The organism is Bacillus nitratireducens, from assembly GCF_036320425.1.
In the GTDB taxonomy this organism is placed as follows: domain Bacteria; phylum Bacillota; class Bacilli; order Bacillales; family Bacillaceae_G; genus Bacillus_A; species Bacillus_A nitratireducens.
In genome coordinates, this window is sequence record NZ_JAUMJO010000001.1 from 879927 (window position 1) to 937597 (window position 57671).

At 35.4% G+C, this 57671-nt stretch carries 59 protein-coding genes, 1 tRNA gene and 1 riboswitch (2 of these 61 cut by a window edge); of the genes, 20 read left to right on the forward strand and 40 right to left on the reverse strand.

The genetic code is table 11. From position 1 onward, the window contains the following. The 7 genes from Q3V31_RS04670 to Q3V31_RS04700 all read right to left on the reverse strand — a co-directional run. Nucleotides 1–848 carry the 5' portion of a saccharopine dehydrogenase family protein gene (locus tag Q3V31_RS04670; protein ID WP_097871652.1) on the reverse strand. Its footprint begins 337 nt before the window's first position, so only the first 848 of its 1185 coding nucleotides appear in the window; the start codon lies at nt 846–848; its stop codon lies beyond the left edge, outside the window. Next, nucleotides 845–1942: a 2-aminoethylphosphonate--pyruvate transaminase gene (gene phnW, locus Q3V31_RS04675; RefSeq protein ID WP_329762576.1), complete on the reverse strand. Its 1098-nt coding sequence runs from the start codon at nt 1940–1942 to the stop codon at nt 845–847. Before phnW ends, Q3V31_RS04670 begins: the two co-directional genes overlap by 4 nt. A 15-nt stretch (nt 1943–1957) precedes the next feature. Then, nucleotides 1958–2752 (reverse strand): phosphonoacetaldehyde hydrolase, encoded by a 795-nt coding sequence (gene phnX / locus Q3V31_RS04680; RefSeq protein WP_000687369.1) that lies wholly within the window; start codon nt 2750–2752, stop codon nt 1958–1960. A 21-nt stretch (nt 2753–2773) separates the two neighbouring features. Beyond that, nucleotides 2774–4531: a putative 2-aminoethylphosphonate ABC transporter permease subunit gene (locus Q3V31_RS04685; RefSeq protein WP_000425504.1), complete on the reverse strand. Its 1758-nt coding sequence runs from the start codon at nt 4529–4531 to the stop codon at nt 2774–2776. Then, complete coding sequence (locus tag Q3V31_RS04690; RefSeq protein WP_097871649.1) at nt 4532–5533, reverse strand: putative 2-aminoethylphosphonate ABC transporter ATP-binding protein; 1002 nt, start codon at nt 5531–5533, stop codon at nt 4532–4534. It lies immediately after the preceding gene. A gap of 20 nt (nt 5534–5553) precedes the next feature. Beyond that, nucleotides 5554–6630, reverse strand: coding sequence for a putative 2-aminoethylphosphonate ABC transporter substrate-binding protein (locus Q3V31_RS04695; protein WP_000750898.1), 1077 nt, complete (start codon nt 6628–6630; stop codon nt 5554–5556). Between the two features lie 228 nt (nt 6631–6858). Beyond that, entirely contained in the window at nt 6859–7011 is a 153-nt protein-coding gene (locus tag Q3V31_RS04700; protein ID WP_000240801.1) for a hypothetical protein, read from the reverse strand. 100 nt (nt 7012–7111) lie between these two features. Between Q3V31_RS04700 and Q3V31_RS04705 the strand changes: the two genes are divergently transcribed. Next, nucleotides 7112–7495, forward strand: a complete 384-nt coding sequence (locus tag Q3V31_RS04705; protein ID WP_000404295.1) for a DUF3905 domain-containing protein — start codon at nt 7112–7114, stop codon at nt 7493–7495. Between the two features lie 38 nt (nt 7496–7533). Here Q3V31_RS04705 and Q3V31_RS04710 read toward each other — a convergent pair whose 3' ends face one another. The 5 genes from Q3V31_RS04710 to phaR all read right to left on the reverse strand — a co-directional run bounded on the left by Q3V31_RS04710 (nt 7534) and on the right by phaR (nt 12740). Next, nucleotides 7534–8883 (reverse strand): TrkH family potassium uptake protein, encoded by a 1350-nt coding sequence (locus Q3V31_RS04710; RefSeq protein WP_001204721.1) that lies wholly within the window; start codon nt 8881–8883, stop codon nt 7534–7536. 22 nt (nt 8884–8905) lie between these two features. Further along, nucleotides 8906–10099, reverse strand: a complete 1194-nt coding sequence (locus tag Q3V31_RS04715) for an NAD(P)/FAD-dependent oxidoreductase (RefSeq protein WP_044741030.1) — start codon at nt 10097–10099, stop codon at nt 8906–8908. 94 nt (nt 10100–10193) lie between these two features. Next, a complete protein-coding gene (phaC, locus tag Q3V31_RS04720; protein WP_000206836.1) occupies nt 10194–11279 on the reverse strand; it encodes a class III poly(R)-hydroxyalkanoic acid synthase subunit PhaC in 1086 nt (361 codons plus the stop codon). 82 nt (nt 11280–11361) lie between these two features. Then, entirely contained in the window at nt 11362–12105 is a 744-nt protein-coding gene (locus tag Q3V31_RS04725) for an acetoacetyl-CoA reductase (protein ID WP_000250406.1), read from the reverse strand. A gap of 152 nt (nt 12106–12257) precedes the next feature. Further along, nucleotides 12258–12740, reverse strand: coding sequence for a polyhydroxyalkanoic acid synthase subunit PhaR (gene phaR, locus Q3V31_RS04730; RefSeq protein WP_000566956.1), 483 nt, complete (start codon nt 12738–12740; stop codon nt 12258–12260). A 198-nt stretch (nt 12741–12938) separates the two neighbouring features. Between phaR and phaQ the strand changes: the two genes are divergently transcribed. From phaQ to Q3V31_RS04765, 7 genes are all read left to right on the forward strand, one after another. After that, nucleotides 12939–13391 (forward strand): poly-beta-hydroxybutyrate-responsive repressor, encoded by a 453-nt coding sequence (phaQ, locus tag Q3V31_RS04735; RefSeq protein ID WP_000903018.1) that lies wholly within the window; start codon nt 12939–12941, stop codon nt 13389–13391. Nucleotides 13392–13433: 42 nt separating this feature from the next. Further along, the gene (phaP, locus tag Q3V31_RS04740) at nt 13434–13958 is read left to right on the forward strand and encodes a polyhydroxyalkanoic acid inclusion protein PhaP (protein WP_000448577.1); all 525 of its coding nucleotides are present in this window, start codon (nt 13434–13436) and stop codon (nt 13956–13958) included. A gap of 101 nt (nt 13959–14059) precedes the next feature. Further along, nucleotides 14060–14503, forward strand: coding sequence for a MaoC family dehydratase (locus Q3V31_RS04745; RefSeq protein WP_001067911.1), 444 nt, complete (start codon nt 14060–14062; stop codon nt 14501–14503). Nucleotides 14504–14650: 147 nt separating this feature from the next. Next, a complete protein-coding gene (locus Q3V31_RS04750; RefSeq protein WP_000241212.1) occupies nt 14651–14836 on the forward strand; it encodes an alpha/beta-type small acid-soluble spore protein in 186 nt (61 codons plus the stop codon). 113 nt (nt 14837–14949) lie between these two features. After that, on the forward strand, nt 14950–16269 hold the full coding sequence (locus tag Q3V31_RS04755; RefSeq protein WP_000822347.1) for a TrkH family potassium uptake protein: 1320 nt from the start codon (nt 14950–14952) through the stop codon (nt 16267–16269). Between the two features lie 38 nt (nt 16270–16307). After that, nucleotides 16308–16482, forward strand: a riboswitch (yybP-ykoY riboswitch). A 79-nt stretch (nt 16483–16561) separates the two neighbouring features. After that, a complete protein-coding gene (locus Q3V31_RS04760) occupies nt 16562–17356 on the forward strand; it encodes a TerC family protein (RefSeq protein ID WP_000383307.1) in 795 nt (264 codons plus the stop codon). A gap of 205 nt (nt 17357–17561) precedes the next feature. After that, entirely contained in the window at nt 17562–18413 is an 852-nt protein-coding gene (locus tag Q3V31_RS04765) for a formate/nitrite transporter family protein (RefSeq protein ID WP_000893054.1), read from the forward strand. Between the two features lie 27 nt (nt 18414–18440). Here the strand turns inward: Q3V31_RS04765 and Q3V31_RS04770 are convergent, their stop codons facing one another. From Q3V31_RS04770 to Q3V31_RS04810, 9 genes are all read right to left on the reverse strand, one after another. Beyond that, a complete protein-coding gene (locus tag Q3V31_RS04770; protein WP_001103782.1) occupies nt 18441–18752 on the reverse strand; it encodes a cyclic-phosphate processing receiver domain-containing protein in 312 nt (103 codons plus the stop codon). A gap of 14 nt (nt 18753–18766) precedes the next feature. Beyond that, on the reverse strand, nt 18767–19489 hold the full coding sequence (locus tag Q3V31_RS04775) for a prepilin peptidase (RefSeq protein ID WP_000495728.1): 723 nt from the start codon (nt 19487–19489) through the stop codon (nt 18767–18769). 112 nt (nt 19490–19601) lie between these two features. Next, nucleotides 19602–20312 (reverse strand): LutC/YkgG family protein, encoded by a 711-nt coding sequence (locus tag Q3V31_RS04780; RefSeq protein ID WP_000147202.1) that lies wholly within the window; start codon nt 20310–20312, stop codon nt 19602–19604. After that, nucleotides 20312–21733: a LutB/LldF family L-lactate oxidation iron-sulfur protein gene (locus Q3V31_RS04785; RefSeq protein ID WP_000061921.1), complete on the reverse strand. Its 1422-nt coding sequence runs from the start codon at nt 21731–21733 to the stop codon at nt 20312–20314. The genes Q3V31_RS04780 and Q3V31_RS04785 overlap by 1 nt, the downstream gene beginning before the upstream one ends. A 16-nt stretch (nt 21734–21749) precedes the next feature. Beyond that, nucleotides 21750–22469, reverse strand: a complete 720-nt coding sequence (locus Q3V31_RS04790; protein WP_000869146.1) for a (Fe-S)-binding protein — start codon at nt 22467–22469, stop codon at nt 21750–21752. Nucleotides 22470–22637: 168 nt separating this feature from the next. Then, entirely contained in the window at nt 22638–23327 is a 690-nt protein-coding gene (locus tag Q3V31_RS04795; RefSeq protein ID WP_255257118.1) for a FadR/GntR family transcriptional regulator, read from the reverse strand. 216 nt (nt 23328–23543) lie between these two features. Beyond that, nucleotides 23544–24944: a sensor histidine kinase gene (locus tag Q3V31_RS04800; protein ID WP_000494804.1), complete on the reverse strand. Its 1401-nt coding sequence runs from the start codon at nt 24942–24944 to the stop codon at nt 23544–23546. 3 nt (nt 24945–24947) lie between these two features. Beyond that, on the reverse strand, nt 24948–25619 hold the full coding sequence (locus Q3V31_RS04805) for a response regulator transcription factor (protein ID WP_000049755.1): 672 nt from the start codon (nt 25617–25619) through the stop codon (nt 24948–24950). Beyond that, on the reverse strand, nt 25616–26587 hold the full coding sequence (locus tag Q3V31_RS04810; RefSeq protein WP_001224546.1) for a YncE family protein: 972 nt from the start codon (nt 26585–26587) through the stop codon (nt 25616–25618). Before Q3V31_RS04810 ends, Q3V31_RS04805 begins: the two co-directional genes overlap by 4 nt. A gap of 136 nt (nt 26588–26723) precedes the next feature. Here Q3V31_RS04810 and Q3V31_RS04815 point away from each other — a divergent pair, with 136 nt between their 5' ends. From Q3V31_RS04815 to Q3V31_RS04830, 4 genes are all read left to right on the forward strand, one after another. Continuing rightward, entirely contained in the window at nt 26724–27839 is a 1116-nt protein-coding gene (locus tag Q3V31_RS04815) for a CdaR family transcriptional regulator (RefSeq protein ID WP_000898649.1), read from the forward strand. A gap of 117 nt (nt 27840–27956) precedes the next feature. After that, nucleotides 27957–29369 carry a glycolate oxidase subunit GlcD gene (glcD, locus tag Q3V31_RS04820; protein WP_000890733.1) on the forward strand — a complete coding sequence of 471 codons (1413 nt, stop codon included), beginning with the start codon at nt 27957–27959 and terminating at the stop codon, nt 29367–29369. Then, the gene (locus Q3V31_RS04825; RefSeq protein ID WP_097871642.1) at nt 29366–30694 is read left to right on the forward strand and encodes a (Fe-S)-binding protein; all 1329 of its coding nucleotides are present in this window, start codon (nt 29366–29368) and stop codon (nt 30692–30694) included. Before glcD ends, Q3V31_RS04825 begins: the two co-directional genes overlap by 4 nt. Nucleotides 30695–31159: 465 nt before the next feature. Next, nucleotides 31160–31987, forward strand: coding sequence for a CAP domain-containing protein (locus Q3V31_RS04830; protein ID WP_000747564.1), 828 nt, complete (start codon nt 31160–31162; stop codon nt 31985–31987). Between the two features lie 40 nt (nt 31988–32027). Here Q3V31_RS04830 and Q3V31_RS04835 read toward each other — a convergent pair whose 3' ends face one another. The 11 genes from Q3V31_RS04835 to inhA1 all read right to left on the reverse strand — a co-directional run bounded on the left by Q3V31_RS04835 (nt 32028) and on the right by inhA1 (nt 45166). Further along, nucleotides 32028–32633: a DUF1648 domain-containing protein gene (locus tag Q3V31_RS04835; RefSeq protein ID WP_000241837.1), complete on the reverse strand. Its 606-nt coding sequence runs from the start codon at nt 32631–32633 to the stop codon at nt 32028–32030. 91 nt (nt 32634–32724) lie between these two features. Beyond that, nucleotides 32725–33648, reverse strand: a complete 924-nt coding sequence (locus Q3V31_RS04840; RefSeq protein WP_000448331.1) for an RluA family pseudouridine synthase — start codon at nt 33646–33648, stop codon at nt 32725–32727. Between the two features lie 99 nt (nt 33649–33747). Next, entirely contained in the window at nt 33748–34164 is a 417-nt protein-coding gene (locus tag Q3V31_RS04845) for a hypothetical protein (protein WP_000490286.1), read from the reverse strand. 101 nt (nt 34165–34265) lie between these two features. Beyond that, on the reverse strand, nt 34266–36458 hold the full coding sequence (locus Q3V31_RS04850; protein ID WP_329762588.1) for an MMPL family transporter: 2193 nt from the start codon (nt 36456–36458) through the stop codon (nt 34266–34268). Nucleotides 36459–36569: 111 nt separating this feature from the next. After that, on the reverse strand, nt 36570–37217 hold the full coding sequence (locus tag Q3V31_RS04855; protein ID WP_141435186.1) for a phosphatase PAP2 family protein: 648 nt from the start codon (nt 37215–37217) through the stop codon (nt 36570–36572). 59 nt (nt 37218–37276) lie between these two features. Continuing rightward, nucleotides 37277–38326: a spermidine/putrescine ABC transporter substrate-binding protein PotD gene (gene potD / locus Q3V31_RS04860; RefSeq protein WP_000780027.1), complete on the reverse strand. Its 1050-nt coding sequence runs from the start codon at nt 38324–38326 to the stop codon at nt 37277–37279. Between the two features lie 38 nt (nt 38327–38364). Beyond that, nucleotides 38365–39165 (reverse strand): spermidine/putrescine ABC transporter permease PotC, encoded by an 801-nt coding sequence (potC, locus tag Q3V31_RS04865; protein ID WP_000714188.1) that lies wholly within the window; start codon nt 39163–39165, stop codon nt 38365–38367. A 6-nt stretch (nt 39166–39171) separates the two neighbouring features. Beyond that, nucleotides 39172–40020, reverse strand: coding sequence for a spermidine/putrescine ABC transporter permease PotB (gene potB, locus Q3V31_RS04870; RefSeq protein WP_000715507.1), 849 nt, complete (start codon nt 40018–40020; stop codon nt 39172–39174). Then, nucleotides 40017–41000 (reverse strand): spermidine/putrescine ABC transporter ATP-binding protein PotA, encoded by a 984-nt coding sequence (potA, locus tag Q3V31_RS04875; protein ID WP_097871637.1) that lies wholly within the window; start codon nt 40998–41000, stop codon nt 40017–40019. Before potA ends, potB begins: the two co-directional genes overlap by 4 nt. A gap of 238 nt (nt 41001–41238) precedes the next feature. After that, on the reverse strand, nt 41239–42606 hold the full coding sequence (locus tag Q3V31_RS04880; RefSeq protein ID WP_071735048.1) for an aldehyde dehydrogenase: 1368 nt from the start codon (nt 42604–42606) through the stop codon (nt 41239–41241). 172 nt (nt 42607–42778) lie between these two features. After that, nucleotides 42779–45166 carry a M6 family metalloprotease immune inhibitor InhA1 gene (gene inhA1, locus Q3V31_RS04885; RefSeq protein WP_000728978.1) on the reverse strand — a complete coding sequence of 796 codons (2388 nt, stop codon included), beginning with the start codon at nt 45164–45166 and terminating at the stop codon, nt 42779–42781. Between the two features lie 341 nt (nt 45167–45507). Here inhA1 and Q3V31_RS04890 point away from each other — a divergent pair, with 341 nt between their 5' ends. Continuing rightward, the gene (locus Q3V31_RS04890) at nt 45508–45642 is read left to right on the forward strand and encodes an anti-repressor SinI family protein (RefSeq protein WP_000276220.1); all 135 of its coding nucleotides are present in this window, start codon (nt 45508–45510) and stop codon (nt 45640–45642) included. A gap of 79 nt (nt 45643–45721) precedes the next feature. Further along, a complete protein-coding gene (locus Q3V31_RS04895; protein ID WP_000578889.1) occupies nt 45722–46045 on the forward strand; it encodes a helix-turn-helix domain-containing protein in 324 nt (107 codons plus the stop codon). 76 nt (nt 46046–46121) lie between these two features. On the opposite strand, the gene calY is transcribed toward Q3V31_RS04895, so the two are convergent. From calY to Q3V31_RS04925, 6 genes are all read right to left on the reverse strand, one after another. Further along, nucleotides 46122–46715 carry a biofilm matrix protein CalY gene (gene calY / locus Q3V31_RS04900; RefSeq protein WP_000053716.1) on the reverse strand — a complete coding sequence of 198 codons (594 nt, stop codon included), beginning with the start codon at nt 46713–46715 and terminating at the stop codon, nt 46122–46124. 435 nt (nt 46716–47150) lie between these two features. Beyond that, nucleotides 47151–48035 (reverse strand): DUF4047 domain-containing protein, encoded by an 885-nt coding sequence (locus Q3V31_RS04905; RefSeq protein WP_329762590.1) that lies wholly within the window; start codon nt 48033–48035, stop codon nt 47151–47153. 155 nt (nt 48036–48190) lie between these two features. Continuing rightward, on the reverse strand, nt 48191–48781 hold the full coding sequence (locus tag Q3V31_RS04910) for a TasA family protein (protein WP_000172857.1): 591 nt from the start codon (nt 48779–48781) through the stop codon (nt 48191–48193). A 63-nt stretch (nt 48782–48844) separates the two neighbouring features. Then, on the reverse strand, nt 48845–49414 hold the full coding sequence (sipW, locus tag Q3V31_RS04915) for a signal peptidase I SipW (protein ID WP_000767816.1): 570 nt from the start codon (nt 49412–49414) through the stop codon (nt 48845–48847). Between the two features lie 202 nt (nt 49415–49616). Then, the gene (locus Q3V31_RS04920) at nt 49617–50903 is read right to left on the reverse strand and encodes a D-alanyl-D-alanine carboxypeptidase family protein (protein ID WP_000247044.1); all 1287 of its coding nucleotides are present in this window, start codon (nt 50901–50903) and stop codon (nt 49617–49619) included. Between the two features lie 160 nt (nt 50904–51063). Continuing rightward, complete coding sequence (locus tag Q3V31_RS04925; RefSeq protein ID WP_000251863.1) at nt 51064–51291, reverse strand: hypothetical protein; 228 nt, start codon at nt 51289–51291, stop codon at nt 51064–51066. 281 nt (nt 51292–51572) lie between these two features. On the opposite strand from Q3V31_RS04925, the gene Q3V31_RS04930 reads away from it, so the two are divergent. The 6 genes from Q3V31_RS04930 (at nt 51573) to Q3V31_RS04955 (ending at nt 56740) form a co-directional block, all read left to right on the forward strand. Then, on the forward strand, nt 51573–51788 hold the full coding sequence (locus Q3V31_RS04930) for a hypothetical protein (protein ID WP_097871633.1): 216 nt from the start codon (nt 51573–51575) through the stop codon (nt 51786–51788). Between the two features lie 193 nt (nt 51789–51981). After that, nucleotides 51982–52054: transfer RNA gene (locus Q3V31_RS04935), tRNA-Val, on the forward strand. Between the two features lie 118 nt (nt 52055–52172). Further along, nucleotides 52173–53090 (forward strand): tyrosine-type recombinase/integrase, encoded by a 918-nt coding sequence (locus tag Q3V31_RS04940; protein ID WP_225990160.1) that lies wholly within the window; start codon nt 52173–52175, stop codon nt 53088–53090. A gap of 876 nt (nt 53091–53966) precedes the next feature. Then, nucleotides 53967–55235, forward strand: a complete 1269-nt coding sequence (locus Q3V31_RS04945; protein WP_329762591.1) for a hypothetical protein — start codon at nt 53967–53969, stop codon at nt 55233–55235. A gap of 356 nt (nt 55236–55591) precedes the next feature. Next, nucleotides 55592–55828, forward strand: coding sequence for a hypothetical protein (locus Q3V31_RS04950; protein ID WP_329762593.1), 237 nt, complete (start codon nt 55592–55594; stop codon nt 55826–55828). Nucleotides 55829–56095: 267 nt separating this feature from the next. After that, the gene (locus tag Q3V31_RS04955; RefSeq protein WP_329762594.1) at nt 56096–56740 is read left to right on the forward strand and encodes a hypothetical protein; all 645 of its coding nucleotides are present in this window, start codon (nt 56096–56098) and stop codon (nt 56738–56740) included. Between the two features lie 137 nt (nt 56741–56877). On the opposite strand, the gene Q3V31_RS04960 is transcribed toward Q3V31_RS04955, so the two are convergent. Beyond that, nucleotides 56878–57432, reverse strand: a complete 555-nt coding sequence (locus Q3V31_RS04960) for a recombinase family protein (RefSeq protein ID WP_329762595.1) — start codon at nt 57430–57432, stop codon at nt 56878–56880. 168 nt (nt 57433–57600) lie between these two features. Beyond that, nucleotides 57601–57671 carry the 3' portion of a phage minor head protein gene (locus Q3V31_RS04965; RefSeq protein WP_283790186.1) on the reverse strand. 178 nt of this gene lie beyond the right edge of the window, so the window shows 71 of its 249 coding nt (coding positions 179–249); its start codon lies off the right edge, out of view — the gene reads right to left on this strand; its stop codon occupies nt 57601–57603.

Below are 57671 nucleotides of genomic sequence, written 5' to 3' on the forward strand. Positions count from 1 at the left end.
TCTTTCGATTTTAGTAGATACTTCGAAATACAATCCATAATACCTATTTCTTTACCTTTTATTTCAATTTGATCATTACGCAATATACCATAATCATATAAAGCACGAATGAGCTGCATATTTTGCTCAGGCCAAGTACCTCTCGTTTCAATCAGCACAACACCTTTGTCCTCCAATGCCTTCGCCAACGTAATCGTTTCTGAATGCGGGATTATATACTGCGTTGTTTTTCCATAAGGCGCTGGTAATTCGATTTCTCTTGGGCGCGCAAACGGAGGTACTTGCTTAAATTCCCCGTCTTCATACACTGTACGCGATGGTAAATGTGGATCATATTCATATGTCGTTGTTTCTGTAATTGATGCAGAAAAAGCAATTGGGCGATATGAGCCATGGCTTACTCGAACTGACTCTACAGTATCTAGCTGATTTGCTGCATACATAGCCATCATTTGCGTTACACCTGGCGTCATACCGAACCCAGGTAAACATGTTTTTCCGTTTTGAACAAATATAGAATGGGATTCATTTTCTTCACCAAATCCATTCAAGTTCACACCGTGACAGCCAGCATCTGCGATACAACGAGTGGACAATCCATTTAACTTTATCGTCGTGCCGTCCATTACAATGTCATAGCCTTTCATTTTTGCAACAGTATCCTCATGATTTGTCACATCGACTTTTACAAAATCAACGCGAGGATCGTTTAACCACTCTACTACTTTTCGGCCTTCTTCTTCATTGAAATCAGCAACAGTAATTGTTCCAAATGATGAAAATTGGACTAAATCTAAAATTGCTTCACGACAAATTTTCCCTGCCCCACCTAAGCAAAATACTTTCACCCTATAACAACTCCTTTAGCAATACTATCAACTAAACGATTAATGTCTTCTTTATGTACATCACCGATATTTCCAATACGGAACGTATCTACTTTCGAAATTTTCCCTGGGTAAATAACAAATCCGTACTGCTTTAATTCGTTATATAATTGCTGAAATTCAAATCCTGCTTCTGGATAAATGAAAGATGTAATAATAGGCGATTGATATTTTTCATCTACTAGTGACTTAAATCCGATTTCGCTCATTCTATTCACTAATAGTTTTTGATTGTTATAATATCGATTGTAACGCGCTTTTACTCCGCCCTCTTTTTCTAATTCAAGTAGTGCTTGATAAAAAGCGTGTACAACATGTGTAGGTGACGTAAAACGCCATTTTCCATTTTGATTTTCCATCGTCTCCCACTGATCGTATAAATCTAATGATAATGAACGTGCCTGCCCTTTACATTTCAACAATTCATCGCGCTTTGCAATAACAAAGCCAAACCCAGGAACCCCTTGAATACATTTATTCGCACTACTAATTAAAAAGTCAATTTGCAACTCAGCGATATCTATTTCAATACCACCAAAACTACTCATTGCATCAACTAGTGTTACTTTTCCATATTGCTTCCCTAATTTACATACATCTACAATTGGATTGATAATACCTGTTGTTGTTTCACAATGAACAACTGCAATATGTGTAATCTCTTTATCTTGTTGTAATATCTTTTCTACTTCTGCAATATTAGTAGGCTCCCATTCTTCCGTTTGACTAACCACCACATCTATATGTAACATCTCTGCCATTTGTACAATTCGCTTACCGTACGCACCATTTGTACAAACAAGCAACTTTCCATTTCTAGGAATAACAGAACCAATTACTGCTTCAACTGAAAACGTACCGCTTCCTTGCATGAGAACAGTCGTATATTTCTCTTCTTCCTTCGTTGCTAACGATACAAGTTTAGCTCTTACATCTTGCACCATCGTGTTATATTCAGCATCCCACGTACACCAATCGTATAACATAACTTCTTTTACCGTTTTTGTTGTCGTTAATGGTCCTGGTGTTAATAATAAATAGTGATTATCAGTCATGATCCTATGCCCCTTTTATGAAATAATAAGTTCTTGTTTCTCGATATGTTCCATTACGCTTTCGAGTTCCTGCATCGTTTCTATCGTAAAGTGCGCCCCATTTTCAACGAAACGATTGCGAACTACTTCTATTTTTTCACGAAGTTCTATCGGATCCATATTCTCCACTTCCTCTTCAGTTAAACCTAGCTCGCTACTGCCAAGAATTACACCAACTGTCCACATTCCAGCATTTCTTCCCTCTTTCATATCTGATACCGTGTCTCCAACTTTTATCATATGATTCATTGGATATACACCAAGTTCCATCGCATTTTTATAACACATCCACGGATATGGGCGACCGGCTGGAACATCATCTGGCGTTACAAGAAAATCAGGTTTATACCCTTGTAGCGCTGCTTCTTTTTCTACAATATCCATCATTTCTCTCGTATAACCAGTCGTTGAACCAATTTTAATTCCTCTTTCACGTAAAGAAGCAATCACTTCTTTTACTCCATTAATCGGCGACGCATAGCGTGGTAAAATAGCGAAGAGAATTTCTTCAAATTCTTCATACATCTCCTGAATATCTGCTTCTGCTGGTAATTGTCCGAAAACACGATTCCACTCACTCGCAATACGAGGCATCTCTGTTAATGCCCTAACATGATCAATTTTCAATAACCCCATTGGCTTACGAGCTTCTTCTGCAGTAATTTCAACACCGCGTTTATGGAAAATCTCCATAAATACTTCCAGTGGTGCAAAACATCCATAATCAACTGTCGTACCCGCCCAATCAAAAATAACTGCTTCTATTTTCATTCAATCCATCACCCTTCTTATTTATCTTTTTTGCCATTGTGAAGTTCGGTTACGAAGTGCTTTCGTTCCCCATTCATATACAACTCTTACTACAATATTTGTAACAACAATAAGTACACTCATTGCAGCTGCTGGTGCTACATTTCCTGCATCATCCATATTTACAATTGATACAGCAGCTAGTTTAAAATCAGCTGCATACAAGAACACTACTGCCGATACAGTTACCATTGAATTTACGAAGTAGTACATAACCATTTCTAAAATGGCTGGTAAACACATCGGTACCGTCACTCGAAAGAAAGTTTTATAAAACGGTATGCTCATCGACTGCGAAACAAGCTCAAACTCTCGATCTAGTTTCTTTAACGCCGTCGTTGCCGTAACGAATGTTACAGAGTAGAAATGAATGATATTTACTAATACTAAAACGGCAATTGTGCCATATAAAGAATGAAACGGGTTTGTTATTGAAAGTCCTAGAATTTGAATTGTTGGTTGACTGAAGAAAAAGACATATCCTAATCCAAGTACTAATCCAGGAATCGCTAACGGTACAATTGAGAAGAAATAACCTACTTTTCTTAAAAATTGTAGCTGTTCTATTTTTTCAATCGCATAAGCGAACACAAATGTTAAAATCGCCCCGATAACTGCCGTAACGGCTGAGACAATTACACTATTTTTGAATGCTTCAAGTCCGTCTCCTGTCAAACTTGAAAAATTAAAATGCTCAAATGTAAAACTCATATTATATGGCCATACTTTCACACTTGCAGCAATACCAACTGCCACAAATAAAAGAATGATCATAAGCGTTACTACGCTACAATATACGAATGAAATAACATCTCTTTTCTTATTATTTATTATTCTGTAAGGTACTGCTTTTGAAGATAAGAGATTCGCCTGTTTCCTTTGCGTAATACGATCAACTGCAAATGCGAAAATAGCTGGGATTAATAAAATCATTCCGACAGTTGCGCCCATGGACATATTTTGCTGTCCAATTACTTGCTTATATACGTCCGTAGCAAGCACGTTATATTGTCCACCAACAATTTTTGGTGCCCCAAAATCAGTGAAACTAAGTGTAAATACAACGAACATCGCACTAATTAATCCGTATTTCACACTAGGTAAAGTAACCGTAAGAAACTGCTTCGCTTTACTTGCACCTAACATATTAGAAGCTTCATATAAACGATAATCAGAACCTTGGAAAGCAATTAATAAAATAAGGAATGCTTGTGGAAATGTATACATAACTTCAGCCATTACAATTCCTACTGGTCCGTATAACGGTATTTGTATTCCTTCAAATAAACCAAACATCCCTTTTGTTATTAACCCTTGATTACCAAATAAATATGTCAGTGCGATACCGTGCATCATCGTCGGTGCGAATAATGGTAATAATGCTACGTATTGAAATACGCGCTTTCCAAAAACATTGGTACGAGCAATCGCATATGCATAAGCGAACGCGAGTGTAACTGAAATAATTGTTGTAGCGCCCGAAATCCATATCGTATTTTGTAATGATTGTACTAGCGTTGGTGTTGTGAAATATTTACTGAAATTCGCAACACCAATGAAAGCTCCGTCTTTATCGTAAAAGGCTTGTGTAAATAGTTGTAATAGAGGCAATACAAGGATGATCAAAAAAGCAAGAAGCATACCAATAATTAATAGTCTTTGTATCCACTCTTCTTTACCAATACGTCTCTTAATCTTTTTTTTCGTACTTTCTACCTTGAAATTTTCTAACATCTCCATCTATACAATGACCTTCTTTCCATATGACAACATATGATTTTCTGAGAAAGAGATTTGAATCGGCTCTCCTTTTTTAATAGCAGTTGCCTCTACTTCTGATGCCAATATATCCACTACAATTTTCTCGTTATACAGATGTGTTTTTTCTTCTACGACTCGCACTTCTGTTCGATATACAGATCCGCGAAATTCCATACTTTCCACAACCGTTTTAATACCATCGTTTTGTACAATTGTTACATGTTCAGGACGAATTGCATGTTCTTCATTATTTTTCGAAAAGAAATTAATAGAACCTATAAAATCTGCCACAAACGGATTGGCTGGTCTTTGATAAATCTCCTCTGGTGTTCCAATCTGCATAATTTCCGCATGATTCATTACAACAATTTTATCAGCCATCGTTAATGCCTCTTCTTGATCATGCGTTACCATAATAGTTGTTACTCCCACTTTTTCTTGCAAATCGCGCATTTCTCTACGCAACTTTTCACGTACTTTTGCATCTAAAGCCGATAACGGCTCATCGAGTAACAAAATATCCGGAGACAGAGCGAGCGCACGTGCAAGTGCCACTCGCTGCTGTTGTCCACCAGACATTTGAGCAGGATATTTATCTTTTACATTCAGCAAATCAACAAGTTCTAACGCCGATAGCGCCTTCTCTTTTACTTCTGCTTTTCCATATTTTTTTGTCTTTAAGCCATATTCAATGTTTTCAAGTGCTGTTAAATTCGGAAATAATGCATACGATTGAAACACCATTCCGAAGTTCCTCTTTCCAGGAGGTAATGCTGTAATATCTTTTCCATCCACAGCTATACTACCTGTTGTTGCCTCTTCTAGCCCTGCTAAAATTCGAAGCAATGTTGTTTTCCCACAACCACTTGGGCCTAATAAACATACAAACTCGTTTTTTTTCACAGTAAAAGAAATATCTTTTAACGCTGTAAATGCATCAAACTGTTTTTGAATGTGTTGAATTGATAAATATTCGCTCATTTTTTCTCTCTCCCACTCACTTACTTTTTCGGTTCTGCTTTTTGGCCAAACTCTTTTTCCCATTTTTCTAAAATTTTGTCGCGATTTTCTGCTGCCCACTTAAAGTCATTCTTTTTATATAACTTTTCTGTCACATCTTTAGGGAATCCATCTGGAAGTTTATAATCATTTTTAATTGTCGCAAATCCATTTTTCTCGAAGTATAACTTCATTACATCATCAGTAATTGCCCAATCTAAAAATGCTTGTGCTAATTTATCATTTTTTGCATTATCTTTTTTAATAAGTGCGTTCGCTTCTACTTCCCAACCTAGTCCTTCTTTCGGCAATACAACTTCAACTGGTGCACCTTTTTGTTTCTCTTTCAAAGCACTATAAACCATTGATACGCCAACTGGATATTCACCCGCACCTGCTAATTTCGCTGGTTTTGAACCTGAATGAGTATAAGTTGCCATATTATCATGAAGTTTCTTCATGTAATCCCAGCCTTTATCTTCACCCATAATTTGTAACCATGCAGAAACTGTTAAAAATCCTGTTCCAGAAGAAGCTGGATGTGGCATAACAAGCGTTCCTTTATATTCTGGTTTCGTTAAGTCTTCGTATGATTCTGGCATCGGTAAATTTTTCTTCTTTAATTCTTCTTTATTTACAGCAATCCCCGTCATAAATGCAGTATTTCCTACCCATTTTTCTGGTTGCTTATCGTCTTTAAATTGTGGAAGAACACGATCTGCTCCTTTTGGAGAGTATCCTTTTAACATATCTTTTTTATCTAAAGCTAATAGACTAGACGCTGCAGTTCCCCATACAACATCTGCTTGTGTATTTTTTCCTTCAGCTAGCAATTTCGCTGTAATAACTCCAGTTGAATCACGAACAATGTTCAACTTCACGTCTGGATACTTCTTTTTAAAAGAATCAAGATAAATTGGTACAAGTTCTTCTTCGATCGCTGTGTAAACAGTTAATGATCCAGATAATTTATCATCTTTCACTTTTGCCCCAGCACTTTCTTCTTTTTTTGCACCACACCCCATTAATAACGAAAATACCATTCCAGTTGCTACAGCTTTAAAGATTGTTTTTTTCACTGTCTCTCTCTCCTTTTACAAATCTTATGTACAATTCAAATATAAACAACTAGTGTAAAAGCAGTATTAAACCAACATTAATCTTTTGTTTGTTGTTTGTTTTTGTGTAATACGTTGCTACTTCTATGTTTTTTCGCATTTTTCTGCTAATATCAAACGTGAAATTTACAAATAATTAAAAAAACCTTTATAATCCCACAAAAAAATGAGGCGTTTGTAAAAAACGCCTCATTTTTGTTTACCTTTTTTTGAATTACGATTTGCGTACTTCGCACTATTTTCTCCTTCATACTCTACTGCAAATTCTGCATCGGGTAAGCTTTCTTTCGGAGTTTTATTATTATTAATTGCTGCATTTTGTTTTACTTTCCTTTTTACCAATATACTCACCTGCTCTCACTAAATAACTTTCTATTCTAGTTTGAAACAACTTAAAGTAATTATTACTGGGAAGTGTTAACAAGTACATAAGAGCTTATATATGGAAATACTACATACGAACAAACCATTACAAAAAGGAGCGATGACTTTGAAGGAGAAAGAAACGATCCAATCGCCAATTTTAGACGAGACGCTCCCTCATCAAATGAACTTTCCATCATTTAAAGGTACAGGAAAAAAGATGCAACAACCTTTTATAAATCAATATGATGTTGTAATTGGAGACAGTAAATACGATTCCACTAATAGTCCCCTTAATAATTGGAGTGATGAGGTAGATCCTGCCATTATGGCTGGGGAAGAATGGATACATCCTACAAATGATATCGGGTGGATTTCAGAAGAAAATCAAGAACTACTTAAAAATGAAGTTGATAAGAAAAATGCTGCTTTTATGCATCCTCAATTTGGAATTAACGACTAAAAAACCATTCTACCTAACATAGGTAGAATGGTTTCATACTATCCAATAATAATTCTCTCTTTCGGATATTTATAGCGAGGTGGTTGCTCTCTTCCGCCACTAGCTAATATAAATGTTAAAATACCGACGCGTCCGATAAACATAAGCACAATGAGTACAAGTTTACCAACAGTTGTTAAATCGGGAGTAATACCTGTTGATAGTCCCGTCGTCCCAAAAGCAGAACAAACTTCAACTATTAAGCTCATAAGTGGTACATTTTCTGTAATGGATAAAATAAATAGCGCTGAAGCACATAATAAAATCCCCATCGTCATAACGACAGATGCTTTCAACACATCTTCTTCATGTAGCTGACGTTTGAAAACTCGGACTGTTCTCCCGCCCCTTGCAAATGTATATAACGATAATATACTAACAGCAAATGTTGTTGTACGTATTCCGCCCCCAACTGAGCTTGGAGATGCTCCAATGAACATTAAAATGCTCATAAATAAAAGCGTTGGTTGTGATAATTCACGTATGTCCATTGTAGCAAGTCCACCACTTCGCGTCGTCACAGATTGGAATAACGTATAAAATACAGTTTCATGCCATGACTTTCCTACTAAAAAATGATTTCGTTCTAATAAAAAAATCATAATTGTTCCAACAATAACGAGTACAAAAAATGTCGTTGTCGTCAATTTTGTAAATAATGAAAAGCGAAATAGTTGCTGTCTCCTTTTACTAAGGAATTGCTTTACTTCCATTAACACCGGGAAACCAATAGCTCCTAAAATAATAAGCAACATATGAATCATTTGAACAATATAATCTTTTTTGTACGGAATAAGTGATTGTCCTGTTAAATCAAATCCTCCGTTCGTTGTTGCACTCACAGCGGCAAAGAAACCGTGAAAATAAGCTTCTTGCCAAGTCGGGAAATATAGTAAAAATCTTGTACCTAACAGTATTGCTCCAATGAGTTCTATCGAAATAATTACAATTAAAATAGAACGCATCAATTCTACAAGGCCCGATAAATTTCCTTGGTTATGGTCTGCCATAATTAACCTTCTTCTTTGCAAACCAATCTTTTTACCCGTTATAATCCAAACGAATGTACCAAGTGCCATAATTCCTAATCCGCCTAATTGTAAAATCAAGGCTAAAACAATAATTCCTGCTGTTGTAAACGTATCTGAAATAGTAACAACAGAAAGTCCCGTAACACTTACAGCACTAACAGATGTAAACAGCGCATCTATAAATGTCCATTTCACACCAGGCTTCGTAACAAATGGTAAACTAAGTAAAATTACCGATACTACTACCGCTAGTAAATAAAATACAACGATAAGTTGCACGGGACGTAATTTTTGTAAAAACTTTTTTATATCTCTCATTCCATCACTTCGCTACCTTTTTCTATCGATTAAATAAAGAAAAATCATCACTTTCTTCATTTGTAAATAACTGCTGAAATAGTTTCGCAAATACCATTCCGTATACAGTTCCATTTCCCCCATACGGCAGTGCGTAATATAAATTATGTATTTCTTTATCTTCTTTTAAAATAGGGAGACCATCATGACTGCCACCAAATGCTGCTGCCCAATAGTACTCTGCCTGTATATTTTTATTTTGCGGGAACATTTCTTTTACAATGTTAATAAGGATATCACGTTTATGCAATAATTTCGTATCGCCGATTGTTTGAATTTGCATCGCTTCATCTAATCCACCTACAATAATGCGGTTTTGATACGTTCGAAAGTATAAGTAAGGCCGCGCTGTTTCCCAAATTAATGATTGCTCATGCCAGCCTTCAAAATGATTTAGCTTATTTGTTACAACAGCATAAGACGTTTCTACTGTTGTGTTTTTTTCTTTCTTTCCAAAGATTGCTTCATAACCTGTCGCCATAATAATATTCTTTGCTACGATTTTATTTCCTGTATTCGTGTAACAAATTAAATCATTTTGGATTTGTTTAATATGTAATGCCTCTGTATGTTCATATATAGTAGCGCCCATTTGTTTCGCTTTATGCAAAAGACTGTGGGCTAATAAATACGGATTCACTTCTGCATCACCACTTGTATATAACGCTGCTTGTTTTACAAATGAATAACGCTTATTGATATCAGACTCTGTAAAATATTCAACCGGAAATCCATAATGGCGTAACGTATTATATTCTTCTTGTAAAAATGAAATATCCTCATCTCTACTTGCATAATACAAACTATTTCGCGGAATAAAATGGGGATCAATATCGAGAGTTGGCACGACCTTCTCCATTGTTTGCAGCGCTTCATAACAAAGTCTATATGCTCGTACCCCTTTCTCTTCACCAAATGTATGGATAAGAGAAGTTAACGATTTATCATGAACAAATTGTAATAATCCTGTATTTGCAGCTGTGCTACCACATGCAATTGCTCTTTTTTCAATGAGCATAACACGCATTCCAATTTTAGCTAACGAATACGCTATATGAGCACCTGCTTCTCCACTTCCAATTACTAGTACATCACATATCATATCATTTTCTAATGTTGGATAACAAGGTACAGAAACTCCAGCACTCCAAAACAACTTACCAGTCATAAGCTTCATAATTATACTCCTACAATGTATTTTTCTCCTTCCTATGTTTCGTCATTTTCCATAAAAAAATCCAACTAACATACGCTAGTTGGATTTCTTCTCTTTAATTAGAACGATCTTCAAGCCAATTTCCAACCGTCGGATATGTTTGCTTTACAGCCGTTCCACCATACACAATAGACATATGTCCTGTCGGTAAACACACATACTGTTTATCCGTGCTAGAAATATGATCAAGTAAAGCCTCTACTTGACATGGCAGAGCAATATGATCACGTTTTGCGGAAATATTTAAGACATTCGCCTTAATATTTGCAAGGTCTACCTTTTGTCCGCGAATAACGAGTTCACCCTTCACTAATTTATTATTTTGATAAAAATCACGAATCCATTGTCTATAAGATTCACCTGGGAACGGAATACCATCGCCTACCCACTTTTGAACTAATTTCCAACTTTCGACGAAGCGCTCATTTTCTGAACGATCGACTAAAGCAACATATGGACCGACAAAGTTTGTAATTGGTTTTAACATCTTATTTCCGAAATCAATCATTTCTGGCGGAATATTTCCGAATGTATCAACCGCTTTATCTAAATTGAAATATTTCTCATCTAATAAAGGACCGTATAATCCTGTTTCAGAGAAATCAAAAGGACTTGTCATAAAAATCAAGTTACGAATTGGCATGTCCGGATGAAGCGCTGCATAAATAGATGTTAACGTTCCACCCATGCAATAACCAAGTAAAGAAATCTCGTCCGATTTTGCAGTTCTCATTACTTTTTTCACTGCTTTTGCAATATAATCGAACACGAAATCATCAAATTTCAAATGACTATCTTCTAAACCAAATGTGCCCCAATCAAGCATATATACATCAAAACCACGATCTACTAAATATTCCACTAAACTATTTCCTGGAGTTAAATCCATAATATATGGTTTATTAATAAGAGCATATATTAATAAGATTGGAACTCGCTGCGTTTTTTCTTGTTTTGGAATGTAACGATACAGCTTCGTTTTATTCTTCGTCCAAATAACCTCTTTCGGTGTTAAACCAACTTGTGGTTCTGGTTCGCGTAATAAAATTTCGCTCGCTCTTTTCACACGACGATATGCTTTGCGATATTCTTCTGGGTACAACTCTAATTGCTTTTCCCATTCTGTTACGAATGTAGTCATTTTTTTATCCCCTTTTCGGTCGATTTCTTTCTAAAAAAAGAAGTGCATTCCTGCTATGGATATGCACTTTTTTCTTACTTCATTACATGTATAATCCGCCGTTAATGTTTAATTGCTGACCAGTGATATACGCACCGTCACGGCATAGGTATACTACACCTTTTGCAATTTCATCAGCTTGACCAAAACGTTTTTTCGGGATTTTCGCAACGATTTTTTGACGCACTTCTTCTGGTACTTCTGCTACCATTTCAGTATCAATAAATCCTGGGCAAATTGCGTTTACAGTTACATTTGTTCTTGCAAGTTCTAACGCTAATGATTTTGTAAATCCTAACATACCTGCTTTTGCTGCTGAGTAGTTTGTTTGTCCAAATCCACCAGCTTGGCCAATAATAGAAGAAATACTAATGATTCTTCCTTCTTCTGCTTCCGATATGTATGGAAGTACCGCGCTTGTTGTATTAAATACACTGCTTAAGTTCACGTCAATTACGCGCTCCCAATCTTCACGATTTAACTTTTTGAATGTACGATCTCTTGTAATACCAGCATTATTAACAAGAATGTCAACTTTACCAAAATGATTCACAGCTTCTTCTACAAGTCTGTTTGCATCTTCTACTTTAGAAACATCCGCTTGAACTGCATAAACATCATGTCCTTCTTTTCCTAATTCATTTACTAAGTTTTCAGCTGCTTCTTTACTGCTGTTATAGTTAATAACTACTTTTGCTCCCTCTTCTGCTAATGCTACTGTAATTGCTTTTCCAATTCCTTTTGCCCCACCTGTTACGATTGCTACTTTGCCATTTAATTGAACCATTTCTTTTCCCCCTTAAATGAATTTGTGAACGATTGTTATGAATCATTTTGGTACTCATACTAATTGAGTCCATATATTAATTATGTTTCGTTGTTTATACATGAAAAGAGATTCTCCCTCTCTCTTTTACACGTTATAAACAAACGCTTTTATCATTTTTTATTTTCTGGCTTATTTACAGGCTTTACTTCTTCTTTTACAGGTACTTGTAGTTTAGCTAGTACTGCATTTTGCTTTTCTAGCAATTCTAAAATTTGATCAACTTTCGTTTCTAACGTGCGCATATCTTGTTTTACTTTCGTAACATCACGCTTTAATGTAGGAGCTTGTCCTAATGAATCCACTTTCTCTTCTAAAATTTCCTCGATGTTATCAACTTTATTTTCTAAGTTAATAACAAGCGTAGCTACTCTAGCGATATCCTCTCTCGTCGGCACATTCACCTGTTCTAAATAATTTTTTGTCGTATCATTTAATGCTTTTTGATAAAACAAATTCAAATCTAGAACGCTGCCCATCCAAGCAGAATATTCTTCTGTTTTAATTGTTTCATTGAGCGCTTTTCCCCAAAATGTTTCGGTTTGTTCATAAGCATTTTTCCATGCTTGCAATGGATCGAATTTTTGATCAATCACTTCGACTACACTCCCTTTTTCGTTTTTGAAACAATTCAACCTATTCACTATTTTCTAATATTCCGAATAAAACTTCAAGTATATATTTTATTTTTCTTTATTTTCTAACAAATGTATTGACATTAAAAACAGATAGGTGTAAATTGCACTTATAAGCAAAAAATTCCATCTAACTGATTCATGAGGTGATGCACAATCATGCTACATAATGAACCAGAACACCCAGAAAGTTTGGAAAAAAACCAAGCGAAACAACCAAACTCCATGCCAAAAAACTTCTTAGTTCCTTTCTTACTTCTCTGTCTAAAAGACTGGAGTCTTCATGGTTACAAACTTATTCAAATGCTAATGGACATCGGCTTTTCTTCTGTTGACCAAGGTAATGTGTATAGGACACTACGCAAATTAGAAAAAGAAAATCTTATTTCTTCTACTTGGGATACAAGCGAAGGCGGGCCAGCGAAACGAATTTATTCTTTAACAGAATATGGAGAGCAATATTTAACAACATGTGCGACTTCTTTTGAACATTATCAAAATATGTTGCGGACGTTTTTCACGTTATACACCAATGCATTCTTTCCATTTTCTACTTCTCCAGAAAAGGATGAAAAGGATTCTTCATCTTCACCTGGTGGTACAGCAGAGTAATCTGCGTTCACAATATGCAAAAAAACATTTGGAGGTCAAACAATGGAAACTAAGCCATACGAATTAGTCGATGCATTTTGGAAAAACTGGTCTCAATCTCTTTCCCTCTTCTCTTCAGCCGGGAAACAATTAGAGCAACTTACTTTAGAAACGTTAAAACAACAACAAGACGCTTTGCATAAATTAACATCAGGAGTAGATGAACTAGAAAAAGAACTACATCAATTCACTGCTCAGTTCAATAACCAATATACGGATTACGTGAAGCAATTAACTGGAAACTCCTTAAATGATCAAATTAACGAGTGGCAAGAAAAATGGAATGAGCTTTCTACTCAAATGCACCAACTTACTGTTTCTCCTACGAAAACATCTTTGTCTATTCTTACTCAAACTAGCGGTCAATTTGAAGAAACAACAAAACACTTTATCGAACAACAACAATCGCAACGTGAAGAGGTTCAAAAACAGTTAGAAGTTTTTTTGGGAGAGTTCAAGTCCAAACAACTAGAACTCGCAAAGCAGTTCGAGGAAAACTCAAAAAATTTATTTACTTCCATCAAGTAAGAAAAATGTGGCAACTAACTGCAGCACAAACAAAACTCTTTCTTCCTCCTACTACATCAAGATGGCTTACATTTTTCGATATGGAAAAGAAGGAGGACAAAATGAATCCATTTCAAGAAGCACAAACTGTTCCGGAGCTTCGTTACGATGAGATTCAAGTCGGTGATCAAGCATCACTAACAAAAAAAATTACGGATGAGGACGTTATCAATTTCGCAAAATTGACTGGAGATGTAAATCCTATTCATATTCTAGACTCTTTTGCAAAAACGACAATGTTCAAAGAACGTATTGCTCATGGCATGCTCGTTTCAAGTTTTATTTCTACCATTCTTGGAACGAAACTCCCGGGCAAAAATACGATTTATTTATCTCAAAACGTTTCATTCCGTGCTCCTGTCAAAATCGGTGATACACTTCGCGTTGTGGCAGAAGTTATAAAAAAACGTGACGATAAAAAAATCATTACGCTGCAAACAAACATATATAATCAATCCGATGATATTGTCGTGGAAGGTACAGCGACAATACTGAAAAAAGAGTAGCAAATTTGCTACTCTTTTTTTCTATCCAAGAACTTCTAAACACACCGATTACTTCCGTGTATGAGCACGTCGTTTCCACATAAAATAACGGTACCAGTTCAGATAGTACTTAGCTGAACTGGACTACTCATAAGGATGTGTATCAACATGGTAAAAACAAACAAATTACTAGTTCCAGGTGCAGAACAAGCGCTTGAACAATTTAAATATGAAATTGCGCAAGAATTTGGTGTAAGCTTAGGGTCTAACACAGCATCTCGTTCTAACGGCTCAGTTGGCGGTGAAGTAACAAAACGTCTTGTTGCTTTAGCTCAACAACAATTACGCGGATAATTATATAACATATGGCTTAGAGGCAGATATTCTCTGCCTCTTTCTTTTTTAACATACATAATAGTTCTTCTTCACATACTAGTAAGAGCAAATTGAAAGGAACGATATGTGACATGAAACGGATTAACATTAGCATGAGCCCTCCCCGTGTTCTTACTTTATCTTTTATTACGCTATCAATTATTGGTACATGCTTATTAAAATTGCCAATTGCTACAACAACATCTATTTCATGGCTCGATGCCTTATTTACAACGGTTTCTGCTTGTACGGTTACAGGACTTGGTGTTGTGGACACTGGAAAAGTATTTACCTTATTTGGTCAATGTGTAATTTTAACACTTATACAAGTTGGCGGCCTTGGCATTATGAGCTTTGCTGTTTTAATTGCAATTATGCTCGGCAGAAAAATTGGTCTTCAAAACAGAATTTTATTACAACAAGCATTAAACCAAACAAATGTCGGTGGAATCATTCGTCTTGCAAAAGCATTATTTTTATTTTCTTTTGCTGTAGAATGTATCGCTACTTTACTTCTCTCTTTTGAATGGGTACCAAAATACGGAATTGCCAAAGGTATATATTATAGCTTTTTTCATTCGATCTCTGCCTTTAACAATGCTGGCTTTTCTATATGGAGCGATAATTTAATGTCCCACTCTCATAGCGTTCTCGTCAATCTTGTTATTTCTTCTCTCATTATTTTAGGGGGAATTGGTTTTACAGTGATCGTAGATATAAAAAGAAAGAAAAACTTTAAAAACCTTACTTTGCACTCAAAACTTATGCTCTCTTCTACTCTAATCGTCAATATTATTGCTACAGCTTTTATTTTTATATTCGAGTTTCATAATTCAATTTCCATGAGAGGTTTTACCCCCTTTGAAGAAGGTATGGCTGCTTATTTTCAAGCGATTTCGACGCGCACTGCCGGGTTTAATACTGTTGATATCTCTGCATTATCAAAACCTTCCCTTTTATTAATGATGCTTCTTATGTTTATTGGTGCTGGCAGTGCTTCAACTGGTGGTGGGATTAAGTTAACAACTTTTTTAATTATGTTTTTAGGCGTATTTAAATTTTTGCATGAACAAGATGATATTGTCGTGTTTAAAAAATCCATTAAAGATACGCTCATTGTCAAATCTTTAACGATCACCATTATTTCAATTTCGTTTATTTTTCTTTCTATTTTAATTTTAAGCATCACTGAACGAGTTCCTTTATTAATGAGTGCTTTTGAAGTATTTTCAGCATTTGGAACTGTCGGCCTTAGCATGAATTTGACGCCACACTTAACAATCATCGGCAAAACAATTATTATCTTTATGATGTTTTTTGGAAAGATGGGGCCTTTAACATTAGCCTTTTCATTTGCCCGCAAAAAACAAAGAAGAATAAAATATCCAAACGAAGATATTTTAACAGGTTGACAACCGTATAAATTATCCATATAATGAGAATACAATAGCATATCTCCAAAGGGGAGTAGCGTCCAAGAATTATTTCTTGGAAACAAAGTCGTCATTACGTAGAACTTAGTTCTTCCGGCTTTGTTGGCATTTTCATTACATATGTCTAGCAAGACCTTTGCCTATCAACGGCAGAGGTCTTTTTTGTTTTTACCAATTCCTTCCACCGTTGATGCGCAGGAGTATGGGGAAACTAAACAATGTGGAACTTCTTCACTTGTTTAGTATTTATAGAAATGAGAGGAGAATGTACATGGATGTATCATTATTATTGGAGTATGGTTGGGTATTACTCATCCTAATTGCACTAGAGGGGATTTTAGCGGCTGATAACGCTCTCGTTCTCGCAATTATGGTAAAACATTTACCAGAAGAAAAACGTAAAAAAGCACTATTTTATGGATTAGCGGGGGCATTTGTTTTCCGATTCGGATCATTATTTATGATTTCGTTCCTAGTCGATGTATGGCAAGTGCAAGCAATCGGTGCCATTTACCTTATGTTTATCGCTGGTAATCACTTATTTAAAACGTATGTTAAAAAGAATACGGATGAAGACACAGCAGAAAAAGAAGCAAAGAAAAAACAAGAGAACTTTTGGTGGACTGTATTTAAAGTCGAGGTTGCTGATATTGCCTTCGCAGTTGATTCAATTTTAGCTGCTGTTGCATTAGCAATGACTTTACCAAAAACAGGATTAGGTACAATTGGTAGTCTTGATACTGGGCAATTCGTTGTTATCTTTGTAGGTGGACTTATCGGATTAATCATTATGCGATTTGCAGCAACTGCTTTCGTACAAATATTAAAACGTAAGCCAGGACTTGAAACTGCAGCATTCTTAATTGTAGGTTGGGTTGGTGTGAAGTTAGCAATCTATACATTAGCACACCCTGCATTAAATGTAATTCCACATTCATTCCCAGAATCTACTCCGTGGAAACTTACATTCTGGATTGTATTAGTTGGAATCGCAGTTGGCGGTTGGTTCTTCTCGAAAGAAGTAGAAGTAAAAGTAGAAAAGAATTTAGACGAAAAAGCGCTGTAATTACAGCGCTTTTTCTTTTTTGCTTCAATTCCCTCTCTATTTTTAGAAAAAATTCCATTATACTACCTTTTGTAACCGCTTTCTTAATGTATGTATGTCCTTTTTGTGAAACATTGCACAAACTTATTGAAACTATGAACAATTCCATGTACTTTATTCATATAAGGAGTATTTATAGATGATGTACTAAAGGAGCGTATTACTCATGCTAGAACAAGGATTAGATTATGTTGTCAAACTGGCTAAGAGCAAAAAGCAAATGCTAGATACAAGTCCAATGCAATATTTCATTCGTGCGGCACTTGCGGGTATTTATATCGGTTTTATTATTGTACTATGTTTTAAATTAGGTAACTTTTTTCACATTGCAGATTCACCAGCAACTTATTTAGCTGCTTCTATGTTTTTCGGAATTGCTCTCGTACTTATTATATATGGCGGCGCTGAATTATTTACTGGCAATACAATGTACTTCACAGTAGCAACTTTAAGAAAAGAAACAACTATTTCTGATACACTTCGCAACTGGGTTGCTTGTTATGCAGGTAACTTAGCTGGTGCTTTATTCTTTGCCTTACTATTTTACGCAACTGGAATTTTCGAAGCAATTGATCACAGTCATTTAATGAATAAAGTCGTTGAAGGAAAGATGAATACACCTACAATGCAATTATTCTTTAAAGCAATTTTATGTAACTGGCTTGTCTGCCTTGCCTGCTTCTTACCTTCTCAAGTTAAAGGTGATACAGCAAAAATAATGGTTATGATGCTACTTGTTTTCACATTCTTCTTATCTGGTTACGAGCATAGCATTGCAAACTTATCACTCTTTGCACTATCTTTAGTTTCACCACATCCTGAAACAATTTCTTTTTCAGGTGCTATTCATAACTTAATTCCAGTTACAATCGGTAACATTATTGGTGGGTCCGTATTTGTCGGTATGGTATACCACTACGTAACAAAGAAAGCACCTGTTGTTGAACAAGAAGAAACTGAATTAGTCGCAGCTCAAACAGAGGAAATCATACCTTTACAGGCACATATGAAACATTAAAAACTCCAAAGTTTTACTTTGGAGTTTTTAGCTCCCCACATATTTCAAGGCAATACAAGGATTAATTTCCCCTTCTTCCTTCCCTCTCTCTATTCTCTGTTTCATCTGATGCATACCGATGACATCATTTGTATGAAGGTGAATTTCATTAACATATAGACCTTCTGTACAAAAGGCTTCTACAAATTCTGCCCCATTCTTTTGCCTCCATCCCATGTTAAAGTCAAGAGAGAGGATGTTTACCTTATTACTCCGAACAAATTGTAACGCAGATTCTACTGTAGTTGCCAAAACATATCCGTACGGGCAACTTCTTTGATCATCCATATATACATTCATTTTCTATCTCCCCTCTATTTTGCATATATAACCAACACGTAACATATTGCTCCAAGGCTAATAAAAGGTCCAAACGGAATTGGAGTTCTTATCTTTATACGTTTTAATGCTATACCTATTCCGAAAAAACAAAGGCTAAAGCAAGATGCTAAAAATAAAGTTATAAAAATACCTTTCACTCCTATTATAAATCCGAGTAACGAAAGTAGTTTTACATCACCTCCGCCAAGACCTGCTGGATGAATCTTTTGCATGCAATATAACAAAATAAATATAGTTCCACTGCCAGCTATACTATCTATCCAAGTAACTAACGGTACAAAAATACATTCTAAAATAAGCAAAAAAGCAAACCAAATTAAAATACGATTAGGTATTAACATATATACTAAATCTGTAACTGAAATAATAAGCAGTAAAGAAATGAGCGATAAAATGATGATGAGCTCCTGCTCTATTCCAATTACATATACAGTAAGAAAAAATAAACTCCCTGTAACGAATTCAAATACTATGTACAAACTTGAGATTTTTCTTTTACAACTCGTACAACGCCCTTTCTGCATACAGAATGAAATAATTGGAATCAGTTCTTTCGGCTGTAACGTATACTTGCAGTAATGACAGTACGAACGCGGTGTAATAATAGATTCCCCTACCGGAACTCTCATCGCAATCACCATAAAAAAAGAACCAAACACCATACCCATTAACAATGCATATAAATAAGTGAACATCCCTTCCTCTCCTTTCCAAAAGAACATAACAAAAAAAGGAGAGAACTTCTACTTCATATTATCTTTATTCTATTAAAAAAGCAGGCCGTTTTACGGCCTGCTTTCCCCTATTTTATACGATGAAATATACTGCTTTTAATGGTCCGTGTACTCCGACAACAAGATTCATTTCAATATCCGCAGAGTTACTTGGTCCTGTAATAAAGTTAATACAAGATGCAACTGCCTCACCTTTTTCTACACGAGAATTCATATGTTGAACTGCTTGTGTAATACGAGGTACAAGTGTTTCACGTGGAATAATAGCAAAGTATACAGTCGGTAAAAAGTGTAAAGAACGCCCTTGACCTTTATGACTCTGTACAACAATCGTACCAGATTCAGCTAAAGTATAATCACTAAATGCGATTCCAATATTCGCCTTTTCCGCTATACGCATATTCTCTTCTTTTTTCTCAGGATCCCATACATTTACTTCAACATCTTGCTTTGGAAGCTCTTCCTTAAATAAAGAAGTCAATCCATAGGAATCAAAACGTTCATCTGCTGATAACATAATAGGTCCCCCGCCGTTTTCAACGATTACCTTTTGAATATCTTCACGTAAACGGTCGTTTGTCGTTTCCACAACAGTTGTATGAATGTTTGTACATTGATTTTTAAATACTTCTAACAATTCTTCTTGTGAATAGTCTTTTAACGTTTCTACATTCACATTACTTTTCCATGCTGGACGTACTACGCCTTCTGTTTTACGCGCGCGTCCAAGTTCTTTTGCGATATTATCTAGAAAGGACTCACGGTTTTGAATTAATCCTGTCATTATTTGTCCCCGCCTTTCTTATGATCTTTATACCAATCACGGAATCTTTCTTTACTTGGAGCCGGGAATTCACGAATATCTGTCCAGTTTTTAAGTGGCCCAACACCTTTTGATACACGGTTGCCCGATGTAAATGGACTCATTGCTGCTGGTGCCATTTTTGATCCCATTTTATATAAAGCTGCTGAAGAAGCACCCATACTAAACATTTTCATTGCTAATTTTTCTGCAAGTGGCGCGCGGCCTTCTTGCTCAACGATAACTTGACGATGTTTTAATAATAAATCATGCAATGGAATTTTTACTGGACAAGCTTCTGTACATGCTCCGCATAAACTAGATGCATAAGGAAGCTCTTTGTAATCATCATATCCACCTAGAAGTGGTGTTAACACTGCACCAATTGGTCCTGAATATATAGAACCGTATGAATGTCCACCAACGTGACGATATACAGGACATACGTTAACACAAGCAGCACAACGAATACATTGCAATACTGAACGGAATTCAGATCCAAGAATTTGAGAGCGGCCATTATCAACAACGACTAAATGAAACTCTTCTGGTCCATCTACCTCTTCTTCTTGAATTGGTCCTGCTACTGTTACATAACTTGTTAATTTTTGACCTACTGCACTACGACATAGTAAACCAACTAAAACATCTAATTCTTCCATTGTCGGAACCATACGTTCCATACCCATTACTGCAATTTGAGTTTTCGGAATCGACATAACAAGATCGGCATTACCTTCGTTCGTTACTAAACAAAGAGAGCCAGTATTTGCAACAGCGAAGTTACAACCTGTTACACCAATTTCCGCATCCATAAATTTTTCACGAAGTTGTTTGCGAACAAACTTTGTCATTTCGTATGGATCATCAGAATTTTCATAGCCAAGTTTTTCTTTAAACACATCGCGAATTTGCGTTCTATTTTTATGAAGTGCAGGCGCAATAATATGTGAAGGTGGATCGTTATCTACTTGCAAGATATACTCTCCTAAGTCACTTTCTAACACTTCACAACCAATTTCTTCAAGCGCATGGTTCATACTAATTTCTTCAGTTACCATTGATTTTGATTTTACAACTTTTTTCGCTTGTTTCTTTTTCGCAACGTCTTGAATGTACTTTGCCGCATCCTCTTTCGTTTTTGCAAAGTAAACGTGACCGCCTCTTTTTGATACATTTTCACTTAACTGCATTAAATAATAATCAAGATTCTCTAACGTATGTTGACGAATTTGTTCACCTAGTTCACGCCACTCTTCCCAGTTTCCTAATTCGTCCGCTGCTTTTAATCGATTTGTATATAATCTCGTTTGTGCAGAAGATACCGCTCCGCGCATAAACGAATCTTGAATTCCATCGCCTACGCGATCATTAAATTTTTTCTCACTGATTTTCATAGACATAGCTTATGTTCCCCCTTCATGAGCGACTATTCAGTACCTCAGCAATATGCATTACTTTTACTTCTTTACCTAAACGCTCAATACGTCCGCCAATGTTTAACAAACACCCACAATCTGCACCAATTAAATAATCAGCACCTGTTTCCATTACACTATCTACTTTTTCATCCACCATTTGCTCAGAAATAGGTGTCATCTTAACTGAAAACGTTCCCCCAAACCCACAACAATTTTGCTCGTTTGGCAGTTTTCTTACAGTTAATCCTTTTACGTTTGATAATAAAATCCCTGGTGCCTCTTTTACTCCGAGTAGGCGTGTCATATGACAAGATTTATGAATAGTAGCAATCCCTGGTAAACTTGCACCAACGTCTGTAACTTTTAAAACATCTACAATAAATTGTGTAAATTCATATGTTTTATCAGCAACCTTTTGTGCACGTTTAGCCCATTTTGGATCATCTTTAAAAACATGCGGATACTCATGAAACATTGTCGCACAAGAGCCAGATGGCGTGACGATATATTCTGCATCTTCGAAAGTTTCAATCATATGTTTCATCGCTTCTTTTGCTGCTTCTACATGGCCGCTATTATAAGCAGGCTGACCACAACAAACTTGTGCTTCTGGAAATTCAATTTCACAACCTAAACGCTCCAATACTTCAACTGTTGCTTTACCGACGTTTGTTTCAAACATATCGACTAAACAAGTAACAAATAAAGTAACTTTCATAACTATAATTCCCCCTCATTACAACTTCGCCAACAATCATATGGTCATCAGATGACTAAGACTAGAAGAAGTAGGCTCAACCATGGCCTATCCTCTCCCTCTTCCAAAGAAAACGCTTACTTAATCTCTCTCTATTTTATCAGAAAATTAGATTTTTAAAAGATTAAATTACGAATTTATATCGCTTTTACCTGTGACAATATGTTCTACATTTGTTAAATGATCTAGCATCGCTTGCTGCGCTAATTCCACATCTTGCTTTAACACCGCATCATATATAGATTGATGCTCCTCTAAAAGTCGTTCTGATGTTGTTTGTTCACCATATAAAATAATGCGTCTTGATTCACCAATTGTTTCAGCAATCATCTCTGAAACATGATTCATGAGCTCAAGTAAGATGCTATTATGCGAAGATTGTGCGATTCCCATATGGAACTGAAAGTCTGCTTTTTCACCAGCTTTTTCATCTCCAATGCTTTTTGCCATTTCATCTAACCAATGTTTCATATTTTGCAAATTATCATCCGTACGTTTTGCCGCAGCTGCTCGAACTGCCCCCACTTCAAGCACCTTCCGTACTTCTAATAAATTCAAAATATCCTCTTTCTTCATTAATAACTTATTATTTAATGATTTTGTTAATGAAGAAGAATCGAAATTCTTTACATATGTACCTTCTCCTTGTTTCATTTCAATTAAGCCCATTGCTCTGAGCGCACTTAGCGCTTCACGAACTGCAGATCTGCCAACTTGAAACTGCTCTGCTAATTGATGAACAGGAAGTAGCTTGTCACCAGGTTTTAACGTACCATTTTTAATCATTGTTAAAATAGCTTCAGATACTTCTTCGTAAATTTTTTTTGGTTTAATAGATTTGTACTCCAGTTAAATCACCTCAGTATCTTCCAAACAACAATTGTAACGTTTTATAAGAAATTAACATCCATAACTATTTTAGAACGAATTAGTAAGAAGTACAAATGTTTTGTTCATAAAATAGTCAAATTTTTGATATTTGTTAGATATTAATCAATATATTTCCGTGTAACTATAAAGAGCATGTCTCCGAAATTAGAACATGCTCTCCTCATCTTGTACTTTTAATTTAATAATAACTGTCGTTCCCTTACCTTTTTCACTTTCTATTCTCCACTCACCATCATGTATATGAACAATTTGCCTTACAATTGCAAGGCCTAAACCTGTTCCACCATGTTGACGACTTCTCGCTTTATCTACTCGGTAAAAGCGTTCTCCGAGATTTTCTAAATGCTCTGTATCAATACCTATTCCTGTATCTTTTATGTGCAATTCACAGTAATCATCAATTTGCTTTAATGTTATTATGATATCCCCGTTTTGATTTGTATAACGTATCGCATTATCTAACACATTATGAAGTACTTGTTGCATACGATCATCATCAATCATTACGATAATTTCAGGATTTAAATTCGTTGAAATACGAAGTTTTTTTTCTATAAACTGTAACTCGTAAGTATCAAGTACGTCTTCAATAAGCTGTGAAAAAACGATAGGTTGTTTCTTTAGAGGAAAGTGTTCACCTTCTAGCTGCGCTAAATCTAATAAATCATGAACGAGGCGCTGCATGCGATCTGCTTCTTTATGGATGAGTTGCGTTACTTTTTCCTGCTGCGGCCCCTTTGCCACACCGTCTAAAATAGCTTCACTATATCCTTTAATATAACTAAGTGGTGTTCTAAGCTCATGCGAAACATTAGCTAAAAACTCCTTACGCTTTACATCTTCTGTTTCTAAAGAATTTGCCATTTTATTAAACGCTTTTCCCAATCGTCCAATTTCATCTTCTGAAGAAATTGTGATCCGCTCTGAGAAATCTCCAGTAGCCAAATGATTTGCAACCCGTTCCATTTGCGAAAGCGGTCTTGTAATAGCAATAATAATTTTTCTACCAATCCATACTGTTATTAGAATCATAGCAAGTGCTAACGGTGCTAAAATAAGGCCCATATCAAATATTAAATCTTTTATACTTTTTAAAGGAATATAGGAGTATACAATACCAACTAATTTTTTATTATCTAAAACAGGAATGACAACACCCATAATATTGCGATTAAAATGTTCTTCATACCCTATCTTAGTCACAGTTTTCCCATCTAATAGTGACTGTCTATCCCCTTCACTTATAAGAGAATGGTGGTGCACATCGAAAGGCAAACATGCACTTAAATCACGCGGATTATACACGAAAAGAACATCTGAACTAGATATTTGATCGTATGCTCTTACTTTCTCTTCAAAAGTGGATACTCCTTCATGTTTATCATATTGCGTAGCAAGACGCTTCCCTTCCATTACTAATGAATCTTTTAAATTGTCCACGTATAGCTTTTCATATGAGTATAAAGATACAAAATAAAGAAAAGAAACTGTTACACATACTGCACATACTACTGTAAGCCAAAGCTTTTGTACCATCGTAAACATACGTTACACCTCAAATTTATAACCTACACCCCAAACGGTTTGAATGTAGTTTCCACTTTCTCCGAGCTTTAGACGCATCGTTTTCACATGCGTATCTACTGTTCTTGTACTTCCTGCATAATCATATCCCCATACCTTTTCAAGTAATTGCTCCCGACTAAATACTTGTCCATTATGTTGACAAAGAAAATATAGTAAATCAAACTCTTTAACTGTAAGTGAAACTGCTTGTCCATCCGTCTCAATTCGTCTACTTTTTTCATTAATAAGGATCGGACCAAATTGAATCTCCTCTTGCTGCTCTTGCTTTGTATACCGTCTTAGTACAGCTTCCATGCGAGCAATTAATTCCCCGGGACTAAATGGCTTTACAATATAATCATCGGCTCCCATACGTAAGCCATTTACTCTATTCCACTCTTCACCTTTTGCTGTTAAAAATATAATCGGTACATCCGATGTTTTTCGAATCTCTTTACAAACTGAAAGTCCATCCATCTCTGGCATCATTATATCTAGTACGACGAAATCATAATGATCATTCTCTAATTTTCGAAGTGCTTCTTTTCCATTTTCAGCTTCTCCCCACTCGTATCCGAAGTTATCTAAGTACATTCCGACAAGTTGTCTCATATCACTTTCGTCATCTACAACTAGCACTTTATATTTACTCATTGCCCTTCCCCTTCTCTCTCTATGAGTTGAAACGGTCCTTTTCCAACTTTAATTGTTTGTTTTATTTTCATATTCTTCATATCCATAACGCATACTTCATCGCCATCATAACTAGCTACATACCCTTCTGCTCCGCTTTTCAAAAATGAAAATGGGTTCGATCCTACTTCTACAGAAGCTACCTCTTGATACGTGCTAACATCAAACTTTCTTAGCGTATTTGAACCGTGACTTAGCGCATATACATACTTATCATCCTTTGTTATATTCACAGGCATAAACGGAGCATGTAAAGAACGCACCATCTCTCCGCTCTGTAAAGAATACACTAATACTTTCTCATTCACTTGACTTCCATCACCATGTCCACCAATCCATATTTCTTTCCCATCAGCACTAACCGTTGCTCCCGTTGATGCTGGGGGAATCATAAAGGATTGTATAACCTCTTTTTTCTTTGTATCAATTGTCGTTAGTTTCGTATCATAAAAGTTTAGCACAGTTAATCGCTTATCATACTCTACCATCGTTATTGGTCCTTTTCCTGTTGAAACACTCCCTGTCTCTTTCCCTTTTATCGTAAAGAACCTTACCTTTTGAGCATTTTGATCGGCAGCAAATAATTGTTTTTTGTCTTCTGATACGACTACATTCACAATTCCTTTTCCAGTCTTATATTTGTCCACCTGTCTTCCTTCTGTTAGTGAGTATACATACATATATTCTAACTGCTTGCCATATACAAGTATTTCCTCATCATTTGGAAGTAGTGCAATTCCTGCCATCGGTTCATTTAATTCCCATGTCGTGATTAACTTTTTAGATTTTTTATCAATAAAACTAATACTACCTTCTTTTATATTCGTTGTTATAATAACATTTTTATCTTTAGCAATTGGTGTATATGAACTTCCTTGACACCCTACTAATAGAAATAAAAAACAGAGAAGAAAAATAAACTTTCTCAAAAGATTCCCTCCATCTTCGGATGATTTCGTTATAATTGTAAAATAACAAATAAATGTGTGGAAAATGTGAAATCTACCTTTATTAATAAACTTACATATATAATGTACAACAAATAGAATTTGAGGTGTGCAAATTATGCTTTTTCCTGATTTAGCGAATAAAATTGTACGGGAAGTACGCAGACTAATTACAGAAAATATTATTATCATTAATATACAAGGCGTTATTATCGCAAGTACAGATGCAGAAAGAATCGGTCAATTTCATGAAGGCGCACTCCGCTGTGCGAAACAAAAAAAGACTGTCATTATTACAAAAGAAGATGAAAGGCGACTGCAAGGCGTAAAGGCGGGGATGAATCTTCCTTTGCTATTCCATGATGAAGTAATCGGTGTTATTGGAATCACAGGAGAACCTGAAAACATTTCCCAATATGGAGAGATATTACGTAAAATGACCGAACTATTAATTCATGAAAATTACTTTTTAGAACAGCTAGAACTTGAGCACCGTTCTTATGAAGCTTTTGTTTTTGATTGGCTTCAAAATACAGACTGGTCTCCAAGTTTTTTCGATCGTGCAAAAACACTTGGTATTGATTTATATAAGAAGAAACAACTTATTTTGTTCTCTATCGATCAAAATGACACGATGCTTCAGCGTAAAATTTGGCAACACGTACGCAATATATTAACAAAGGAGCATCTCTTTGTTCGCTGGGGAAATGATCGATTCATCTTATTTACGACGATAAGCTCCAAAGAGCAAACTTATCAATTTTTAAAACGATTAAAACAAGACTGTGAAACTTTATTTTCTATTACTTTATATATCGGGATTGGGCAAACAGTTACACCAAGCAATATGAACTTATCGTACGAACAAGCATTACAAGCTCTTTCAGTATCACTTGAAACGAAAAAAATTGTATTTAATGAAGATTTACGTTTAGAAATGTGCTTACAAGATATTTCAACTGAAACGCGGGAACAGTTTCTAGAGCGTACCATCGAAAACTTAGTATCATCTCCTGAACTTATGCACACTTTACGTTTATTTATTGATTATAACCAATCCTATAAGCAAACAGCTCAGCAATTACATATACACATTAACACATTGCATTACAGGTTAAAAAAGATTGAGGAACATACAGAACTTGACCCAAAACAATTCAAAGATTTAAATGTTTTATACTTTGCACTTCTATTATTAGATAATCATACAAAAAAGAACGATAAAACAGATTAATCTTTAGATGATTACACATAGAAAGAATCCCCTGACTTTTTTATCATTATAATGAAAGCACTGTTACAACGTTTTTTATTATTACTAAAAACGTTAACAGTTTGAGGGGGATTTCCAATGTTAGAAAAGCAAATTATTGATTCATTCGTATCCATTGTTGGCGAAGATAATGTAGATACATCCAATATGGGGCGTTTAACTTATAGTTATGATGCCACTCCAAACTTCCAAGCGATGCCTGATGCAGTCATTGCTCCTCGTAATACAAATGAAGTAGCAGACGTGTTAAAAGTGTGTAACACTCATAAAATTCCTGTATATGTTCGCGGGTCTGGAACAAATCTTTGTGCTGGAACGTGTCCACTTGAAGGCGGCATTGTTCTTATTTTCCGCCATATGAACAATATTTTAGAAATTGACGAAGAGAATTTAACAATTACTGTACAAGCTGGTGTTATTACACTTGATATTATTAATGCAGTAGAAGAAAAAGGTTTATTTTATCCACCAGATCCAAGCTCTATGAAAATTTCTACAATCGGCGGTAACATTAATGAAAACTCAGGTGGATTGCGCGGATTAAAATATGGCGTAACACGTGATTATGTAATGGGGCTTGAGCTTGTCTTACCAAACGGCGACATCATTCATACTGGCGGTAAATTAGCAAAAGATGTAGCTGGTTACGATTTAACTCGTCTATTTATCGGTTCTGAAGGAACACTTGGTGTGGTTACGGAAGCGATATTAAAACTTGTTCCTATGCCTGAAACGAAGAAAACAATGCTCGCACTATATGAAGATATTAACGAAGCTGCACGTGCTGTTTCTGCTATTATTGCAAATAAAATCATTCCTGCGACACTTGAGTTTTTAGATCAACCGACAATTGAAGTTGTAGAAGAGTTTGCACAAATCGGTTTACCAACTGACGTCAAGGCAATTTTATTAATTGAACAAGATGGACCGCCCGAAGTTGTCAATCGAGATATTGAAAAAATGGCTAACGTTTGTCGTTCTATGAATGCAGTCGATGTTCGCGTTGCAAAAGATGAAGCGGAAGCAGATGCGCTTCGTACAGCACGTCGTAGTGCACTATCAGCACTTGCAAGATTAAAGCCTACTACAATATTAGAAGATGCGACGGTACCACGTTCACAAATTGCTCCAATGGTTGAAGCAATTAATGCAATTGCAAAGAAATATAATATTCCTATTTGTACTTTTGGTCATGCTGGTGACGGCAACTTACACCCAACTTGTATGACAGATGCCCGTAATGAAGAAGAAATGCACCGAGCTGAACAAGCTTTTGCTGAAATATTTGCGAAAGCAATTGAACTTGGTGGCACAATTACTGGTGAACATGGTGTTGGCGCGATGAAAGCTCCTTATTTAGAAATGAAATTAGGTAAAGAAGGTATTGCAGCTATGCAAGGTATTAAACAAGCCTTCGATCCAAATAACATTATGAATCCAGGTAAAATGTTCGCGAAAGACTCTCGTAAAAGAGTGGTGGTTGAACGATGACGACATTAAATACAGAAAACATTCAAAAGGAATTTAAAGAACGATTAAGTGAAGATGAACTACTAAACTGTATGCGATGCGGCTTTTGTTTACCGACTTGCCCTACTTATATTCAATCTGGGTATAAAGAATCGCATTCACCACGCGGACGTATCGCCTTAATGAAAGCCGTCGTCGATGGTTTAATTGAGCCGGATGAGGATGTTGAAAATACATTAAATGTTTGCCTTGGCTGCCGTGCTTGTGAACCTGTTTGTCCATCTGGTGTGAATTATGGACATTTATTAGAAGAAGCTCGTGATATTATTAATCAAAATAAAAAATTCTCAGTGCCCGTGAGAGCCGTTCGTAAAGTCGTTTTTGAAGGACTATTCCCTCATCAAAACCGAATGAGAACATTAACAGGACTAATCGGATTTTATCAGCGTTCTGGTTTACAAACGCTAACACATAAAACAGGGATTATGAAGTTATTCCCTGAAACACTTGCAACGATGGATCTCGTTTTACCAAAAGTCCCTAAAATGAAAGCAATGAAAGATCGTCCTGAATTTTTACCTGCTGAGGTGACAAAGAAGAAACAAGTTGCATTCTTTACAGGTTGTTTAATGGATACGATGTTTTTAGAAACAAATAACGCAACGATGAAACTTCTTCAGTTAGCTGGTTGCGATATCGTTATTCCGAAAACACAAAGTTGCTGCGGTGCATTACATGGGCATGCTGGTGAGAAAAGTGGAGCAAAAGAATTAGCGAAACGAAATATAAAAGCATTTGAAGATTTAAATATCGACTATATTATTACGAATGCAGGTGGCTGCGGAGCTTACCTCGTAGACTATGATTATCTTTTAAAAGATGATCCAAAGTGGGCTGAACGTGCAAAGCAGTTTGTTTCTAAAATTAAAGATATTACCGCTATACTAGTAGAATTAGATTTCCATAAACGTAATGACTTACGACTCACGCCGCAAATCATTACGTATCAAGACTCTTGTCATTTACGTAACGTTATGCGAACATCCTCAGAACCTCGTATGTTACTAGAAGCCATTCAAGGTGCAACATACCATGAAATGAAAGATGCGGACCGCTGCTGTGGTTCTGCTGGTATTTACAACATTGTTCATTCAGAGTTATCAATGGAATTCCTAGATTACAAAATGGAATGTGTGCATGAAACAGATGCAACGACAATTGTTACTGCAAATCCAGGTTGTCTATTACAAATGAAACTAGGTATCGAACGTGAAGACCTTTCTCATAAAATGAGAGGAATTCACATTGTAGATCTATTATTAGAAGCAATTGAAACCAACTCGTAATAACTCGTAACATACGTAATAATAGGAAAACGGCTATCTCCTTCGTCTATGTAAAGAGATAGCCGCTTTTTTGTCTGCTACAACATTAAAAATATGTTACTTTATTATAAAAAAGAACAACAGAAACATTACAGTTTCGTAAAAATCAATCCATTATATTCCTCGAAAAATCGCTCAAACCATTGATACAATAGGATTCTTCATTTTCTATTTAGGTAACTTTATCCAAAAATCCCCTCTTAAAATGAAGTATAAAAATGATGAAAATTCCTTTTATACTCTATGTTTCTCTTATTTCCGCCCTTTTCTTCCCTTAGGATAAATTAGGTAATTTTGAAGTCTATGAATTTTTTTCCATCTTTTTTCTTGTAAATTGTATGCTACGATGAATTTGTCAGTCAGACAGGCTGTCAAAAACAAATCGTGTGAAAACAAATTAAAACTTTATATAGGGGGACACACATCATGAAAAAGCGTGTTTTATTATCTGTAGCTGCTGCAACAGCTCTTACTTTAGGAGTATCTTCTTTAGATGCACAAGCTGCAACAGTACAACCATCTAACATAAAGGTTCAAAATATTCAGCATTCAAAAATGATGATGAAGCAAATGAGCCAACAAGAATTACAAGCATTCTTACAATCTATGGGAGTTGAATCATTAGCACAATGGAATCAAGGACAATTCCAACAAGATTGCTTCATTCCTGGTCAACAGCCTACTGAAAATGTTGTGACTGAACAACCAACAGCTAAGCCAGAAACTCAAAAGCCTGCTGAGCAAAAACCAGTTGAGCAAAAGCCTGCTGAAGAAGTTCAAAAACCAGAAGCTCAAAAACCTGCTGAAAACAACAATACTCAAAAACCTGCTGAACAAAAACCAGCTGAGCAAAAGCCTGCTGAAGAAGCAAAATCTTTAAGCGAATTCGAACAACGTGTTGTTGAATTAACAAACGCAGAGCGTACAAAACAAGGCTTACCAGCATTACAAATTGATACTGAATTAAGCAAAGTAGCACGCATTAAGTCTGAAGATATGCAAAAAAACAACTACTTTGATCATAACAGCCCTACATACGGGTCTCCGTTTGACATGATGAAGAAATTTGGTATTTCTTATAAATCTGCAGGTGAAAACATCGCCCAAGGTCAACGTACTCCAGAAGAAGTTGTACAAGCTTGGATGAACAGTGCTGGACACCGTGCAAACATCTTAAATAGCGGCTTCACTCATATCGGTGTTGGCTATGTAGAAAGCGGCAACTACTGGACACAACAATTTATTACGAAATAAATAGATTAAAAGAGTCTTCTCATTAGGAGAAGACTCTTTTTTAAATTTCATAACTTTCTATTATGTACGAATATAAAATGTAAAACATAAATAAAATAGACCCGAAGCTTATCACACTAATTAATACATAAAATCCCCATTCCAGGCTCAAAAGCAATGAAAATAATATGCTACATGCCATCACTTGAAAGATTCGCCTACTAACTAAACGGATTTTTTGTAATTTGATCGGTTCTTTCTCTGTATCCTTCACCTTTTTAAACACCTTACTAAGCATAAAAAGAAACATACTAATTCCAATCGTTAGTCCTGTCTGAAAGAATATAATACTTCTCAAATTAATAAAAAGAATAAGCATATGGATAAACAACATAAATAAAGTAATACTCTTTATAAATTCGCTTACAATAAAATGCTCTCCTTCGTTAAACTTATATATATTATGTGAAATAATATACACGAATCCATGTAAAAAAATAATAAGGACAGGCAGAGATAACACGACAACTTGTTTACTTATAAACTCATTCGCTACACCATTCTCGTTCCAATGCACTGCCATACGAGTTGGTAAGTATGGATAGATGCATAGAGTAAGTAAAAGACAAGCGAAAAATATTCCTAGCACATATTTATATTTGACCAAGTGATTCTCACCTCTCTTTTCTCTTAACGGCTTCGCCTCTTTTAGAGAAACTCCTGCAAAAATCTACCTTTTTCAATTTTCAACTTACACTTTACCCGTTTTCTCTTTCAAATTTTTTCATTGTATTGTTTAATTTTGCAGGGAAAGGTACGTCAACCATGATCTCTTCTTTCGTAATTGGATGCAAAAAATTAATCTTCATCGCATGTAGCGCTTGATGAGACATGTATTTTGTTTGTCCGCCATATAATACATCCCCAACTAACGGATTTCCATTATAGCTCATATGAACACGAATTTGATGCGTTCTACCGGTTTCTAACTGTAACGTTACGAGCGTAGCATTTTGTTTGTTAAAATATTTCTCTACTTTATAATATGTTATAGCTTGGTCTCCCTTTGGAGAAACACGGCGCCTTGTAGCGTGATGTCTATCTCTTCCGATAGCTGCATCAATTGTCCCTTGCTTCTTCTTTACTTTTCCTTCAACAAGTGCCGCATACGTTCTTTTAATTTTCCGTTCCATTAATAAACGATCCATAATTGCACCCGCAATTCTATGTTTTGCGAATACAACACCACCTGTCGTATCTTTGTCTAACCTATGAATATGGCGAACCTTCGTCTCTAAACCTTGCATTTGAAAATGAAAAGCAACAAGATTAGCAAGTGTTCCCGTCCCATTTTTTTCAGATGGATGTGTATCCATTTGCTCGGGCTTATTTACAATGAGTACGTGATCGTCTTCATACACTACATCTAATTCACCATATTGTGGATCTACGCCGTACTCCTCCTCCATAAACATATGAACTTGTAACTTATCTCCTTCTTTTAAAAGTTCATCCCATCTCCTCTGTTCTCCGTTAACCGTAATACCTTTTTCCATACGAAGCTGATGTAATAACTTTTTTGGCACTTCCCATTCTACTTTTAACAGCGATTCAATGCTTATACTATTCCATATCGCTGGAACCGTAATTTCACACCATTCGCCCTTTTTCTTTGTTTCCATACTGTATCACCTTATTTCTATTGATTCTCTCATTGTAACGGAAAACACACTTTGATGCACCGTCAAAAAGAGAAGACAGTCTTATAATAGACTGTCCCCTCATGCTCTAATCCTTTTCATTTCTTGCAATACTGCTTCAGCTTTTTGTTCATACGATAAATCTTTAAAGAAATCTGCCAATCGTTTATAGTCGTTGTACGTATCTAATAAGTCGTCTATCTTCTCGCCTTTTATAACTTGCTGCTTTTGCTTCATTTTTACTGGATAACGATACCCCGATACTTCTTGTATTTTGTAATACTCATCCTCTACTTGAATGACCTTTACAAGTTCCTCTTCTTCCGCATCCATCGTATACCCATCAAACTCTCTAAGCAGTTCATAAATAATATGAGTCCATTCATCTTTTGGATAAAATCCTTTTTCTAACCGATAACCGACAATGCGATACATATGTCCATCTTTTTCAGCAAACTGTACTGTATCATTTAGCTTAAACTTAAAATAACGAAACATTGCCTTCACCTACTTGTATGTAATGTTCTTATCACATACTATTTGCAAAATATAGGCCTTGCTATTCATAAAAAAATACTCACCTTATAGATGAGTATTTTTTAGGACGATTTTTCTTTTTTCTTTCGGAATGGTAACCACCAGTTCCAATCTCCAAACAATTTCATTAAACTTGGTACGAGCATAAGGCGAATAATTGTTGCATCAAGAAATATGGCTAGTGCAACCCCAATCCCCATCTGCTTTACTGGTAAAATATCTGTAAATGCAAACGCACCGGTAACAACAATCATAATTAAAGCAGCGGATGTAATGATACGGCTTGTTGATACAAGCCCTTCTAACGTTGCTTGGTCGTTATCTCCTGTTTCCTCATACAACTCATGAATACGTGAAATAAGAAATACTTCATAATCCATACTAAGTCCAAATACGAGGCCGAAAATGAAAATGGGTAATACAAATAAAACCGAGCTCTCTTCTAATCCGAAATGTCCACCTTCAAACAACCAAATAACAATTCCAATTGTTGCACTTAAACTAAGTACGTTCATAATAATTGCTTTAATTGGAATGAGTATAGAACGGAATGCGAATAATAAAATGACAAAGGTTGACCCAAATATAACAGACATACCAATTGCAACTTTATCTTTAATTTCATCTTCTAACTCTTGTTGAAACGTTGTCATCCCGCCTAAATAATAAGTAACATCGTTTTCTTTATAATTATTTTTGAAATCACGAACCCATTGTTTAGCAGTTTCTGTACGAGGTTTCGTATCCAAAAAGACTTCAATTGTTGTCTTATTCTCTTTCGTATACGCTTCAAATATAGGAGCTATTTTCGCAGCTTCTGGTGATTGTAACATCCCAGCAACTTGATCTGCTTTCATTCCATTTAGCCCGTCATATACACTTGTCACCTTATATACTTGCTTATCATCTTTTAACTTTTGAATAACATCTTCTACCTTTTGTAAGCTTTCTTTTGCTGTCATATCTTTCTTCGTCTCTACTACTAATGTAACATCAGCATGTGTTTTGACAGTTTTATTAAATGCTTCTTCATATTTCTCATAAGCAACCCTTGTGTCACTCTTTTCAGGTAACGCTTCAACACCAGGGAACTGCAAGTTAGCTGTACGTAGCGGTAATAAACAAATAACAATAAATGCTGTAACGGCAATAATCATGACGATTGGATGTTTCATTACAAACTGTGCAAATTTACGCCATACATTTGATGGCGTAGGCGCCACCTGATTCTTTTTTAATATCCTTTTACCAATTAAAGATAATAGCGCCGGAAGAAGTGTGAGCGAAAATAGAATGCTCATAATAACGACAATCATCCCGCTAATAGCAACAGACTGAATATAATCAATCTTAAAGAAAAATAAACCTGATAAACCGACGAATACACATAACCCTGAAAATACGATAGCACGCCCTGCCGTTTGATACGTAGTCGCTATCGCTTCTTTCACTGTTCTCTTCGCCACTTCCTCTCGAAAGCGATTTACAAATAACAGTGCAAAATCAATTGATAATGCAAGCCCAATCATCGGTGCAACATTCAATACAAAAATAGATAACTCTTTATCGCTACCTATAAAATATAAAATCCCCATCGTACTAATTACACTAAGTACACCATTTAAAATCGGCAAAATAGACGCAAGCAGACTACCAAATGAGAATAATAGTACGAGAAAAGCAATAGGTAAACCAATCATCTCTGCTACTTTTAAATCATTTTGCGTCCTTTCATTAATCTCTTGATTAATTTTCGGATATCCTGTCGGTGTTACTTTTAATACTGCATTACTTTCCTTCTCAATTTTTTCAGCGAATTGTAATGTCTTTTCCATTCGTTCTTTATTTGTTTTCCCGGAAAATAATATCGTCGCATAACCGATATCATCTTTTAGCATCTCTTTATTTTGCATCGGATGATGGAAAGATTCGTATGTTTCCTTCTCTTGAATGTGATTTATAATTCCATCTATACGCTTTTGAAACTCCTCTTGAGAAGCATTCTTTTCTTTCTCAAAAACGAGTAAAAGCGTATCTTGAGACTGCTTAAAATCTTTATCTAAAATTTCTTTCGTCTTTTGATAATCCCCTTCTGTTTGGAAACCATCACCACCTAATACTCCCGGAAGCTTTGGAGCAAAAATACCGAGTGCTATTGCGAGTAGTAGTAATACGACGATTACTGTATAACGAAATTGATACAAAAAAGCGCCTAACTTCCCCCACTTATCAATTTTATGTACATTGGTCTTCACACATTTTCACCTACTTTATATAATTCACTTGTCATTTATACTGTATCACATCTCCCTATAAACAAAAAACGTCTAGGAAAACTATAATACTAGTTTTTCTAGACGTTTTTTTTATCTCTCGTTATTAAGTCCCAATCTCTCGGTAAGCAAACGATGACAATAAATTGCAATGATTAACAAAATGCCACCTGCGCAGTAACCAGCTAAAATATCAGTCGGGTAATGAACATTTAAAATAACTCTACTTAATCCAATCGATAAAATTAATATTCCCATCAAAATCGTTATAACATATTTCCCAGTTACACTCTTCAAATTTGCCGCAATGATATAAGTAAGAAACCCGAATGTCATAATAGATAACATTGCATGTCCACTTGGGAAGCTATACCCAAGTGCGTCAAGTGCCTCATTTAATGATGGGCGGTCTCTTTTCACAATTTCTTTTATTCCCTTATTAACAAGATGTGTCGTTAATATGGCCATCGGATACACAATCATAGCAGCATAATAACGTTTCTTCCAAAAAACAAGCAAACTTATAACAAGTGTAGTTATGATCCCAATCTCAGATCCCATCTTTGTAAAGTATGAGAAAAATGTAAGAGAGCTTTCCGTTTGTAACCCTTTTACTAATCCGCGGACATATGTATCCATCATTGTAACACCACCTACATGTACCCTCCAAGCGATGATACTAAATAGAACAAATAATAAAACGATACACATTCCCTCATACTGATGCAACTTCTTCTTCAAGCGATTTCCTCCTACTATGAAAAAATGCGATTTCTACTTTAGAAACCGCATTTTCTCACTTATTTACCTTTTGTTTTTAACTCTGTCCAGTAGCGATCATAGTCTTTTAACTTATCGTCTACATCAACAAGCCATTCTGTACGATCTAATTCTTCTTTCGTTAAGAAAATCATGTGGTTATCACGATATTCTTTACTGTGAAGAGGATGAGCTTTTTCATTTGGATTACTGTAACCAATTGACTCGTAGTTTTTCACACTTACTTTTTCATCTAATAAGTAGTTCATAAACTTCTCTGCAAGCTCTTTATTTTTCGCACCTTTTGGAATTGCTAACGTGTCAGCCCAAATTGTGCCGCCTTCTTTTGGTACAACGTACTCTACATCTTTATTATCTTTTGCGATAAATGCTGCGTCTCCAGACCAAACTGTCCCGATCCAAGCATCTTCTGTAATGAATTTCTGTTTAATATTATCTGTATCGAATGCTAATAAGTTTGGAAGTAGCTTCTGCAAATCAGCTGACGCCGTCTTTAACTGTGCATCCTCTTTCGTGCTATTAGAGAAACCATTTTTCTTAAGTCCCATTCCTAATACTTCACGAGAATCGTTTAATAAAGTAACATGTCCTTTATATTTCTCGTTCCATAAATCATTCCAGCTTGTAGGTGCTTCTTTCACATACTTTTTATTGTATGCAATTCCTGTTACACCCCAAGTATATACTAAAGAATACTTATTCTCTGGATCAAACGCAGGTGTTTTAAAGTTAGAAACAAGATTCTCGATGTTCGGGATGTTCTTCTTATCTAAAGGTGCTAATAAGTCCATCTTCGCCATCGTTTTCACCATGTAATCAGATGGCTGAATTAGGTCATAATTCGCACCACCAGCTTGTAATTTCGCAAGCATTTCTTCGTTACTTGCGTACTTATCATAGTTAATTTTCACGTTATATTTCTTTTCAAAATCTCTTAAAACTTGCTCATCAAAATTGTCAGCCCAGCTATAAATGTTTAATTCTTCTTTTTTCTCACCACAACCAGCAAGTACACCTGCAGCAAGACTGAAGCTAATTGCTACACCAGCTAATCTCTTCACTAATTTCATCAGTTTATTACCTCCTTGTACTTTCTATATCATTCGTATTATAAAGGAAGGTGTCCTCCAGAGTTTTCTTCACCATCTGCACCTTTGTTACGGAAGATTTCAGATAGAACCATTAATCCTACGATAACAACAATTAAAATTGTAGAAAGAGCATTAATTTCAGGTGATACTCCGCGCTTAACCATACTGTAAATATATAATGGCAATGTTGTTGATCCTGGTCCTGATACGAAGAAACTAATTACAAAATCATCAATTGATAATGTGAATGTTAATAATGCTGCTGAAACAACTCCCGGCGCAATTGCTGGAAACGTTACATAGCGAAACGTTTGCCACGGTGTTGCTCCTAAATCATTTGCAGCCTCTTCTAAATCACGTCCCATACTTGAAAGACGTGCCGCTAGAATAACAACAACAAATGAAATACTAAATGTAATATGCGCAATAATAATCGTTACTTGTCCAAGTTCCATACCTAATTGACTAAATAAGATTAGTAAAGATAATCCCATTAAAATATCAGGAATTAGAATCGGTAAGTATACAAGACCATTAATAGCCCCTTCAAAACGATATTTATAACGATGTAATGCAATCGCAAAAATCACACCAAGAATTGTCGTTACAACCGTCGTTATAACTGCAATCGTCATACTATTTATAAACGCATCAATAACATCTTGTTTTTGAAATAAATCTGTATACCAATGGAATGTAAAGCCTTCCCATTCCGCATTAATGCGCGAATCGTTGAAGGAATATACCATTAAAACCATCATTGGAAAATACAAAAACAATAAAATTAACCAAGAATAAGAAACTAGAAACTTCTTCATCTTTGCCTATTCCCCTCCGTTCCCATCATATTTATATACTTTCGTTGCACGATAATATAAGTAAATTAACAGAATAGAGAATAGAACAACAATCATAGATAACGCAGAACCAAACGGCCAATCACGCGAACCTAAGAATTGATTTTGAATTACGTTTCCGATTAACGCTACCTTCGATCCACCCATAACGTCTGATACAACAAACATTCCGATAGAAGAAACGAATACTAAAATAGAACCAGTAACAATCCCTGACATCGTCATCGGTACCGTTACATTCCAAAATGCCTTTACTGGTGTTGCTCCTAAATCATAAGCTGCCTCTAGCTTACGCTTATCAAGCTGCTCAATCGCTGCATACACTGGTAAAATCATAAATGGTAATAAAGAATATACCATTCCGAGTATTACAGAGGGTGTATTATATAGCAGATTTAAAGGTTCACTAATAATACCTAGTTTCAATAGCAATGTGTTTACAAGACCTTGTGAACGTAAAATAACAATCCATGCGTATGAACGAACAAGGAAGTTAATCCAGAACGGAATCGTTGCCAATAATAAAAGGATAGAACGATATTTACGATCAACAATTGTAATTGTATAGGCAAATGGATAACCAATTAATAAACATAGTACTGTCGTAATAACCGCAATTTTTACTGTTTCCCATAACGTCCCCATATATAATGGATCAAACACACGCGCTATGTTATCTAATGTAAATTTCATTTCCACTGTCCCGTATGCTCCGCGCTGCATGAAGGCAAATGCTAATACGAACAAAAGTGGAATTAGGAAGAAGATTAACAGCCATACGACTGTAGGTAATGCGAGTAATTTCCCTTTTTTCAATTTAAGGTCACCTCGTCCTCTTGCTCCCAGCCTACATATACATTATCTCCAATGTTCCACTGCGCTGCTTCTTCAGCAGTTTGATAAGCCATCAGCAATTCTGCTGTTTTCTCATCACGTACATACAGCTTTTCCATATTTCCAACAAACTCAATGTCTTCAATATGTCCAAGATGGTATTCTTTTAAAATTGATTGCTCAACCGAACGAACCTTTACGTTTTCAGGGCGAACTGCTACGTAGTTTTCCCCATTTGTCACGATATTATTTTCACCGATGAACGTCGCCACGAACAATGTTTTCGGCTTATTATAAATTTCTTTAGGCGTGCCGACTTGTTCGATATGCCCTTTATTCATAACGACAATACGATCACTCATACTCATCGCTTCTTCTTGATCATGCGTTACGTATATGAACGTAATTCCTAAATTACGCTGTAAGTTCTTCAATTCACGTTGCAAATCTTTTCGTAACTTAAAGTCAAGCGCTCCAAGTGGCTCATCTAATAGTAATACACGCGGATTATTTACAATTGCTCTTGCAATTGCTACACGCTGCTGCTGTCCACCAGAAAGCTTTGAAGGTTTACGATTACGGAATTCAAGTAACTGCGTTAAACGCATTGCCTCTTCCGCACGTTCTTTCTGTTCTGCAGCTGGTACTTTTTGCATTTTCATACCGAAACAAATATTTTTTTCTACATTCATATGTGGGAATAGTGCGTAATGCTGGAACACTAAGTTCATATGACGCTTGTATGGTGGCAAATCGTTAATCTTTTCATCATCTAATAAAAGATTCCCTTTAGTTGGAGTTTCAAATCCTGCGATCATACGAAGTAAAGTCGTTTTCCCGCAACCACTCGGTCCTAAAATTGTTAAAAATTCTCCTTCTTTAATATCTAAAGAAAGAGGTGGGATAATCACTTGATTTCCAAAATGTTTTTCTACTGCTTCAACTTTAATAATCTTTTTCATTTTCCCGTCCTATCTACCTTAAATTTTAATTTTTATATTCATGAATAAATATTTATGTTCTAATAGACTCTTTTTTGTTTCGATCCAAACAAAAATGGTTATTTAGCAAGCGTTCACTTCTATTCTATATGTAGTATGTTTGATTCATTTTCGCATGATACATATGTCGAACAGAAAAACCCCTTCCATTGCGAAGGGGCTATTATCATACGGCTACGCCTACTGATAAACACCATCATCATTTTAACAACTTTCGTATGAATTTTAAAGCACTTTTTGTAGAAGAGTAACGAATTTTCATGTCGAATGCTGTAGATTGGGACAAAATGCTTTTATAATGGGAAAAAGTCCGAAAACTTTGTTCACCATGATAGCCGCCTAATCCACTGCTCCCCACTCCCCCAAAAGGTAAATATGGCGTTGCAAGATGATACACAACATCATTAATACATCCTCCGCCATATGGGATATTATTCGTCACTTGCTCTTGTACTTTTCTATCTTCAGAAAAAACATATAAAGCTAACGGCTTCGGATGTTGCTGAATCGTTTCAATTACATCTTCTAGTTTGTCATACTCAATGATTGGTAAGATTGGTCCGAAAATTTCATCCTCCATAACAGCACTTTGCCATGTAACATTTGTTAAGACTGTCGGCTCAATGTGCAATGTTTCTTTCTTATAACTCCCGCCAATCACCTGCTTACCGTCTTGTAAAAAGGTACATAATCGTTCAAAATGACGATCGCTCACAATTCTTACGTAATTGTCATTTTGTAAAGGCTCTTTTCCATATTGCTCCGTTATTTCATGTCGTAATGCCTCGATTAGCTGTTCTTTCACTGAAGAATGAACGTACATATAATCAGGTGCCACACACGTCTGTCCCGCATTTAAAAATTTGCCCCAAACGATACGTCTTGCAGTTACATCTAGCTTCGCATCTTTATGCACAATACATGGACTTTTCCCGCCAAGTTCTAACGTAAGAGGCGTTAAATTTTTCGCCGCTGCTTCCATCACAACTTTTCCGACTCCAACACTACCTGTAAAGAAAATATAATCAAACGGCTCCTTTAAAAGTGCAGTGCTTTCCTCCACACCGCCTTCTACTACCGATACAAGCTCTTCTGGGAATAACTCTTCTATCATTCTCGTAAGCATTTTTGAAACGTTAGGTGTTAACTCTGACGGCTTTAAAACAACTGTATTTCCAGCTGCCAGCGCTCCTACTAGAGGTGCAATCGCTAACTGAAACGGATAGTTCCACGGTGCGATAATAAGTGTCACACCGTACGGTTCTGGCACTACTTTCCCCTTTGATCCAAAATGAGTTAGTGCTGTTCGAACTCGCTTCGGTTTACTCCACGATGACATATGTTTCAATTGAAAAGAAATTTCTTTTAATACATATCCCACTTCCGTTGTAAACGACTCATGAGCTGACTTATTTAAATCTAATTTCAATGCTTGAAAGATCTCTTCTTCAAAACGCTGAATTCCATCATAAAGCTTTTTTAAATTATTTTTTCTTGTTTCTATACTTCTCGTATATCCATTATAAAAATATTGCTTTTGTTTATTTACAATAGAAGAAATACTCATTCACTCACCTTCTCCCACTATTTTTATCTAATTCTTTCATTATTTATATAGACTTTATATGTAACAAATTTCTATTCGTAAAGTTACATTATATATGACTTTTCCAGCTATATAAAATTCATTGCTCACAAAAAAAACTACCGAAAGAAATTCTCTCGGTAGTTTTACTGTATTAACGATATAAACGAACAGCACCTGCAGAATTATCATCAGCTTGTCCTACTACTTCAAACTTCAGACCAAGCTTCGGTAAAATACGTCCTGCATCTGGAATTTGCTCATTAATATACGTTTTAGAGTCATCAAACTTCGGTACTCCTGGTAATCCATCGTATACGAATGTTCCACGCGTTGGAGATACAACTTTCCAAGCTGGCGTTTTGTCGAATGAGAACGCCGAATCAGCAATTTGGAATCGCGTACTGCTTTTAAATGTTGGTTTGCCATTTAGAGTTCCTGCAATTGCTTCTGGATGAGAGTCAACTACACCAAGGAAACCATGTCCTGGATGTATGCCAACCCAGTTATCTGTGTAAGCTGAATCCGCATACCATACAACCATACCAGTGTTATATACTGGACCGCGAGCAAATTTCAATGCGTTATCTGAACCCGCATAGTTTCTCCACTCTACATAGTAGTTATGTTTTTTCTTATCCATTCCGTTAGATGCAACGAAACCATCCAATTTGAATTGTGGTGTACCTTCTGCATCATCAGAGAATACAACATTTCCATCTACAGTTAGTGACGCGTTATCAAGTGTGAATCCATTTAACGCTAATCCACCATCTGTAATATATTCAAATACTAGTTTCACTTTCTTACCTTTGAATTGACTTAAATCATATGATTTATCAACCCATTTTCCATTTGTCGTAGCTGCATTTCCACTATTTGCTTTCTCACCAAGTCTTTCAATCAACGTTTTTTGACCGTCTTCTGTTACAGCGTGTACTTCAAGGAAATCGTACTCCGCTTCGATTTCATACAATGACTTATAATCGAATTTTGCAGTCGTTGCTTTCGTTAAATCGAATAGTGGCGTTTCCATCGTTGTATGAAGGTCATCACCCTTTGTGCTGTAGTAATACTGTTTACCAAATGCAGGCTGAATTCCTTTTACCTCTTTATCTGGTAAGTTAACACGAATCAGACCTGGACGATCTGACTTCGTAACACTTTGGTCTAAGTATGTTGCTAGACCGATACCTTTATTTAATTTCTCGTAATCTACCTCTACGATATTTGCCCAGTTACCACCTATTGTTTTTTGGAAAAACTCTTTATTTTGTGGTGATAAACTCGTTGGTGTTGTTCCAGCAATTTTACCAGCCCAGCTACCACCACTCATAATAGACCAAGCTTCAACCGGCTCACCATCACCGCTATATTGTGTATCATACTCATCTGGAAGACCTAAATCATGGCCATATTCATGTGCGAATACACCAACCGCGCCATCTTCTGGTTCAATTGTGTAGTCGAATGCTGCCATATTTCCGCCCCAATATGGAACTTTCGCTTGTGTACCTTCAATTGCGAATGGTTTTGGTCCAACTGTCCAGCGATGTGACCAAATTGCATCATCACCTAATTTACCGCCACCTGCTTCTTGTCCAACACCCGCATGAATAATCATTAAGTGATCGATTAAACCGTCCGGTTGATTTTGATTTCCATCACCATTTACATCGTATTGATCGAACTGATCAAACTGTGATAAATCAAGTCCGCTATCTACAGCTGCTTTTAATGCATCTTTTACTAGATCACGTGGTCCTTTTGGTCCTTTATTATCATGACCTGTACCAGCATCAGCACCATAATCAGCTGCTTTACCAGGAACCGTTAACCATTTTGTAACTGTTCCATCCACTGTGTAGCTACCACCAGATTGCTCTTCATAATATTGTTTAAACGTTTCAATTTTACTTCCATCATCTAGTGTAAACGGCTCGTTACCGAATAACATTTTTTCATAATGCTCTTTATTAAAATCGTTGGAGTACATGTAACCAGGCTCTTTATCAATATTGTTATGTTTGAAATCAGCGTACTCTACAAGCAAAACAAGTACTTTATCTTTACGAACTTCACCGTTATATTCTTTTTGCTTAGCAGGTGAAGTTGGCACTTTCCCATTTAAGCCGCCTCTAACTGGACCTGCTCCCGCTGCAGTCCCGTTTGCTGGTTGCTCTAATTTTTCTTTCGTGTCTGCTTTCGCATCTTTCACTTTCTTTAAAAAGTCAGATGCATCTTTCGTAAGTTGGTCCCCATTTGCCGCTTCTTTCCCAGGATTTTCACCCTTTTTGTTCTCTACATACTTTTCGACAGCTTTCTTTGTTTCTTTCTCTGAAGCTGACGAATCAATTACCCCACGTTTTTTCAGTGCATCTGCTAAACGCTCTTCTGGAATTAAATGGTCATCAACTGGACTCGTAGCTGTTTTATTCCCAGGTGTTTCAGCGTACGCAGACTGAGTGCCCGCGCTGAATGAAAGACCTAATGCAGCTGTCAAAGCAATTGATGATAATACTTTAAATGGTTTCTTTTTCATCCCTTATTTCCTCCCCTAATAAATAATATGTATTACAATTTAAATTTTATTAAAAATTCAATATTTTTTCAATATTTAGTTATATTATGTAATTTTTTTAATATATTTGTAAAAATTACATAGTTAATATACGAATATATCACAATTCAACAATATTTTCAGAAAATATTGAAAATATTTGTCAGAAACTTTATAATCGCCATAGAGGGAATTTAATGGGGATTTTATCTTTGTTTCATCTACAAAACATTCGATAATTTGACACATAAAATATAAAAATCGGTTAATTATCGTCTACTATGTAGCAGCAATTATGACCAATAATTAGGGAGGAATTACATTTGTACAAAGATAAGACTGACTCACTAGATCAAGAATGGATTGATTTAATACTTGAAGCTCTAGATGCTGGCATTGCCCTGCAAGATATTGAACACTTTTTTCAACGTATGAAGCATACGAGCCAGGCTCAATAGCCTCGTTCTTTTTAGCGAATTTTATGTTATAATAATCACATCATAAGACGACTACATATTGATAGAAAGGTGCGCAAATATGATAGGAGAACGTATAAAACGCCTTCGTTTACAAAAAGGCATTTCACTAACAGAACTCGCCGAAAAAGCTGGCGTTGCTAAATCTTACATTAGTTCTATAGAACGAAATTTACAAAAAAACCCTTCCATACAGTTTCTTGAAAAAATCGCAGCTGTTCTACAAATTCCAGTTGATACTTTACTTCACGACGAGACAACAACGGAAAGTCACCTAGACTCCGAATGGACACAGCTCGTTAAAGATGCGATGAGCTCTGGTGTCTCAAAAGAACAGTTTCGTGAATTTCTCGAGTTTACACAATGGAAGAAAAATCAAAAATAATACATAGTAAGGAGTGCTTAAAACTGCACTTCTTTTTCTTTATAAAAAAAAGCGGGGGATACCCGCTTTTGATTTATTATTTTTCTTCGCCATCTGTTTGGCTTGCGTTGAATGTCCATTCTAAGTTCAATGAATCGCCTTGGAATTTGTTTTGATCTGTACCATCATCTTCGAATACAAATTGTACCCATAGATAGTCTTCTGTTCCAGCTTCTAAGCCACCTTTTTCACCCCACTCCGGAGCAAAAATGTCTTTAGCTAAAACATCTGGATCCACATTTTGTAAATCTGCTAAAGTTGTTTCATATACAGGCTCACTTTGTTTATCCCAGTTCCAAAGGAATTTCACTTTAATATGCTTACCGAAGTCTTCACCAGCATTATCACCTTTTGCATCTGCAATACTGTACTTTGTCGCTAATTTAACATCTTTAATTGCTAACGTTCCGTTGTTCTGTAATAAGAACTCTTTCTTAACTGAATCCCCTGGCTTTAGGTCTTTAATATCAACAATTGTTTTAGGGTTTAAAGCAAGATCTAATGTCCCAGCTGCAAATGTATTGTTCGACACTTCTTTATCGCTAAAGAATGCGAATGTTCCTCCACCAATTAAAGATAACCCCAGTGCTGCTGATGCAACTCCCATACCTAATTTTTTCTTTAGACTCACAATAAATTCCCCCTAGCTTTTTTTTGTATTTTTACATGCTTATTTCTTATTTCAAATAAGAGGTGTAACTAAAACTATATTAGCTTAGCTAATATTTGTTCTTTTTTGAAAACCTCAAGTTCATTATAACGAACGAAACTATATAAATACAACATATTTTTTGATTATTTTTATTTCTCAACATTTTTTACTTTTCCCAGAAAATTATTGAGAAATAAAATAAAACTTTAATCAGTGTTTTTTGTCCATCCCACTGATTATTAACCTTCACCAAATAACGTGCGGCCAACTAACTTCCTCGCATTTGTTGAATTTTTTGGCCCTTATACCTTTGAAAAAACAAAGCAAACAGATGAGTAGTAGGGCTCTCTCATCTATTTGTCTTATGATTGTATTTATACCTTCCGAAATGCTGCTGTATTTTACTTGCTATTCCTATTTCTTCTGTTCTTCTTGTTTCTTGCTCTCTTCTAACTTTTTCGCTTCTTCTTGCTTCTTACTTTCCTCTAGCTTTTTCGCTTCTTCTTGCTTCTTACTCTCTTCTAACTTTTTCGCTTCTTCTTGCTTCTTACTTTCCTCTAGCTTTTTCGCTTCTTCTTGCTTCTTATTTTCCTCTAGCTTTTCCGCTTCTTCTTGCTTCTTACTCTCTTCTAGCTTTTTCGCTTCTTCCTGCTTCTTACTCTCTTCTAGCTTTTTCGCTTCTTCCTGCTTCTTACTCTCTTCTAGCTTTTTCGCTTCTTCCTGCTCCTTACTCTCTTCTAGGTTCTTTTGCTTTTCTATTTCATCTACTAATAATTTCTCAAAAGCTTGAATTTGTTTATCAATTACCTGTAAATTAACCTCTTTATCAACATACTCACAGTTTTCTTTCACTATATGAAAACCAGCATTCACATAAGAGAATACTTGCTTAGTAGGTTCACTTTTATTTTTCTTTAACTCTTCTTTCACTTCGTTATACGGATTTTCTATTGATACATATACTTTTTGTAACAGTTCTCTCTCCGCAACAATTTTCTCACGTCCTTGTTTCCACGTAGCAAGTGTCTGTTCTAGCTCTTGAGTGGAAGTGAAAGTTAATTTTGATTTCATCTCTCCATACTCATGCAAAATAACTTCCTTATGCTGAATAGCTTGCTTTGTTAGCTGATCAACTGTTTTTGGAAAAATACTTGCTGTAGAAATAGTAGCCTGCACTTTCGTCTCATGAATGAAAGCTGCTTCGGTATAAGTCATCATTTGAGAACCTAAATAAAAAGTAATAGAGCACAAACATGGCAATATAAGCATCTTTTTGAATTTGCGAGGTGCCTTAAGCATTTTAATCTCTCCTATCGAACAACTTGTTCTTTATCAAGAACTATATCTTTATTATAATAAAGTGAATTACAAAATGAAATACAAATTATGTTTCTTCTTACATTTCCCGTTTAGCACAAAAAGAGACTACTTTTGATAGTCTCTTTTCAGTATGATTATTTCTTCTCCACACCATCGCCTTGTTGTGCCTCAAATGTCCATTTTAATTGAAGTTTATCACCTTGGAATTCATTTTGATTTTCATTTTTATTTTTGAAGTGGAATTTCACTTTAAATGAATCACTAGTTCCTGCTTCAATACCTTTCTCAGGCGACAGCCAACTTACTATATCGTTTTCTGCAGCAGTCAGTGTTGTACTCTTCAACTCTTTTAATGTCATTCTCTTAATTACGTCCTCTTGTTTATCAATATTTTTTAAGAAAACTACTTCAATGTCTTCACCAAAGTCTCTCTTATTATCCTTCTTCACATCTTCTACATCATACTCCGTATTTAATAATACTTTTTTAATATCTAATGTACCTTTATTCTCTAACGTAAACTCTTTTTCAATTGTATCACCTGGTTTTAAATTATCCACTTTCACAATTGTTGATGGGTTCAGCGCTAAATCCAATGTCCCAGACGCAAATGTATTATTTGACACTTCTTTATCGCTAAAGAATGCAAATGTTCCTCCACCAACTAATGCTGCACCTAATACTGCTGATGTGATACCCATCCCTAATTTTTTCTTTAAAGTCATGTCCAAATCCCCCATAATATATATATTTGTTAATTTCCTAATAGGAAATTATAACTAAGATAACTAGACGGATTGTTCTACTTTTTTATCTTTCTTTTCTCCGTCGATGCTACGAATAGCGCCAAAAATAGAAATCGCGGAATAGCCAAGTAAAAAGACTCCTGGAATAATAAGCAGTAATGCTGATCCCGCTTTTGAACTCGCATAATTCAGTCCATAACCAAGGTATGGAACTGTAATATCTGCATATTTTCCGACTACATTCTCTGCAAGTACTGGTGCTAAATCTGGTCCATTGTTGTTATCCCCTTTTGTTTCATACATTACTTTTCCGTTTATATCTTTCACACCGATAATACGGTGAGTGACAATTTTGTTATCTTTCTCTTTAAACGTAATAACATCACCTTTTTGATATTTAGAACCATCTTTCGTTGGCTCTATCGCAATGATTGACCCTGTCAAAAATGTTGGTTCCATCGACCCTGAAAGAACGCTCTTAAATTGATATCCCATCACTGTTGGATCACCACCACTCGCTTTTGAAGAAATAACTACAAAAGCTAAACAAACCATTACCGCAAATAAAACAAATGAGATAACGTTGCTAATCACTTTCCAAATTAATTTCATCATCTCTCTCCCTCTCCGGTGTTTTATATTATTTGAAGTATGCAATATCCACCTTCGTTCTCTAGCAAGAACACAACTAAATAATATAACGAACAGTAGAGGAATGCAATAAGAAAATTTACAATTATTAGTTATCTTCAAGAGGTATATTAACGCAAAAAAGACCGTGACAAAATCTCATCACAGTCTCCATATTAGCTATTTACTTCTCTTCTGATTTCATGCCTTGGTTATTTCGGCGCAGCACTACATATAAAATCGCTCCAAATAATACAATCGCACCTATCCCAACACTTATCACTTTCACATTTGATTCCTTTACTTCAGGTTCAACTGTATCTTTTTTAGGCATTGCAAAAGTAACATCTTCTTTTGAAAGAACATTTATAGTCGCAATCGTTTGATTATTTTTTATAATATCTACCGCACCAACTACTTCACCGCGATGAATTCCTTTTTGGTACAAAGATTCTTTATCCACTGAATTAACCCGAAAAGCCGTTTTTACATTTTTCCCTTCATCTTTCTTTAACATAAGCTCAGCACTTTTTTCGAGCTCAGAATCAACATCTTTATTTAAATACGTTGTCTTTTGATGCCAACTATGTTTATCTAGTACAGTTTGCTTCGTAAATTGCCCAAAAGAATATTCCGCCATCTGCTTCAAATCTTCATAAATTTCAGGTCTTTGAGAAGCCATTACTACATTTATAATACGATTACCATCCTTCTCATTTAATAAAACGAGCGTATTGCGCGCTTCATTCGTAAATCCTGTCTTACCACCCATGCTATATGGATTTTCAAAATAAGTAGACTTATTAAAAATAGACACTGTTTGTGTAGATGTCGTAACCGTCGTTCTTTTCGTATTCATCGCTTGTAAAATTTCGGGATACTTTTGTACACCTCTCGTAATCATTGCCATATCATACGGCGTCGTATAATGATTTGGATCATGCAATCCATTCGGCGTTACAAAATGGCTATCTTTAGCCCCTAATTGCTTCGCCTTTTCATTCATCATATTGGCGAAATTTTCAACACTTCCTCCAATACGCTCCGCAATCGCATACGACACATCATTTGCACTCAGCACCATTAAAATCATAAGTGCGGTATTTCTATTAATAGTCTCACCAGGTTGAAACTCAATTTGATAATTACTCTTCTCTTGATCTAATGCTAATTGTGAAAACGTAAATTGATCCTCTGGCTTCGTATGCTCCATCAGTAAAATCGCCGTTAACACTTTTGTCATACTAGCAGGAAACGCACGATGATGTGCATTTTTGTCGTACAACACATCTCCTGTTTTTGCATCAATCGTAGTCGCAAACTGACTAAAAACATTCGGCCCTTCCGCAGGCGGCGGTGCCACTTGCTCCGGATTTACCCCAATATTCGTCTCAGCATATAACGTCATAGGCGTCAAAAAAAATAAACAAATAACCGTAACAAAAACCGAAATTTTCTTAAAATTTACCATATGACTCTCCCTTTTCCCTTTACTTTCACATTCTATAAAATAACTCTACCAATCTTCTCTTTGTAAAATTTGTATTAAATTGGAAGAATATTCACTATTTTTTACTATATCATACCTTTACGATGAAGAACATAAATATACAATAAAAAATAAGAAGGAATTACTCTTTCTTATCCTTCTCATCAATCAACGAATCTATTAACTTTTGCCCAGCCTCCTCGGCTGTAATCTCATCCGTCATCCCCATAAACGACCAACCTTTAGAATCGACCCACTCAACAAACTCTTGCAAAAACTCATCATGCGTCACATCCACATCAAGAATCGATCCATTAATCGAAATCGTTCTATTTCTAGACACACGCATCTTGAACGTTTTTCTTACCATTACAATAATTCTCCCTCTACTCCTGAATATTTATAAATATCTTGTACTTCATTTATACATGATTTCTTGAAAATTGTAAAAAGGATATATTGGCCAATTTGTATATTTAAAATGAAAATCTCTTATTATATAACCCTCACACTACATTCATTTGATCATAAATTGCATAATACATCCATATAAAAAACAAAACAACTTACATTTTATCACTTCAAATACAAATGACTTTAGTACAATAAAATAGAATATACTAGAAAAAACTGAAAATGAGGAGGAACTCCATGGCGCGTTGCACGTATTGTAAAACGAAGTGGAAAGTAAAAGATGTATGGTCACTTCTCATAGCATTTGAAAAAAATTGTCCGTATTGTTTCGGAAGACAATATATGTCTAATGATACCTTTCATCATGCTAACGCCGCTTTACCTTTGCTATTCTTATGTCCTTTACTTGTTGATCTAAGTGACGAAAATCCTTTAGATAAATATCGAAAATAGTATAACCGCTACATTCAAAACCTACTTTCTATTCAGTTCTCTCCTTATTAATTCTCCCTTTATCCACTACTAGTATACTTGCACATGCTCCATCTTTAAAAACTTACTATAAAAATATTGTAAAATTTCAGTTAATTATATATAATTGCTTTAGCATAATGATTAAAGATGCTACTACATAAGCATTTTTAAAGATCCCGTAGCTCAGCAGGGAGAGCGCCACCTTGACAGGGTGGAGGTCGTGAGTTCGAACCTCTCCGGGGTCATACAGTTAGTTATATCAAGGGTTTGAGTACGTTTCTTAACAATTAAAAATGTTATGGTCATTACCAAACCGGTACGACTAAACGAAAACCACTTCGCAAAAAAATGCGGGGTGGTTTTTTGTTGTTAAAATTTGCTGTCCTTGATTTTTTGGACGATAGAGAGTTTAAGAATGTTACACCGAAAACGCTACAAAGCTATCGGGATATTCTGAAACAGTTTGAAAATTTCTGTTTAGAACATGATGTTATCAATGTCGAGGATATTACTACAAGTATTATGAAGCGATATATCTTGCATTATCAAAAGAAAGGAAACAACGCAACCACTACAAACTCTAAGTTGCAACGTATTCGTGCTTTTCTTAATTATATGATTGAATGTGAAGTCATTAAGAATAATCCTGCTAAGAAAATACAGAAAGCACGAGAAGATGTACGTATTGATGTATTTACGGATTATCACATTAAACAAATGCTTAACTACTATAGAAGGATTAAACAGCGTGAAAAAACCTTTTACGCATATCGTGACTATTCCATTATCGTTGTTTTACTTGGTACAGGGTTGCGACAATCTGAATTATGTTCCCTAAAGTGGACTGATATTGACTTCAAATATCAAACTTTATCCGTATTTGGGAAAAGTCGTAAAAGAGAATCTATTCCTGTTGCCGATAAGGTAATTATGGAGTTAGCGACATACAAAACATTTTGCGAACAGATCTTTGTAGAAAAAGGACTTTCAGAATACGTTTTTTCAAACCGTACTAATAAACAACTAACTCCTAATGCAGTACAAAACGTCTTTAAACGTCTAGCTAAGATTATGAATTTTAAAGATGTACGTCTTTCCAGTCATACATTTAGACATACATTCTGTCAACGCTGTATCCAATCGGGAATGAGTACATTTGCGGTTCAAAGGTTAATGAGACATTCGTCCATAGTAGTAACAGAAAGATACGCAGCTATGTGGGGAAATGACTTAAAAGAACAAAACGACAAGTTTAATCCTTTAAATACGATAGATATATAAATAGGAAAAAAGCCACCTACGGCAATAGGTGACCAAAATTCAAATTCAAAACTAAATAACGGAAATTCCGTACATTCAGCACCTCCATTATAGATTTTTCAAAAATATAATGCAAGAGGTCTAGTTCCCTATTGTCTTTTTTAGCTAGTGTACAGCAATTTCCGAACGTGGGAATGACCTAACACCACGATAAACACTTGAACAGGTTAGCTAAGCCAATGTCATAAAATTAAGCGTCCTAACAGATAACGTTTCCTTGTTTACGTTGTTAGAAGTCTAGGTGAGAACGACCATTAACGGTTCGGCTGGTTGCTTGGTGTACTACGGTACAGGTAGCAACGAATAAGAAAGATTATATTAGGTTACGAGTAATTCAGGTTATGTCAGTAGTACAATTCCTTCCCTAAGTTTTTTCAGCATGTTGGACAAGCATGACATGTTAAAAGTTCGTTGCAGATGAAAATCTAGCGTTCAAACAAGGTGATACGATGGAAGCCTCAGCAAACTCAGTTCAATTCAGTATTAAAGAACGTCTACTTTTATAGCACTTTGTTTTTTCAAAATGTTATAAAGGTAGTCATTCTTTTGTCCATGTTTCCTAGGCAAATCTAGTTAATTCAGTGAAAAGCAAAACCAAAAGTCAAGTGATTTAAAGCATTTTAACTATCACTAACTACGGATAGTTGTAGAACAAAGCAACCACTACTAACAAGTAGCGATAGTGACCCTAGATAATATATTTGTGTGACCTGTTTAATAACTGATAGAAAAATAATTACTACTAATCAAATTTATTTGTCCTATTTTATTCTTTTTCTGCAAGTGAGTGTATGTAAGACAAATCTTACAGGGCTATACTGGAAAAGGAGTTTAGATATGTTATTAAAACATTCAGTACAAACAAAAATTAACATCATTGATTCAATTATGGGTAGTGGTAAAACTAGTTGGGCGATTCAATATATCAATGAAAGCCCAACAGGAACAAAGTTTATCTTTATTACACCGTATCTAACAGAAATTAAAAGGATTATTGAATATACAACCAAGCCTTTTGTTCAACCAGAACAGAACGGTAGACGAAACAAATTGGATTCACTTAAACAAGCAATTGCTAATGGTGAGAATATTGTTTCTACTCATGCATTATTTAAAAGATGTGACTCGGAACTTATTCAGCTAATTGAAGCGGAAAACTATGTACTAATCTTAGATGAGGTATTAGATACCATTGATGAAATTAACATGACAAAAGATGATATTAAAATTCTATTGAATTCTAATGATGATAAAGGCACTCCAATTGTATCAATCGGAACGAAAGGTGAAGTGAAATGGAATAACGGTGAATATGATTCAGGGAATTATCAAACTATCAGAAACTTAGCTAATGCGGGAAATTTAATTTTATTTGATAAAAGTAAAATGTATTGGCTATTCCCTACCGAACTATTTAAAGCGTTCAGCGAGGTATTTATTTTAACTTATATGTTCGAGGGGCAAATTCAGTGTTACTATTACCGTTTATTTAACATGAAGTTTACGTATCAATCCGTAGGGTACGATGCTAAACTCGGTTATTATCTAACAGAATATAAGGGGAAAAAAGGTGAAGACCGTCAGCGTTTCAAATCACTAATTAACATTTATTATTCTTCTCCTAGTGATAATCGAGATATAAACAAAGTAGGTGAAAAACATAACGCTTTTAGTAAAAGTCATTTAAACATCCATCTCAAAAATAAGTACTATAAAGATATGATCAAGAAGAATAGCTATAACTTTTATCGTCACAAAATAAACTGTTCTACAAAACATGTTATTTGGACAACTTTCAAAGATAATAAAAAGATTTTAACACCAATTGGACTAAGTAAAAGGTTTGTTCCTATAAATGCCAGGGCTACAAATGAATATGTAGCGGCTAATACTTGTATTTATTTAGCGAATAGGTATATGAATCCAATGATTAAACGCTTCTTCCATTCACATGATATTAAAGTAAATGAGGATTTATTTGCACTATCAGAATTACTCCAGTGGTTATTTAGAAGTGCTATTCGCAATGACGAATCTATCAATGTTTATATTCCTTCTGAAAGAATGCGGACATTATTAGAAATGTACTTAAATAATGAAATTTAATTTGCATAAAAAAACTAGCAAATAACTCTACAAACGCTGATATATCAAGCTTTTAAAACCATTTCCTTAAAGAAAAAAATACACGATACACACTCCGAGGGATACAAACTATCCCTCTCCATGTGATTAGTGCGGTTAAAAAAATAATATTCTATATTATTCATAAATAGTGTGGGAGTGGAACGACCACATACGTAGCGTAGCGGAGTATAGAGAAACGAGTAATTGAATGGAAGATAATTGTGATGTATTGAGTCATAGGATTCAATTGGACGTGAAACAGTAAATAGTTATTAGAGGAATGATAAGATCAATAGTATTTTCATTGTTTGATATAAATAATAGGAGGAAATGGTGTGGAACTAGAACGTTATTTTTTCAATCCATATAAAAAGAAATACAAAGGTCATTGGTATTATCGCTGTATGCAATACAACACGGTTATATACGTTCCTAAAGAACCTGAGGGTGGATTTTACACTTGGTGCTACTGTTACAAGTATAGTGGTGATTTGGTGGGGCGTATGGTTTGTTCAAAGGAATGTATAGAAGAAGTTGACCAAGAATATAAGAAAAGACGAGGATGGGTATAGTCGCCTATCCTTTTGTATTTTAATAATTACAATTTGAATGTCCTTAAATCAGGTACTTTACTGTGATTATTAAATTCTACGAACCCTTGATACATACGACTTTTTAAAGTTCGTTAATCACAATTACTAAACGGATGGGATATTCCCAGGTTTTAAATTACTGCTATAACTAATCTTATTGATTTATAAATTGTAATAAATATGTTATTTTATATACAGTAAATTAGCATATTTTGCCGAAATATGTATATGAAAGGAAGATTGTATATGGAAATTAAGGATTTAATAGGAATTCTCGTAGAACAGAATAAGAATTTTAAGGATATGCTTCAATTTGCGATAGGAGGTATATTAACTATTCTTGTTATTTTCTTAACGGCAAATTACTTTACAATGAGAAAATTTAGAGAAGATGAAATTGAGAAAATTGAAATGCAAGTTTTAAAAAATGTAAAAGAAAATTCTTTACCAAATTTAACGCAAGAGTTGAATAATAATTTAGAATCGTTAGTTGCTGCAAAACTCGGTTCATTGGAAGCAAGGTGCAAATCTCTCGAATCTAAATTGGAAAGAAAAAGTGTTAATCTAGAGTCTAATCTAGAAGATCATAAAGAACAATTAAAAGAATTAGAAGGAGACATTATGTCTCTTAAGGGTGACACTTCTTTTAATGATGGGGTTTACTCTAACGCATTTACTTTTTATTTAAAGGCGGGACATGCTTACTTAGATGCAAAAAGTAAGGGAAGTATAGGAAAAATATTAAGATCATTAGAAAAGACATCTGATAAACTTACATATGTTTTATCAGATGTATCGAATTTTGCTAAATTCGCTAGTAGGCTAGATGACGAACACCAACCTCAAGTCACTAAAATAGCTAATATTTTAAAAGATAAAAAAACGCTATAAAAATTGAGTACATAATGCTTCCTTGTTGTCTTTAATTGTGCAATCTTAAAATGTTTTTTTGCACAAAAGCTAGAAAGGATAGGACTTTACGCTTTAGTCAATTAAAGTTATGTACAACAATAAGAGGCTGACACTTATTACAGTGTAGCCTTTTTCTTTGCCCTTATTAGCGTACTTTTACTAATGCCTGTCATGTTTTCCACTTCTTTATAAGAATGAGTTTCTAACAGCTTCAAAGCGTGTCCTATCTGTTTTTTACTATATTTGTTTGGTCTACCTTCTCTAAAGTCGTCACGCTGTTTAGCAATGGCTTTTCCTTCTTGGGTACGTTCTACAATTAAGTTTCTTTCCATTTCTGCCACTGCTAGTAATGTAGTTAAGAAGAACCTACCCATTGTCGTATCTTCTAATAGTCCCACATTTAAAACATGCACTCTTACACCTTTAGAAAATAATCCTTTTACGATCTCGATTCCCTCAACAGTGTTTCTTGCTAGTCTATCTAGTTTAGTGACAACTAATGTATCACCTTCTTTTAGGATTGAAAGAACTTCTTTTAATTGGGGTCTGTCTGATTTAGTTCCTGTAAACTTCTCAGAATAAATCTTGTCACAGCCCTCATTTTCTAATGCTGTTAATTGTACCTCTAATTCTTGCGACACCGTACTTACTCGTGCGTATCCGTATTTCATTATGTATTATTCCCTTTTCTATGGTTCATTTATGACACTAAGTTATGACACCTTTCGATACCTTGATAATACAGCAATGAATTTTCGGTGTCAATACTATTGAGTTATGACACCTTAAAGAAGTAAAAAAACATACCATAAAAATGGTACGTCCTTCTATTAGTGATTTTATTTCTTTCGTATGCCTTCAATTTGATAAGTAGCAAAGCAACGACAATCTTCATCGAAAGGTGGGTGAT

Excerpts from the sequence above, each read along its gene's own strand:
- Q3V31_RS04845 (WP_000490286.1), bottom strand. The coding sequence starts at position 34,164 with ATGTTTCGTTATTTTAAGTTTAAGCTAAATGATACAGTACAGTTTGCT.
- Q3V31_RS04960 (WP_329762595.1), bottom strand. The coding sequence starts at position 57,432 with ATGAAATACGGATACGCACGAGTAAGTACGGTGTCGCAAGAATTAGAG.
- phaC (WP_000206836.1), bottom strand. The coding sequence starts at position 11,279 with ATGACTACATTCGTAACAGAATGGGAAAAGCAATTAGAGTTGTACCCA.
- potA (WP_097871637.1), bottom strand. The coding sequence starts at position 41,000 with ATGAAAAAGATTATTAAAGTTGAAGCAGTAGAAAAACATTTTGGAAAT.
- Q3V31_RS04910 (WP_000172857.1), bottom strand. The coding sequence starts at position 48,781 with ATGACTTTAAAGAAAAAATTAGGGATGGGTATCACATCAGCAGTATTA.
- Q3V31_RS04765 (WP_000893054.1), top strand. The coding sequence starts at position 17,562 with ATGCTAGAACAAGGATTAGATTATGTTGTCAAACTGGCTAAGAGCAAA.
- Q3V31_RS04690 (WP_097871649.1), bottom strand. The coding sequence starts at position 5,533 with ATGAGCGAATATTTATCAATTCAACACATTCAAAAACAGTTTGATGCA.
- Q3V31_RS04805 (WP_000049755.1), bottom strand. The coding sequence starts at position 25,619 with ATGAGTAAATATAAAGTGCTAGTTGTAGATGACGAAAGTGATATGAGA.
- phnW (WP_329762576.1), bottom strand. The coding sequence starts at position 1,942 with ATGACTGATAATCACTATTTATTATTAACACCAGGACCATTAACGACA.
- Q3V31_RS04905 (WP_329762590.1), bottom strand. The coding sequence starts at position 48,035 with ATGCTTAAGGCACCTCGCAAATTCAAAAAGATGCTTATATTGCCATGT.
- Q3V31_RS04880 (WP_071735048.1), bottom strand. The coding sequence starts at position 42,606 with ATGAGTATTTCTTCTATTGTAAATAAACAAAAGCAATATTTTTATAAT.
- Q3V31_RS04930 (WP_097871633.1), top strand. The coding sequence starts at position 51,573 with ATGGCGCGTTGCACGTATTGTAAAACGAAGTGGAAAGTAAAAGATGTA.
- glcD (WP_000890733.1), top strand. The coding sequence starts at position 27,957 with ATGTTAGAAAAGCAAATTATTGATTCATTCGTATCCATTGTTGGCGAA.
- Q3V31_RS04755 (WP_000822347.1), top strand. The coding sequence starts at position 14,950 with ATGAAACGGATTAACATTAGCATGAGCCCTCCCCGTGTTCTTACTTTA.
- Q3V31_RS04920 (WP_000247044.1), bottom strand. The coding sequence starts at position 50,903 with ATGGTAAATTTTAAGAAAATTTCGGTTTTTGTTACGGTTATTTGTTTA.
- Q3V31_RS04705 (WP_000404295.1), top strand. The coding sequence starts at position 7,112 with ATGGAAATACTACATACGAACAAACCATTACAAAAAGGAGCGATGACT.
- Q3V31_RS04780 (WP_000147202.1), bottom strand. The coding sequence starts at position 20,312 with ATGACAGGATTAATTCAAAACCGTGAGTCCTTTCTAGATAATATCGCA.
- Q3V31_RS04830 (WP_000747564.1), top strand. The coding sequence starts at position 31,160 with ATGAAAAAGCGTGTTTTATTATCTGTAGCTGCTGCAACAGCTCTTACT.
- Q3V31_RS04745 (WP_001067911.1), top strand. The coding sequence starts at position 14,060 with ATGAATCCATTTCAAGAAGCACAAACTGTTCCGGAGCTTCGTTACGAT.
- Q3V31_RS04685 (WP_000425504.1), bottom strand. The coding sequence starts at position 4,531 with ATGGAGATGTTAGAAAATTTCAAGGTAGAAAGTACGAAAAAAAAGATT.
- Q3V31_RS04790 (WP_000869146.1), bottom strand. The coding sequence starts at position 22,469 with ATGAAAGTTACTTTATTTGTTACTTGTTTAGTCGATATGTTTGAAACA.
- Q3V31_RS04770 (WP_001103782.1), bottom strand. The coding sequence starts at position 18,752 with ATGAATGTATATATGGATGATCAAAGAAGTTGCCCGTACGGATATGTT.
- Q3V31_RS04775 (WP_000495728.1), bottom strand. The coding sequence starts at position 19,489 with ATGTTCACTTATTTATATGCATTGTTAATGGGTATGGTGTTTGGTTCT.
- Q3V31_RS04715 (WP_044741030.1), bottom strand. The coding sequence starts at position 10,099 with ATGAAGCTTATGACTGGTAAGTTGTTTTGGAGTGCTGGAGTTTCTGTA.
- Q3V31_RS04725 (WP_000250406.1), bottom strand. The coding sequence starts at position 12,105 with ATGGTTCAATTAAATGGCAAAGTAGCAATCGTAACAGGTGGGGCAAAA.
- Q3V31_RS04825 (WP_097871642.1), top strand. The coding sequence starts at position 29,366 with ATGACGACATTAAATACAGAAAACATTCAAAAGGAATTTAAAGAACGA.
- Q3V31_RS04785 (WP_000061921.1), bottom strand. The coding sequence starts at position 21,733 with ATGTCTATGAAAATCAGTGAGAAAAAATTTAATGATCGCGTAGGCGAT.
- Q3V31_RS04840 (WP_000448331.1), bottom strand. The coding sequence starts at position 33,648 with ATGGAAACAAAGAAAAAGGGCGAATGGTGTGAAATTACGGTTCCAGCG.
- potC (WP_000714188.1), bottom strand. The coding sequence starts at position 39,165 with ATGAAGAAGTTTCTAGTTTCTTATTCTTGGTTAATTTTATTGTTTTTG.
- Q3V31_RS04800 (WP_000494804.1), bottom strand. The coding sequence starts at position 24,944 with ATGTTTACGATGGTACAAAAGCTTTGGCTTACAGTAGTATGTGCAGTA.
- phnX (WP_000687369.1), bottom strand. The coding sequence starts at position 2,752 with ATGAAAATAGAAGCAGTTATTTTTGATTGGGCGGGTACGACAGTTGAT.
- phaQ (WP_000903018.1), top strand. The coding sequence starts at position 12,939 with ATGCTACATAATGAACCAGAACACCCAGAAAGTTTGGAAAAAAACCAA.
- Q3V31_RS04710 (WP_001204721.1), bottom strand. The coding sequence starts at position 8,883 with ATGAGAGATATAAAAAAGTTTTTACAAAAATTACGTCCCGTGCAACTT.
- Q3V31_RS04760 (WP_000383307.1), top strand. The coding sequence starts at position 16,562 with ATGGATGTATCATTATTATTGGAGTATGGTTGGGTATTACTCATCCTA.
- Q3V31_RS04945 (WP_329762591.1), top strand. The coding sequence starts at position 53,967 with ATGTTATTAAAACATTCAGTACAAACAAAAATTAACATCATTGATTCA.
- Q3V31_RS04895 (WP_000578889.1), top strand. The coding sequence starts at position 45,722 with ATGATAGGAGAACGTATAAAACGCCTTCGTTTACAAAAAGGCATTTCA.
- phaP (WP_000448577.1), top strand. The coding sequence starts at position 13,434 with ATGGAAACTAAGCCATACGAATTAGTCGATGCATTTTGGAAAAACTGG.
- Q3V31_RS04955 (WP_329762594.1), top strand. The coding sequence starts at position 56,096 with ATGGAAATTAAGGATTTAATAGGAATTCTCGTAGAACAGAATAAGAAT.
- potD (WP_000780027.1), bottom strand. The coding sequence starts at position 38,326 with ATGAAATTAGTGAAGAGATTAGCTGGTGTAGCAATTAGCTTCAGTCTT.
- Q3V31_RS04750 (WP_000241212.1), top strand. The coding sequence starts at position 14,651 with ATGGTAAAAACAAACAAATTACTAGTTCCAGGTGCAGAACAAGCGCTT.
- Q3V31_RS04815 (WP_000898649.1), top strand. The coding sequence starts at position 26,724 with ATGCTTTTTCCTGATTTAGCGAATAAAATTGTACGGGAAGTACGCAGA.
- Q3V31_RS04925 (WP_000251863.1), bottom strand. The coding sequence starts at position 51,291 with ATGGTAAGAAAAACGTTCAAGATGCGTGTGTCTAGAAATAGAACGATT.
- sipW (WP_000767816.1), bottom strand. The coding sequence starts at position 49,414 with ATGAAATTAATTTGGAAAGTGATTAGCAACGTTATCTCATTTGTTTTA.
- inhA1 (WP_000728978.1), bottom strand. The coding sequence starts at position 45,166 with ATGAAAAAGAAACCATTTAAAGTATTATCATCAATTGCTTTGACAGCT.